This is a genomic window from Streptomyces sp. PA03-3a (genome assembly GCF_033792735.1).
In the GTDB taxonomy this organism is placed as follows: Bacteria; Actinomycetota; Actinomycetes; order Streptomycetales; family Streptomycetaceae; genus Actinacidiphila.
This window is the reverse complement of the sequence record NZ_JARAVM010000024.1, coordinates 1-55,996: the sequence shown is the minus strand read 5'-3', so window position 1 is coordinate 55,996 and position 55,996 is coordinate 1. Positions and strand designations below refer to the sequence as shown.

Here is a 55,996-nt window from a genome sequence, read left to right as displayed (position 1 = left end):
GCATCGAGCCCGACTACTTCGGCCTCGCCCCCGTCGAAGCCGTCCGCAAGGCGCTCGCCAAGGCCGGCAAGGGCTTCGGCGACCTCGGCACCGTCGAGCTGAACGAGGCCTTCGCCGCGCAGGTGCTCGGCTGCCTCGCCGGCTGGCCCGAACTCGACCCCTCCATCGTCAACCCGCGCGGCGGCGCCATCGCCGTCGGCCACCCGCTCGGCGCCTCCGGCGCCCGCATCGCCGGCGCCGTCGCCCACCAGCTCGCGGCCGCGGGCTCGGGCACCGGCCTCGCCGCCCTGTGCATCGGCGTCGGGCAGGGCCTGGCTCTGGTCCTCGAACGGTAGGAGCCCCGTATGAGCAGCCCCCTCACCCAGGGCGAGATCTCCGCCGAGATCGCCGACGAGCGCGCGGCCTACGCCAAGCGCCTCGCCGACGGCGGAGCCGCCCGGGACCACCCCGACCGGGGGTACGCCCCCTACCGCAGCAGCGTCCTGCGGCACCCCAAGCGGCCCTTGGTGGCGGCGGGCGCGGCGGCCGGCGACCCCGAGGCGGTCGAGCTCTCCGGGCCGGTCTTCGGCGTCACCGACGTCACGGCCCTCGACCGCGACCTGACGCGGCAGCACCGGGCCGAGCCGCTGGGCGAGCGCATCAGGGTGACCGGGCGTGTCCTGGACCGCGCGGGCCGCCCCGTGCGCGGCCAGCTCGTGGAGATCTGGCAGGCCAACGCCTCCGGCCGCTACGCCCACCAGCGCGACGACCACCCCGCCCCGCTGGACCCCCACTTCACGGGCGTCGGCCGCACCCTGACCGGCGAGGACGGCTCCTACGAGTTCGTCACCATCAAGCCCGGCGCCTACCCCTGGCGCAACCACGTCAACGCCTGGCGCCCGGCGCACATCCACTTCTCGCTCTTCGGGCCGGCCTTCACCCAGCGCCTGGTCACCCAGATGTACTTCCCCGGCGACCCGCTCTTCGCGTACGACCCGATCCTGCAGTCCGTCACCGACGACTCGGCGCGGCGCCGGCTCGTCGCGACGTACGATCACGACCTGTCCACCCCCGAACGGTCGCTCGGCTACCGCTGGGACATCGTCCTGGACGGCCCGGCCGCCACCTGGATCGAGGAGGGCCGATGAGCACCGGGACGCCTGCTCCCGCTCCCACGCCCTCGCAGACCGTGGGCCCCTTCTTCGGCTACGCGCTGCCGTTCCCCAAGGGCGGAGACCTCGCCCCGGCCGGGCACCCGGACACCGTCACCGTCCACGGCTGGGTCTACGACGGTGCCGGGCAGCCCGTCCCCGACGCGCTCCTCGAGGTCTGGCAGCCGGCACCCGACGGCTCCCGCCACGGCGCCCCCGGTTCGCTGCGGCGCGACCCGGTCACCGGCTCCGTCGTGGGGCGCGACGGACTGGTCTTCACCGGCTTCGGGCGCATCGCCACCGACGCGGACGGGCACTACGCGATCCGCACGCTGCCACCGGGCGGCGTCCCCTACCTGTCGCTGATCGTCTTCGCCCGCGGTCTGCTCCACCATCTGCACACCCGGGTCTACCTCGGGGACGCCGAGGACGACCCGCTGCTCGGCTCCCTGGCGCCGGAGCGGCGCGCCACCCTGGTCGCCACTCCCGAGGGCGGGCGCGTCCACCGCTTCGACGTACGGCTCCAGTACGACGGGGTCCATGAGGAGACGGTCTTCCTTGCCTTCGACTGACCCCGCCGCGGACGTCGGCCTGCTCTCCCCGGTCCGGGCCGGGTCGGCCGCCGAGGAGGCGACCGGGGACGCCGCCTTCGTGCGGGGCATGCTCGACGCCGAGGCCGCGCTGACCCGGGCGCAGGCCGCGCTCGGCCTCGCACCGGTGTCCGCGGCGGCCGCGGTGACCGCCGCCGCGGCCGAACCGGGCCGGTTCGACCCGCGCGACCTGGCGCTGCGCGCACGCGCCGGGGGCAACCCGGTGATCCCGCTGGTGGCCGACCTGACCGAGGCCGTGGGCGAGCGCGACGTGAACGCCGCCCCCTATGTACATCGCGGCGCCACCAGCCAGGACGTCCTGGACACCGCCGCGATGCTCGTCGCGTCCCGCGCGCTCCGCCCCGTCCTGGACGATCTCGCCGAAGCGGCCGGGGTGCTGGAGCGGATCGCCGCGGAGCACCGCGAGACCCCGATGGCGGGCCGCACCCTGACGCAGCACGCGGTCCCCACCACCTTCGGACTCAAGGCGGCAGGCTGGCGGGCCCTCGTCCTGGACGCGCACGACCGCCTGACCGCCGTCCGCGGCGGCCTGCCCGCACAACTGGGCGGCGCGGCCGGCACACTCGCCGCCTTCGGCGCCTTCGCCGAGGCGGACGGCGCCGCCCCGGGCACGAGCGCCGCCCCTGGGCGCCTCCTCGCCGCCTACGCCGCCGAGACCGGCCTGGCGGAGCCCGCGCTGCCCTGGCACACCCTGCGGACCCCTGTCGCCGACCTCGCCGGGGCACTCGCCTTCGCGGCGGGCGCACTGGGGAAGGTCGCCGCCGACGTACTGGTGCTGTCGCGCACCGAGACCGGGGAGGTCACCGAGGGCGCCGGCGGCGGTTCCTCGGCCATGCCCCACAAGGCCAACCCCGTCCGCGCCACACTCGTCGCCGCCGCGGCCCGCCAGGTGCCGGCGCTCGCCGCCGTGCTGTACGGCTCGCTGGCCGCGGAGGACGAGCGCCCGGCAGGCGCCTGGCACGCCGAATGGCAGCCGCTGCGCGAGGCCCTGCGCCTCGTCGGCGGCGCCGCCCGGGACACCGCCGGACTCGCCGCGGAACTGCGCGTCCACCCGCACCGCATGCGCGAGAACCTCGACGCGACCGGCGGGCTGGTGGTCACCGAACGTCTCGCCGCGGCCCTGACCGCTCTCATGGGCCGCGGCGAGGCCAGGTCCGCCCTCGCACGGGCCTCCAGGCGCGTCGCCGAGGAGGGGATCACCCTCGACGACGCCCTCGCGCAGGACCCGGCGCTCGGCGGTCTCCTCCCCGAGGGCCGCCTGCGCGAACTCACCGACCCCACCCGCTACACCGGCTCCGCGGGCGCGCTCGTCGACCGCGCCCTGCGCCGCCCCGGCCCCGCGGGGACGTCCTCGTGACCGCCCCCGCCCCCTTCCGCGAGGAGCCCGCATGAGCACGCCGTACGAGGCCGTGGAACCGCGACTGCCGCACCACCGGGTGGACGGCGCCCCGGGCCTGCCGCCACTGATCCTCGGGCCGAGCCTGGGCACCTCGCTCGCCGTGTGGGACCCGCAGGTCCCGGCCCTGGCCCGCGGTCACCGCGTCATCCGCTGGGACCTGCCCGGCCACGGCGGCACCCCCGCCTCGCTGCTCCCCGAGGACGGCACGGTCGAGGACCTGGCGCGCACGGTGCTGGCCCTCGCCGACGCGCTGGGCGCCGAACGCTTCGCCTACGCCGGCGTCTCCCTCGGCGGCGCCGTGGGGACCTGGCTCGCGATCCACCACCCCGAACGGGTCACCGCGCTCGCGATCGTGTGCTCCTCCGCCGACTTCGGCGACCCGGACCGCTGGCGTGAACGCGCCGGCCTGGTCAGGGCGAAGGGCACGGGACCCGTCGCCGACACCGCCGCCGGGCGCTGGTTCACCCCGGGCTTCAGCGGCGCCCCCGCCGTCAGCGCCCTCCTGGACGACCTGCGCGCCGCCGACCCGGAGGCGTACGCCACCCTCTGCGACGCCCTCGCCGCCTTCGACGTACGCGCCGACCTGCACCGGATCACGGCGCCGACCCTCGTCGTCGCGGGCCGCGGCGATCCGGCGACCCCGGTCGCGGACGCCCGTGTCCTCGCCGACGGCATCCCCGGCGCGAGCCTCACCGAGGTGGCGCACGCCGCGCACCTGGCCGGCGTCGAGCGTCCCGCCCCCGTCCTCGCCGCGCTCCTGCAGCACTTCGCCACCGAGCCCGCCGCCGACGACGGAGCCCGCCACACCGAGGGCATGGCCGTCCGCCGCGCCGTGCTCGGGCACGCGCACGTCGACCGGGCGATCGCCCGCACCACCGCCTTCACCGCCCCCTTCCAGGACTTCATCACGCGCTACGCGTGGGGCGAGATCTGGACCCGGCCGGGCCTGAGCCGCAGGACCCGCAGCTGCATCACGCTGACCGCGCTGGTGGCCCACGGCCGGCTCGACGAGTTGGCGATGCACGTGCGCGGGGCCCGGCACAACGGCCTGACCCGGGAGGAGATCCAGGAGGTCCTGCTCCATTCCGCCGTCTACTGCGGGGTTCCCGCGGCCAACGCCGCGTTCGCCGTCGCGAACCGCGTCCTCGAGGAAGAGGAAGAAGAGGAGTAGGAGAACACATGCAGCACCACACCACCGTCGGCATCGTCGGCGGCGGCCCCGCCGGCCTCCTGCTGGCCCGTCTGCTCCACGGCCACGGCATCGACTGCGTCGTCCTGGAGAGCCGCGAACGCGACTACGTCGAGCGACGCCAGCGCGCCGGGATCCTGGAACAGGGCACGGTCGACGTGCTGCGCTCCTGCGGCGCGGGGGAGCGGCTGGACCGCGAGGGCCTGGTCCACGACGGCATCGAGCTGCGCTGGAACCGCCGTTCCCACCGGGTGGACCTCCCGGCGCTCACCGGGGGCCGGCGCGTGTGGGTCTACGCGCAGACCGAGGTCGTCAAGGACCTGATCGCCCTCCAGCTGGAGGACGGGGCCCCGCTGCTGTTCGGCGCCCATGTGCACGCCGTGGAGGGGGCCGACACGGACCGTCCGGTGGTCCGCTACCGCCACGAGGGCCTGGAGAGGACCCTCACCTGCGACTACGTGGTCGGTTGCGACGGCTTCCACGGCGTGACGCGCTCGGCGCTCCCGGAGCACGCCCGGCGGACGTACGAGCGGGTCTACCCGTTCTCGTGGCTGGGTATCCTCGCCGACGTCGCGCCGTCCTGCGACGAGTTGATCTACGCCCACTCGCCCCGCGGCTTCGCTCTGCACAGCATGCGTTCCCCCGAGGTCAGCCGGCTCTACCTGCAGGTACCCAACGGCACCGACCCCGCCGAGTGGCCGGACGAGCGGATCTGGGACGAACTGGACGCCCGCTTCGCCGTCGACGGGGACTGGAAGCTGGACCGGGGCCCCGTCACCTCCAAGGCCGTGCTGCCGATGCGGAGCTTCGTGACCGAGCCGATGCGCTGGGGACGGGTCCTGCTCGCCGGCGACGCCGCGCACATCGTGCCGCCGACCGGCGCCAAGGGCCTCAACCTGGCCGCCGCCGACGTCATCGTGCTGGCCCGCGCCCTCGCCCACCTCGAGGACACCGGCTCCAGCGCCCTGCTCGACGCCTACTCCGACACCTGCCTGCGGCGGGTGTGGCGCGCCGAGCACTTCTCCTGGTTCATGACCACGACCCTGCACATCGACCCGGCGCAGAGCGACTTCGACACCCGGCTGCAGATCTCCCAGCTGGACCGGATCGCCGCCTCCCCGCACGCGGCGGCCGAACTCGCCGAGAACTACGCGGGCCTGGAGATCGGCTAGCCCCGGTGCCGGACCTCTTACCGCTTGCTTACGTGCGGCACCCGTCGGTCCGCAACCGCACCGCGCGGGCTTACCGTGAGAACCATGGACGACAAGGGCACGCCGGTCGGCCGGCGCGTGGTGCTCGGGATGCTCGGGCTGGGCGCCCTCGGGGTGGCGCTCGGCAGCCGCGCGCAGGACGGCCTGGACTCGGCGCTCTCCCAGGTGGCGGGGAAGGACCCGACCGGGCTCAGCGGGCTGCTCCCCGGGGGCGGCGGTTTCCGCATCTACAACGTGGCCCCCTCCGTCCCCCACCGGGACGCGACCGACTACCGCCTGACCGTCTCCGGCCTCGTCGACCGGACGGCCACCCACACCCTCGCCGACCTGCGGGCGATGCCGCAGACCCGGCTGGTGCGCGACGTGCAGTGCGTGACCGGATGGCGCGTGCCCGGTACGCCCTTCGAAGGGGTGCGGCTGTCCCACCTCCTCGACCTCGCGGGCGTGCAGGACGGTGCCGGGGCCGTTCGCTTCACCTGCTTCGACGGGGTCTACAGCGAGAGCCTCACCCTCGAACAGGCCCGCAGGGACGACGTCCTGGTGGCCCTGAGGATGCAGGACAAACCGGTCAGCACGGCCCACGGCGGCCCCGTGCGGCTCTACGTGGCGCCGATGTACTTCTACAAGTCCGCCAAGTGGCTCTCGGGCATCGAGGTCACCCGGGACGTACGGCCCGGTTACTGGGAGCACTACGGCTACGAGGTCGACGCCTGGGTCGGCCGCTCGAACGGACGGCACGATGACCCCACGTCCTGAGAGGGTGCGCCGCTTCACCCGCGGCGAGCACCGGGTGCACCGCGCGACGGCCGCCCTGATGCTGGTCTGCCTGGTCACGGCGGCGGCCCTCTATCTGCCGCCGCTCGCCGAACTCGTGGGCCGCAGGCGGCTGGTGGTCACGGTTCACGAGTGGTCCGGCATCGCCCTGCCGCTGCCCGCGCTCCTGGGCCTCGCCTCCCGCGCCTTCCGGCGCGACCTGCGGCTGCTCAACCGGTTCGCCCCGTACGACCGCGGCTGGCTGCGCGACGCGGTGCGCCGGGTGCCCCACGACCGGCGTGCGGCGGGCAAGTTCAACGCGGGCCAGAAGCTGTACGCGTCCTTCGCCGCGGGTGCGGTGCTCGTCATGCTCGGCACCGGTCTGCTGATGATGTTCCCGCACCTGAGCGGTGTGGTGTGGCGTACCGGCGCGACCTTCGTCCACGACTGGCTGGCCCTCGCGGTGGCGGCCGTGGTGGCGGGACACCTGTGGATGGCGGCGGGGGACCCCGAGGCGCGGCTGGGGATGCGCACGGGGTTCGTCACGCCGGAGTGGGCGCGTCGCCACCATCCGCGGTGGGAGCACGCGGAGCCGGGTGAGCCGGGGCCGCCCGACACCGGCGCTTCCTAGGCCGTGTCGTCACATGCCCTCCCCCGACCTTCGGCCGGGGGTGCCCCCACTCAGCGACGCCTGGCACGGTACTCCCCGGCTCCGCTGGGAGGCGCCCCCACGCTGCGTTGTCGAATCGTCCGAGTAGCCCCCTACGAGGACGATCCTCCGCCTTGCGATGCACCGCACCTGGGGGCCCCTCCCAGCGTCAGTTGGGGGAGCCGCTGAGCCCGCCCTCCGGGCGGCCGGCACTCATTTGACGACACGGCCTAGCGGGACATGCGGTCCGCGGGTCCGCGGGGTCCGCGGGGTCCGCGGGGTCCGCGGGGTCCGCGGGGTCCGCGGGGTCCGCGGGGTCCGCGGGGCACTGAACCAGACAGAGGTGTCGGGCTCTTGACGTGCCGTCGACGATCACCGTCGGCGGCACGTCGTCATGTTCATGCAATTTTTGCCGTCCGACATCTACTCGCATAGACCTTCGGGGCTCCATCCTGGCTTCGCACACCAGTACCCCCTGTTCGGTTCCGCATCCGGTTGCACCTCCCTGCCCGCGCGTCACAACGCGCCCGTCAGTGACTGGAGTCCCCATGCGCCGAATCACGACCGGTTTCGCCGCCACCGCGGTCGCCGCCGTCGCCACCGTCGTCTTCACCGTCCCCGCCCAGGCCGCTCCCGCCGACAAGGCCCAGGTGCTGGCCGGTTGGACCCAGACCAGCGCCTCCAGCTACAACAGCTGGTGGTCCGCCCGCGGCAACCAGGGTGCCTGGGCGGCCTACGGCTTCGACTGGTCCACCGACTACTGCAGCAGCTCCCCGGACAACCCCTTCGGCTTCCCGTTCCAGAACTCCTGCGCCCGGCACGACTTCGGCTACCGCAACTACAAGGCGATGGGCACCTTCTCCGCCAACAAGAGCCGCCTCGACAGCGCCTTCTACGAGGACCTGAAGCGCATCTGCGGCAACTACGGCGGCGCGACCGCGACCGCCTGCAACAGCACCGCCTGGACCTACTACCAGGCGGTCAAGGCCTTCGGCTGACCCGCGGAACACGGCGGCCCGGCACCGGGAGCCCCGGTGCCGGGCCGCTACCGTGGGACAGGGTCAGGCGACCGTGCCGGACTTGGCGATCTCGATGCGGGCGCTGGTGGCGCCGGTGCGCGAGCCGAGAGACTCGACCTTCTTGACGACGTCCATGCCCTCGACGACCTCGCCGAAGACCACGTGCTTGCCGTCGAGCCAGTCGGTGACGATCGTGGTGATGAAGAACTGCGAGCCGTTGGTGTTCGGGCCCGCGTTGGCCATGGAGAGCTGGCCGGGCTTGGTGTGCTTGAGCTGGAAGTTCTCGTCGGCGAACTTCTCGCCGTAGATGCTCTTGCCACCGGTGCCGTTGCCGGCGGTGAAGTCGCCTCCCTGGAGCATGAAGTCGGGGATCACGCGGTGGAAGTGCGAACCCTCGAAGCCGAAGCCGTGCTCGCCGGTCGCGAGCTCACGGAAGTTCCGCGCGGTCTTGGGGACCACGTCGTCGAACAGGGTGAACACGATCCGTCCGGCGGGCTCGCCGTCGATCGTGATGTCGAAGAACACGTCGTTGCTGTTCATGCCCCCATTTTCGCATCCGTGACGCCCGGCCTCCGACGCGCCCCGCGGAAACGCGCTTGACGGGTGACCCGGCCGGACACCACCATCCGGGGCATGCCCGAATCCGTGATCTTGGAAGGCCGGCACGTCCGCCTGGAGCCGCTGAGCGCCGCCCACACGGACGGGCTGCTGCGCGCCGCCACCGAATCCCGCGACACCTACGCCTACACCAAGGTGCCCGAGGACCGTGAGGCGATGGCGCGCTACGTCGAGGAGGCCCTTCAGGAGCAGGCGAGCGGCGCCTCGCTCCCCTTCGCCGTGCGGGACGTCCGGCGCGACGCCCTGATCGGTTCCACCCGGTTCCTCGACCTCGACTACTGGACGGCCGCCCCCGCCCGGCCGGCGGGCCCCTCCGTGCCCCGCGACGGCGCGGTGCCCACCGTCGCCGAGATCGGCAGCACCTGGCTCGCCGCCTCCGCCCAGCGCACCCCCTGCAACACCGAGGCGAAGCTGCTGCTGCTCACCCACGCGTTCGACGTGTGGGGTGTGTTCCGCGTCACCTTCAAGACGGACGCGCGCAACGCGCGTTCCCGGTCGGCGATCGAACGCATCGGCGGCCGCTTCGAGGGCATTCGCCGCGCCCACATCCGTGCCGTGGACGGCACCGTCCGCGACAGCGCGTACTACTCGGTCCTCGCCGAGGAGTGGCCCGGCGTCCGCGCCGCGCTGGGGGCCCGTCTGGCCTGAGCCCGGCGGCGTACGCGAGGACGGGCCGGCCCTCGTGGGGTCCGGCCCGTCCGTGCGCGGCGGTGGGGTTACGGGATGCGCACGCCCGCCTCGGTGGAGAGACGGTCGATCTCGGCGAGCTCGTCGGCGCCGAGCGGGCCCGCGTCGAGGGCGGCGAGGTTCTGGTCGAGCTGGGCCACGCTGCTCGCGCCGATGAGCACGGACACGACCCGCGGGTCGCGCAGCACCCAGGTCAGCGCCAGCTGGGCCAGGGTCTGGCCGCGCTCGCCCGCGAGCTTGTCGAGGGCGCGCAGGAAGGTGAGCTTCCGCTCGGTCAGGGCGTCGCGCTTGAGGAAGTGGCCCAGCGCCATCCGCGAGTCGGCGGGCACGCCGTCCAGGTAGCGGTCGGTGAGCTGGCCCTGGGCGAGCGGCGAGTACGCGATGAGGGCGGTTCCGGTGTCGCCGACGGCGTCGAGGACGCCGTCCTCCGGGTCGCGCTGGAGGATGCTGTAGGCCGCCTGGTGGATCAGCAGGGGGGTGCCCAGCTCGCGCAGGATCTCGGTCGCGCGGCGGTGCGCCTCGGCGGGGTAGTTGGAGATGCCGGCGTAGAGGGCCTTGCCCTGGCGGACCGCGGAGTCCAGGGCGCCCATGGTCTCCTCCAGGGGCGTGTCCGGGTCGAAGCGGTGCGAATAGAAGACGTCGACGTGGTCCAGGCCCATGCGGCCCAGGGACTGGTCGAGGGAGGACAGCATGTACTTGCGGCTGCCCCACTCGCCGTACGGACCGGGCCACATGTCGTACCCGGCCTTGGTCGCGATGAAGAGCTCGTCGCGGTACGGGCGGAAGTCCTGGGCGAGGAGCGTGCCGAAATTGGCCTCGGCCGAGCCCGCGGGCGGGCCGTAGTTGTTGGCCAGGTCGATGTGGACCACGCCGCGGTCGACGGCGCGGCGCAGCACCGCGCGCTGGTTCTCCAGCGGCGAGGTGTCGCCGAAGTTGTGCCACAGGCCCAGGGACACGACGGGCAGCAGGACCCCGCTGCGCCCGGTCCTGCGGTAGTCCATCGAGGCGTAGCGGTCGTCGGCGGCGAGGTAGGGCACGCGAGGGCTCCTGGGCGATGTAAGAAAATGTGCTGGATTGGGAGGCTACCGTCGCCGAATCGACGCTGTCACGTCCGTTTTCCGGAGTTCCGTCGTCGTCCGCCCGCTCTTCCGGCCCTTCCCGAGGGGGCGTTGTGGCGTACGCCACACCGCGGGCCGTGCCGTATCCGCGCACCCGGGAATCGCCGGCCGCCCCCGGCGGTTGGTTGAGGGGGTGTTCGTGCGGGCGGCCCCTCAGAAGGGCGCGGTCGAGGGCGGGTTGGACCGGAACGCGTCCGCTCTTATCCGGCATTGAGGCATCTAACCGGACATATGCGCCCACAGTGCATGCGTAATACCTCGTTGCGTGATGGGTGTCACGTGCCGGACACGCAGCGCAGGCACTGGGCGACGCACCGTCGATTTTCCCCGCCGAATTTCACCGGGCGATGTCGTGTGATTACCGAGGGGCAATTTTTCGCCTACGCAGAGCGGACACTTCTCACGTAACGTCACACAGGTAATTGATCGACTTGCGGTATGCCGGGGGGCGTGATTCCGCTCCTTGCCCCGGAACGATTCCGTCGTTTAGCTTCCAGATCTCGCAGGACAAATGCCTGCGAGATTCTTCCGGGTGGAACGCCTAGTCCTGCCGCTGCCCGGACGCCGGATGACAAGACCGCACGGCAGGAGCGGGGGACCCAGGTAGTTTGCCGTTCCCGTTGGTCTCGGGACGGCTAGGGGTGAAGTCGCAGTGACACGCCTTCATATGGCGTGCCTCATTGCGGCCGGGCATCTCCAGCCCGAACCCGACAGCTTACCTCGCAGGCGTCGGAGAGGAATTCGGCATGCCCGGTAAGGGAAAGCACCGTCGTCCGCGGAACACCCGTATCACCCGTATCAGCGCGCTGGCCGGCACCACCGGTGCGGCCGTGGCGCTCCCGATCATCGGTGCCACCGGTGCCCACGCCGCTCCCGTGAGCGTCTGGGACAAGGTCGCGGCCTGCGAGAGCACCAACAACTGGTCCATCAACACCGGTAACGGCTTCTACGGCGGCCTGCAGTTCACCCAGAGCACCTGGGCCGGCTTCGGCGGCACGAAGTACGCCCCGCGCGCGGACCTCGCGACCAAGGCGCAGCAGATCGCGACCGCGGAGAAGGTCCTGGCGACCCAGGGCCCGCAGGCCTGGCCCGTGTGCGGTCCCAAGGCCGGTCTGACCAAGGCGATGGCCAACCCGTCGGCCACCCCGGAGAGCGTCTCCGGCACGGCCGCGAAGCCCGCCGCCAAGCCCGCCGCCCCCGCCAGGAAGGCCGAGGCGCCGAAGGCCACCACCGCGCCGAAGAGCGCCGGCGGCTCCTACGCGGTCGCCGGCGGCGACACCCTCTCCAAGATCGCCGACGCCCGGTCGGTCCAGGGCGGCTGGCAGAAGCTGTACGCCGACAACAAGTCGGTCATCGGCGGCAACCCGAACCTGATCTACCCGGGTCAGGTCCTGTCCCTCGGCGAGAAGGCCGCCGCCAAGCCCGCGCCGAAGGCCGCGAAGGCCGCCCCGGCCGCCGCCAAGGCCGCCTACACCTCCGGCTACACCGCCCCGCTCGACCGCGTCACCCTGGGCACCGCCTACCACCAGGCCGGCGCCATGTGGTCCAAGGGCTACCACACCGGTGTCGACTTCATCGCCTCGACCGGCACCAAGGTGAAGTCGATCGCCGCCGGCACCGTGGTCTCCTCGGGCTGGGGCGGCTCGTACGGCAACCAGGTCGTCGTCAAGCACGCCGACGGCCGGTACTCGCAGTACGCCCACCTGTCCTCGCTGTCGGTCTCGGCCGGCCAGACGGTCTCGGCCGGTCAGCGGCTGGGCCTGTCGGGCGCCACCGGCAACGTGACCGGTCCGCACCTGCACTTCGAGGTGCGCACCACCCCCGACTTCGGCTCCGACATGGACCCGCTGGCCTACCTGCGCGCCCACGGCGTCAACGTCTGATCGAACTGATCCACCGTCATCCGGCGGTAGCCTGTGCCCTGTTCCCCGCTTGTTGGGAACAGGGCACATGCCTTTGGTCTGTGACCGAAAACGGATCGAATATTTCTATTTCTTGTTTCCTCTCGAACGGTCGATCAGTAGCCTCTGTCGCACGTGGTCGTGTCCACGACCACGTGTCCCGATCGCCTACGACGAGCTGGAGCCGTTGATGGAGCGTCCCGCCTGGGCCCCGCAAGGCATCGATCTTTCCGTGCCGAGCGTGTCCCGCATCTACGACTACTACCTGGGCGGCTCGCACAACTTCGAGGTCGACCGGGAGGCCGGACGGCGGGCCATCGAGGCATTTCCGGGGCTGCCGAAGATCATGCAGGCCAACCGCGCGTTCATGCGCAGGGCGGTGCGCTTCTCCGTCGACCAGGGCATCACCCAGTTCCTCGACATCGGCTCCGGCATTCCCACCTTCGGCAACGTCCACGAGGTCGCCCAGGCAGCCAGTCCCGGCGCCCACGTCGTCTACGTCGACCACGACCCGGTCGCCGTCGCCCACAGCCGTGCCGTGCTGGAGGGCGTCGAGCACGCCGCCATCGTCGCCGCCGACCTGCGTTCCCCCCGCGACATCCTGGACAGCGCCGAGGTCCGCGGGCTCATCGACCTGGAGCGCCCGGTCGCGCTGCTGCTCGTCGCGGTCCTGCACTTCCTCGAGGACGCCGACGAACCGGCCAAGGCGGTGGCCGAGTTGCGGGAGGCCATCGCCCCCGGCAGCCTGCTGGTCGTCACCCACGCCTCGGTCGAGGGAGGTCCGCGCAGACCCGAGGAGGGGGAGCGGGTCGAGAACGTCTACCGCAGCGCGAGCTCACCGCTGATCATGCGGTCCCGGGCCGAGGTGGAGCGCTTCTTCGACGGCTTCGACCTCGTCGAACCCGGCCTGGTCTCCGCACCGCTGTGGCGCCCCGACGGCTCGGACGACGAGGAACTCGACCCGGTCGTCTTCAGCGGGTTCGCGGGCGTCGGCCGCAAGGCGTGACCGTGACCAGAGAACCCGGCCCGGAGCCGGAGCCCGCCGACAGTCTGCGGCGCTTCGCGATCATCTGGAGCCGGGCGATCTACCCGGCCACCGCCACCTCCATGACGCGCGGCGAGTTCGAGGAGTACCTGCTCCCGCTCGCCGCGCGTCTCAACGCCACCCTGCGCGCGCAGCCCTTCGACCCCCGTCCGGCCGCGGAGGTCGGCGCCGCGCTCGTGGCCGCGCACTGCACCGACCCCGCCGCGCTCGCGCGCATCCTCGACGTCGTCGACGCCTACCTGCTGCTCTACTGCCCGCCCGGCCCCGCCCTCCCGTCCGAGGAGAGCCGTACCCGGTGCAACCGCCTGCAGCACTGGGTGGCCGCCGGGTACACCCGGGCCCTGCAGGAGCGCACACGGACCGAGCAGGAGGCTTTGTCCCGTGCGGCGCTGGCCGCCCGGGCCGCGACCGAACAGGCCCTGTACGAGAGCGAGGTCCGCTTCCGCGCGGTCTTCCAAGGCGCCTCCATAGGCATCGGCATCGCCGACATGGACGGCCGCGTCCTGGACGTCAACGCCGCACTCACCACCATGTTCGGCGGCCTGGAGCGGCACATCCGCAGCCGGAACGTCTACGACTGGGTGCACCCGGACGACGCCCCCGAGGTCTGGGAGATGCAGCGCCAGCTCAACCGGGGCGAACGCGACCACTACCGCATGGAGAAGGCCTACTACCGGCCGGACGGCACCGTCCTGTGGACCAATCTGACGGTCTCCCTGCTGCGTGACGCCGGCGGCGTCCCCCAGTACATGCTCGCGCTGATGGAGGACATCACCGAGGAGCGCCTGCTCAGCGAGCGGCTGCGGTACGAGGCCACCCACGACGCCCTCACCGGTCTCGCCAACCGGAACCTGTTCTTCGAGCGCCTGGAGCAGACGCTGGACGGCCCCGACGGCGTGGGCGTCGGCGTCTGCTACCTCGACCTGGACGGCTTCAAGGACGTCAACGACAGCCTCGGCCACGCCGTCGGCGACCGGCTCCTGGTCGCCGTCGCCGAACGCCTCCAGGCCTGCGTCACCTCTCCCGACCAGATCGTGGCCCGCATCGGCGGCGACGAGTTCGCCGCCCTCGTCGTCAACCCCGCCAGCCGCGCCGACATCACCGGCCTCGCCGACCTGATCCTGGCCGCGCTGGCCGATCCGATCCGGGTGGACGGCCGCGACCTGTCCGTACGGTGCAGCATCGGCATCGTCGAGGGCCAGGCCGGTTCCCTGGGGCCCGCCGAGGCGCTGCGCAGCGCCGACATCACGATGTACCGGGCCAAGGCCGCCGGCGGCAACCGCTTCGAGGTGGCCGACCCCGACTCCGACGCGCGCGCCATCACCCGGCACGGGCTGACCAACCGGCTGCCGACGGCGCTGGAACGCGGCGAGTTCTTCATCGAATACCAGCCATTGGTGCGGCTCGACGACGGCAGTGTCCGCGGCGCCGAGGCACTGGTGCGCTGGTGCCACCCGGTACACGGGGTCCTCGGCCCCGACCAGTTCATCCCGCTCGCCGAGAGCACCGGGCTGATCGTGCCGCTCGGCCACTGGGTGCTGCAGCAGGCCGCCTGGCAGGCCCGGGACTGGCAGTTCCCGCGCAGCGACGGCGATCCGCTGCGGATCAACGTCAACCTCTCCCCGGCCCAGCTCGGCCACCCCGGCCTCGTCCCGGAGACCCTCGCGGTGATCAAGGACGCCGGACTGGAGCCGACCGCCCTGTGCCTCGAGGTCACCGAGAGCGCCTTCATCGGCGCCGACGAGGAATTGATGCGCCCGCTGCGGGAGTTCGCCGAACTCGGCATGGCCATCGCCCTCGACGACTTCGGCACCGGCTACTCCAACCTGGCCTCGCTGCGCCGGCTGCCCATCACCACGCTCAAGCTCGACCGCTCCTTCACGCGCGGCATGCAGCAGCGGCCGGCCGACCCGGTGGACGTGAAGATCGTGGAGATCGTCGTCGATCTGGCGCACACCCTCGGGCTGTCGGTGACGGTGGAGGGTGTGGAGACCGGCACCCAGGCCGAGCACCTGCGCGCCCTGGGCTGCGACACCGCGCAGGGCTGGTACTACGCCCGGCCCGGGCCGCCCGACCGCCTTCACTCGCTCTCGCTGGTCGACACCACGACCTGAGAACACGAACCGAGGAACCCCAGCAGCGCCTGGTTGAACTCCTCGGGACGCTCCAGGTTCGGCAGGTGGCCCGCGCCCTCGACGACCACGAGGCGCGAACCGCGGACGGCCGCGTGCATCGCCTCGGCCTCGGCGACGGGGGTGAACGCGTCGTCCCGGCCGACCACGATCAGCGTGGGCACCCCTACCGCGGTCAGCACAGGCCCGTAGTCGGGCCGCCGGGCGCGGCCGCGCAGGGCCGCCGCGGCGCCCTCGGGGGAGGCGCCGCGCATCATCCGCAGGACGTGACCGGCGACTTCGGGAAGCGCGGTCACGTTGCGGGGCGCGATCATCCGGTCCAGCACCTCGTCGGCGTAGCCGGACATCCCCTCGGCGGTCAGCCGTTCCGCCATCGCCTCGCGGGCCCGCCGGCCCTCCTCCGTGTCGGCGCCGGGGAAGGTGTCGGCGAGCACGAGCCCGGTCGCACGGCCGGGGAACAGCCGTTGGAACTCCATGACGATCTGACCGCCCATCGACAGCCCGCCGACGACCGCCTCCGGAACGCCCAGGTGGTCCAGCAGGGCGGCGACGTCGCGGGCGAAGGTCTCCAGCGGGGTGACGCCCGGGACGACCTCGCTCGCACCGTAGCCGCGCAGGTCCGGCACGATCACCCGGCGGCCGGCCGCCGCGACGGGGACCTGCGGTGCCCACATCGAGCGGTCGAAGGGGTGGCCGTGCACCAGCACCAGAGGTGTGCCCGGACCGTCCCCCTCGTCGTCGTACGCCAATGTGACTCCGTTGACCACTGCCGTCGCCAAGGGGATCTCCTCGCCTCGCATACGCCCCCTTCCGCGGGGGAGTTGAGCGCGATGCTAGGTTCCGCCCCCGGCTCGGTGCAATAGGATCTTTGCTCTCGGTGCAATGCCGGGATTGCCTCACGAGGGGATCGCCGATGGACGACTACCGCACGGTCGCGGACGCCGTCGCCGCCGACATCACCGCCGGACGCCTGCGTCCGGGCGACCGGCTCGCACCGCAGCGGGCGTTCGCGCGGCGGCACGGCATCGCCAACTCCACGGCGATCCGCGTCTACGCCGAACTCGCCCGCCGGGGCCTGGTCGTGGGAGAGGTGGGGCGCGGCACCTTCGTCCGTGCCGCACGGCCCGCCGACGGGCCCGCCCTCGCCGAGCCGGCACCCCAGCGGATCGACCTGGAGCTCAACCACCCCGTCGTCGAAGGCCAGTCGCAGCTGCTCGCCCCGGGGCTCGCCGCGCTGCAGCGCCCCGACGTCCTCGGCGCCGCGCTGCGCCCGCTCACCGCCGCGGGCACCCCGGCCGCACGCGAGGCCTTCGCCGAACTGCTCGCCCGCGGCGGACCGCGTCCCGACCCCGGCCGGTTGCTCTTCGCGGGCAACGGCCGCCAGGCCATCGCCGCCGCCCTGGCCGCGCTCGTCCCGCCCGGCGGCCGTCTCGCCGTGGAGGCGCTCACCTACCCCGTGGTCAAGGCGCTCGCCGCCCGGCTCGGGATCACCCTCGTCCCCGTCCCCTCCGACGAGCACGGGTTGCTGCCCGCCGCCCTCGCCGAACTGCACCGCGCCGCCCCGCTGCACGCGCTCTACACCCAGCCCACCCTGCATAATCCGCTCGGCGTCACGATGCCGGACGGCCGCCGGGCCGAACTCGCGGAAACCCTCCACCGGCTGAGCCTGCACGCCGTCGAGGACGCCGTCTGGGGGTTCCTCGCCGCGGACGCCCCGCCGCCGCTCGCGGCGTACGCTCCCGACCGCGTCGTCCTCGTCGACAGCCTCTCCAAGCGGCTCGCCCCCGGGCTCACCGCCGGCGTCGCGCTCACTCCCCGGGAGCTTGACGCCCCGGTCTCCGCGGCCCTGCGTTCGGCCGGCGCGGCCGCCTCCGGCTTCGCGCTGGCCGTCGCCTGCCGGTGGATCGGCGACGGCGCCGTGGACGCGGTGGTCGCGGCCAAGCGGCGCGACGCGGCCGCGCGCGCCCGGGTCGCCGCCGAGCGCCTCGCCGGGTTCTCGGTCACGGCCGATCCGCGCGCCTGCTTCTGCTGGTGGCGGCTGCCCGCGCCCTGGCGGGCCGACACCTTCGTCGCGGCCGCCGCCCGGCGGGGGATCGCCGTCACCCCGGCCGCCGCCTTCGCCGCGGGCCGCGGCGGCGCCCCGCACGCCGTACGGATCGGCCTGGCCTCGCCGTCGCCGCAGGTCCTGGACGAGGCGCTGGACGTCCTCGCGCGGATCGCCAGGGGCGGACCCGAGGACAATTGCGCCGACTGATCACAAGCAGCGGCGAATCCTAGCGAGTCACCCGCACATGCCTCTGGAAAATGCCCCAACTCACCTTTTTCGCGTACGGGATGAGTAACGTTCCGTGCTGTTCCGTATACCAGAAGTCGCGGCGAAGGGGTGGGCGTGCCCGGCATAGACGAGTGCCTTTCCGAGGCGCTGGCGATTCCCGGTGTGCTCGGGGCGAGTGTGGTCGACTGGAGCAGCGGTCTCCTCCTCGGGGCGGTCGGGCAGGAACCGGGACACGGTCACGAGGCGGCCGCGGCGGACACCACCGAGGCGGCACGGGCGGTCGTGGAGAGCGGCACCTTCACCGCCAAGGAGTCCGGCCGGGTGCCGGTCGAGGACATCATCATCACCGCGGCGGGGAGCTACCACCTCATCCGCTTCCTCGACACCTCCTTCGACAGCGACGTCGTCCTCTACCTGTGGCTGGACCGGTCGATGGCCAACCTGGCCGTCGCCCGGCTCGGACTGCAGTCCATCGCCGAGCGGCTGGTGCTCGTATGACCGGCGCGGAGGCGGCGCGGCCGGCGCTGGCCGTCCGCGGCCTGCCCCGGCGCACTCCGGCGCGCGGCGGCGCGCAGGCCCAGGTGCGCGCGGGGGTGGTGGGCGCCTACGCCTTCACCGCCGCGCTGGCCCGGCTCGCCGAGGCGAGGGCGAGCGGAGCGCTGTACGGATCGGCGGGCGCGGTCTACCTGCGCGACGGGGCGATCGTCCACGCCGAGAGCCCCTGCGCCCCCGACCTCGGGGTACGGCTCATGGCCTGCGGGCTGCTCTCCCCGGACCAGTGGCGCGAGGCGGTCACCACCGCGAGCGCCGAGCGCGGCGTCGGCGGGCACCTCGTCGACACCGGGAGGGTGGCCCGCGGGGAACTGGAGTTGTGCCACCTGCTGGCGCTCTTCGACGCCGCCTACTTCACGCTGCTGCCCGACTCGGAACCCGACCGGTTCCAGCCGGGGGCCACCTCCCGGCTGGGCCCCATCTCCCGGGCGGTCCCCGCGCAGCGCGTGGCCAGGGAGGCGCAGCGGCGCCGCGCGCAACTGGAGCGGGCCTGGCCCTGGGACGACACCGACGCCGGCCCCGTCGTCCCGCGCTCCGAGGGCGAGGTGCGCGGCGGCCGTGCCAGGGCCCCCACGCCCGGTCAGCTGGCGGTGCTGGCGGCGGCGGACGGATCCCGTACGCCCGTGCAGATCGCCTGGCACCTGGGACGCTCCGCCTTCGCGACCCTGCTGGACGTACGCCGGCTGGCCGCGACCGGCCGGATCAGCATGCCGGTCCGCGCCCAGGCACCCGCGGTTCCGGCGCCCCCGCGCCCGGCGGTCCCGCCGGCACCGCCCGTGCCGGCACCGCCCGTGCCCGTGCAAGCGGCTCCAGTGCCGCCGCCCCCGGCTTACGGCGGACCGCAGCCGGCGGTCATGCCGTCCTCCGACCCCTCAGTCGCCCTGTTGCTACGACTTCGTGCCGCCCTGGAGGCCCGCCTGTGAGCGCCCTGCCGACCCGCCCGGCGCCCGCCGAACGACCGTGGAGGAAGGCTCTGCGGCAGCTCGCCGGAAGGAGACAGCTGGTGGCACTCGAAGCCGACGTACTGGCCGAACTCCGGAGCCTGCGGGCGAGGGTGCCGCACCTGACGGGCGGGCTCGTCGCCAGCGTCGACGGCCTGGTCGTCGCACACGACCTGAGCGGGCCGGAGCCGGAGGGGGTCGCCGCGCTGACGGCGGCGGCGCTGGGCGTGGCCGCCCGCATCACCGAGGCCACCGAATGCGGCGGCTTCCGGGAACTGCTCGTCAGGGGGGACCGCGGCTACATCGCCGCGTACGCCGCCGGCGGCGCGATGGCCCTCGCCTTGGTGGCGGGACCCGGCTCCAACGTGGGCCGCCTGCACTTGGAGGCCCGTCGATCCAGTCGACGGATCGAGGATCTCGTCGACCTCGCGCTCCAACGTCAGGAGCGGAAATGACCGTACGACCCAGCTCATCAGCCGACAAGCCGCCGGGCACGGGACGCGGCCGCGCCGCCACCGGACCCAGGCATTCGTCACGTCAGAGAACTCAACCCCAAGGAAGCGAGACCGCAATGGCCAACACCGAGACCGCGCTGAAGGATGTAATGACGTCGATCGAGGGCGTCCTGGGCGTCGCTCTCGTGGACTACGGCAGCGGCATGGCCCTGGGCACCCTCGGGGGCTCCAAGGACCTCGACCTGACCGTCGCGGCCGCGGGCAACACCGACGTCGTCCGCGCCAAGATGCGCACGATGGAGATGCTCAACCTCAAGGAGCACATCGAGGACATCCTGATCACGCTCAACACCCAGATCCACATGATCCGGCTGCTGACCGGGCGTTCGGGCAAGGGCCTGTTCCTCTACGTCGCGCTGGACAAGGAGCGCGCGAACCTGGCGATGGCCCGCCACCAGCTCAGGCGCATCGAAGCCGACCTGGAGGTCTGACCCGCCCCGCCCCGGAGCCCGCGGCCGACGGCGGCCCGGCACACCAGGCGCAGGCTGACGTGTGCCGGGCCTCGCCGTGCCGGGCCTCGCCGTGCCGAGGCCGATCAGCGGCTCGCGGAGGACGAGGGCGCGGAGGACGAGGGCGCGGAGGACGAGCCGCCGGAATGCCCGTGGTGCGCGCCCTCCTCGACCCTGCCGCCCAGCTTCTCGCGCACCGGCTCCAGCGCCTCGGGTTCGGCCTCCACCACCCAGCGCTCGCCGATCAGGTAGGAGCCGCCGTACGGCTCCGCCTCCTCCAGCCACGACTTCTGGCCGGCGGAGCTGGTGAAGGTGAGCATCACGTAGGCACCGCGTGCCGTCGTGCACGCCCCCTGGCGCAGGTCCTCCACGTCGGTCTGCAACTGCGGGGTGCACCCGACGGCCTCGCCGATCCGCTCCAGGGCGACCGGCCCGCCCGCCGCATCCGTGTCCTGGCCGCCGCAGCCCGTCACCGCCATCGCGACGACCGCCACCGCGGCCACCCTCGGGACCCACGCACGGAACACGGACACCGGCATCACCTTTCCTCGCTTGCGACGCGGGTCGCTCACGTCCCGCACGCGCACCGCGCGCGCGACGACGTTAACCCGAACGGCCCATCAGTCCGTACAGCCTTGCGAAAAGCCGGCCACCGGGTGTGCGGTATGGAAAAATCCGCCGCCGCTCGCCCCGGAAGGCCTGGCACCCCGTGACTCCGACGCCTCCGATCGGGCATACTCCAACGCGCCGAAGCCGCAGGTCGGACCATGCCGTGACCCGGCGGGAGACCATCGGTCGACGGTCGACGACCCGGTAGCGCCGCCACACCCTGAGCGGACGCCGCCGCAGCGCCCGACAGGGAGGAGAGTGCCGCCATGTCCCACGACGGCCTTCAGCCGGTGGACCGACAGCTTCCCACCGAGGAGGCCCGCGACCTGCTCGCGCTCGTACGCGAGCTGGCCCAGCGGGAGATCAAGCCCCGGGCGGCCGAGGAGGAGGACGCGGGCGTCTTCCCGCGCGAGGTCTTCCGCCTCATCGGCGAGGCGGGGCTGCTCGGACTGCCCTACCCGGAGGAGTACGGCGGCGGTGGCCAGCCGTACGAGGTGTACCTGCAGGTGCTCGAGGAACTGGCCGCGGCCCGGCTCACGGTCGGCCTCGGCGTCAGCGTGCACACCCTGGCCTGCCACGCCGTCGCCCACTACGGCAGCAAGGAGCAGCGCACCGAGCACCTGCCCGCCATGCTCGGCGGCTCCCTGCTCGGCGCCTACTGCCTCTCCGAGCCCGCCGCGGGCTCCGACGCCGCCTCCCTGCGCACCCGGGCGACCCGCGAGGGAGCGGCATGGCGGATCGACGGCACCAAGGCGTGGATCACCCACGGCGGTGTCGCGGACTTCTACACGGTGCTCGCCCGCAGCGGTGCCGAGGGCGCGCGCGGCATCACCGCGTACCTGGTGCCCGGCGACGCGCCGGGCCTGACCGCGGCGGTCCCGGAGAAGAAGATGGGCATGAAGGGGTCGCCCACGGCCCAGGTCTACTTCGACGGCGTGACCGTCCCCGACAGCCGCCGCGTCGGCGACGAGGGCCAGGGCTTCACCATCGCCCTGTCGGCCCTCGACTCCGGCCGCCTCGGCATCGCCGCCTGCGCCATCGGCGTCGCCCAGGCCGCCCTCGACGAGGCGCTCGCGTACGGGATGACCCGGCAGCAGTTCGGCCGTCCCGTCGTGGACTTCCAGGGGCTGCGCTTCATGATCGCCGACATGGCCACCAGGATCGAGGCCGGCCGGGCGCTGTACCTCGCGGCGGCCCGGCTGCGTGACGCGGGCCGGCCGTTCTCCCGGCAGGCCGCCATGGCCAAGCTGTTCTGCACGGACGCCGCGATGCAGGTGACCACGGACGCGGTGCAGCTGCTCGGTGGTTACGGCTACACCGCCGACTTCCCGGTCGAGCGGTACATGCGGGAGGCCAAGGTGCTGCAGATCGTCGAGGGCACCAACCAGATCCAGCGCATGGTGATCGCCCGCAGCCTCGCCGGTCCGGAGAGCAAGGAGCGCTGAGCCCCGGCGCGACGGTGCCGCGCCGCCCGGCAGAGGCGGCGCGGCACCGTGCGTACGCGGTGGGCGCGGTTCAGGCCGCGCGCTGGAACGGTACGCGGATCGGCCGGGAACCGGGCCCGCCGACGTGGGAGAACGGCTGAGTGCGCCAGTCCAGCCCGACGGGGAGCGTCAGCAGCGCGCCCCATTCGAGGTCCTCGGCGCGGGCGTCGTCGTCGGCCGGCGCGACCTCGGGCGTGGGACGGCCCGAGCCGGGGCAGACCGTCAGCCCGAACGGGTTCCACGGCGAGGCGCACAGCGCGTGCTGCGGCAGGACGTCCTCGTCGGCGAGGAGGGCGATCGGGCGGGCACAGTCGGGGCAGTGCACCCGGAAGATCTCATAGCCCTCGTCGTCGAAGGCGTCGTCGGCGTCGTCCGCCGTCAGCAGCTCGAACGGCTCGCGACGTTCGTGCTCCTCCTCGAGCACCGCCGGCGTGCGTTCGCCGCGGCCATGTCGTGCGTGGGTGCGCATGGGTGCATCTCCCCCTCAGAAGAACGCCCACCAGCGGGGCCGGCCGGGCTCTTGGCCTCGGCCATAGCGAGCATTTCCCGCCTCGCGCCCGCGGTAATCGCCGCCACCCCGAAGAGCGTTGACATCGAGTGTGGCCTTCGTCACATCGCCGCTCCAGGGGGTGCCCCGCGCCCCCGCGGACGCCGCCGTGCGCCCGTTCCGCGCCCTTTCGGGTGTCAGCCCCCGGGGGTCGCCCCGGGCTCCCGCGGGGATGCCGTGCTCTTCCTGACGACCAGTCTGACGCCAAGCTCCATACGGGTGTTGCTCTTGTCGCCGACCTCCTCGGGCTGCGAGAGCCGGAGCAGCATCCGGGCGGCCTCCTCGGCCATCTCGACCAGCGGCTGGTTGACGGTGGTCAGCGACGGGCTCGCCCACTGGGCGAGCGGGATGTCGTCGTAGCCCACCACGGACAGGTCGCGGGGCACCTGCAGCCCCTTGACCCGGGCCGCCTCCAGGACGCCCAGTGCCTGCAGGTCGCTGCCCGCGAAGATGGCGGTCGGCGGGTCGGGCTGCTCCAGCAGGGCGAGGGCGCCGTCGTGACCGCCCTGGACGTGGAAGTCCCCGTAGCGGATCAGGTCGTTGTCGACGGTGAGTCCTGCCATGCCCATGGCCGATCGGAAGCCGTCGAGGCGGGCCAGGGAGCACAGCATGTCGTCGGGTCCGGTGATGATCCCGATGCGGCGGTGGCCGAGGTCGATGAGGTGGCGGGTGGCCGCGACGCCGCCGGCCCAGTTCGCCGAGCCCACGGACGGGACGTCGGGCTCGGGGTCGCCGGCCGGGTCGATGATCACGAAGTTGATGGCCCGTGAGCGCAGCTTGCGCTTGATGTCGTCGGGCAGCGAGGAGAAGACCAGGACGACGCCGAGCGGGCGGCGGCGGAGCACGCCCTCGATCCACTCGGGGCCGGGGGCGTGCCGGGTGCCGCTCTCGGTGAGCACCACGCTCATGTTGCGGCTCTTGGCGACGTTCTCCACGCCCCGGATGAGCTCCATCGCCCAGACGCTCTCGAGTTCGTGGAAGACGATCTCGATCAGCCGCGACTCGGGCTGGGTGGGGGAGGGGCGCTGGTAGCCGTTCGCCTCCAGCAGGCGTTCGACCTTGCTCCGGGTCGGCGCGGCCACGTCGGGACGTCCATTGAGCACCTTCGAAACTGTCGAAAGTGACACGCCCGCTTTCGAAGCCACATCGGCCAGAGTGATCCTGCCCTCGGTCTCATCATCACGCATGCCGCACAGGATAGAGCACCGCCGTTCGGTAACGGTTTGGTCGCGTCAATTCCCCGCTGTTGACCCCGACGAGGGGGGCGCCTACGGTCCCTCATCAAACGAATTTCGGCAAAGTGGCCGAAACTTTCGAGAGGTCGAACATGAAGAAGCGTGCGTGGTTCCCCCGTGCCGTCGCCGGCGGCGCGACACTGGCACTGGGTCTGACCCTGACCGCCTGCGGCGGTGACGGCGCCTCGGCGGGGGGTGATTCCGGGACGATCCACGTCCTCGTGTACGGCGACTCCGCGAACAAGGTGGAGAGGGCGATCGTCGCCGAGTTCAACAAGACCTCGAAGGTCAAGGCCGTCCTCGACACGATCCCCGGTGCGGACTACCAGCAGAAGCTGCAGACCGTCATCAACACCAAGCAGGCCCCCGACGTCTTCTTCAACTGGGGAGGCGGCAGCATCCAGCCGTTCGTGAAGGCCGGTCTGCTGCTCCCGCTCGACGACTTCATCAAGAAGGACCCGGGCCTGAAGGACAACTTCCTGCCCTCGGTCTTCAACACCGCGGTCGTCGACGGCAAGTCCTACGGCGTTCCGATGCGCGGCACCCAGCCGGTGCTGATGTTCAACAACAAGAAGGTGCTCGCCGACGCCGGCGTCCAGCCGCCGAAGACCTGGGACGAGCTCCTGGACGCCGTCCGAAAGCTCAAGGCCAAGGGCGTCACCCCGATCGCGCTCGGCGGCGGTGACCGGTGGCCGACCCTGATGTGGTTCGAGTACCTCTACGACCGCATCGCCGGCCCGGAGCTGTTCACCAAGGCGCTCGGCGGCGACAAGAGCGCCTGGGAGAGCGAGGACAGCAAGAAGGCGCTGGGCATGCTCAAGGAGCTGATCGACGCCGGTGCCTTCGGCACCAACTACGACTCGGTGAAGTTCACCGACGGCGGCTCGCCCCAGCTGCTGGCCTCCGGCAAGGCCGGCTTCGAGCTCATGGGCTCCTGGGAGTACTCCACGCAGCAGGACGCCAGCCCGGACTTCGCCAAGAACGACCTGGGCTACACCAACTTCCCGTCCGTCTCCGGCGGCAAGGGTGACGCCGCGAACGTCGTCGGCAACACCAACAACTTCTACTCGGTGCTGAAGAAGACCGAGCACCCCGAAGCGGTGGCGGAGTTCCTCAAGCTCATGTACTCCGACGACTTCGTCAAGCAGCAGCTGGCCATCGGCAACCTGCCGACCACCACGAACACGACCCAGTTCCTCGACACGACGGACCACCCCGAGTACCTGAAGTACCAGTTCGACCTGGTCGAGAAGGCCCCGTCGTTCCAGCTGTCGTGGGACCAGGCCTACCCGCCGTCGGCCGGCACGCCGATCCAGCAGGCCGTGCAGCAGTTCTTCAACGGCCAGATCGACGCGGACGGCTTCATCAAGGCCATGCAGGCCCTGCCCACCTCCTGAGAGCGACGTCCCCCGCATGGTCTCCCTCACCGCCACCGTGACGGGCAAGCGGCAGACGCGTCGTCCGGCCGGCCGTTCCATCGGCCGGCCGGGCCTCGCCTGGGCGCTCCCCGCCACGATCTTCTTCGCCCTCTTCGCCATCGTGCCGCTGGTACTGGTGGCGGTCCTCTCCTTCACCAGCTGGAGCGGTCTGGGCTCGCCCGAGTACGCGGGCTTCGACAACTGGGTCAAGGTCTTCCAGGACCCGGTGATGATCAAGAGCCTCTGGCTGAGCGTGCTGCTCACCGTGCTCGGCGTCGTCGTCCAGACCCCGCTGAGCATCCTGCTCGGCGTCTGGGCGGCCGGTCCGGAGCGGAACCGCGCCGTGCTGTCCGCGATCTTCTTCGTGCCGCTGCTGCTCTCCGCCACCGCCGTCTCGGTGCTGTGGCGCGCACTGCTCGACCCCAACTTCGGTGTCCCCTCGCAGGCGCGCTGGCTGTTCGGCGACGGCAACCTCTTCGGCACGCAGACCGCCGCGATCGGCGTACTCGTCTTCGTCAGCACCTGGCAGTTCACCCCGTTCCACGCGCTGATCTACCAGGGCGCGGCGCGGGCCGTCCCGCAGGTGCTCTACCAGGCCGCCGAGATCGACGGCGCGGGCACCGTACGGCAGTTCTTCCACGTCACGCTGCCGCAGCTGCGCAACTCGATCATCACCTCGATGATCCTGATGATCGTCGGTGGTCTCACCACCTTCGACACGGTGCTGATCCTCACCCAGGGCGGCCCCGGCACCGACACCACGATCAGCGCCTACTACATGTACGACAAGGCGTTCAAGGGCTTCGACTTCGGCGCCGGCGCAGCGGTCGCGCTGATGCTCGTCGTCGTCGCCACGGTGATCTCGCTGGTCGTCGTCCGCGTCTCCGGCTACGACAAGATGGCCGGCACCAAGGAGGGGCTCTGATGAGGCGACGCCCCAACTACCTCGCGGGACTGGGCGCCCTGCTGTGGCTGGGCCTGGTCGGCACGCCGCTGTACGTCATGCTCGGCGCCACCGTGCAGTCGCGCGCCGACTACAGCGCGGGCGGCCCGCTGTCCTTCCCCCGTTCCTTCACCCTGGACAACTACGTCCAGGACTTCAGCAACGGCTTCGGGCAGTACTTCCTGAACACGGTCGTCGTCACGGTCAGCGTCGTGGCCATCGTGCTACTGCTCGTGCCGCCGCTGGCGTTCACCATCGTCCGCAACCGGGGCCGCGGTGTGTCCCAGGTGTTCCGGCTCTTCCTGCTGGGCCTGGCCATCCCCGCGCAGGCCGTGATCGTCCCGATGTTCTACGTGATCAGCAAGGCCGGGCTCTACGACAACCTCATCGGCGTCATCCTGCCGACCGCGGCGTTCTGCCTGCCGGTCTGCACCCTGATCCTGACCGGCACGATGCGTGACATCACCAGCGAGCTGTTCGAGGCGATGGCCATGGACGGCGCCTCCGTCCGGCGGACCTTCTTCCAGCTCGTCCTGCCGCTGTCCGGAAGCGGACTGTCGACGATCGTCGTCTTCTCCGCCCTGCAGGCCTGGAACGGCTTCCTCTTCCCCCTGGTGCTCACCCAGTCCGAGGAGACCAAGGTGCTCACTCTGGGGCTCTACAACTTCCGGACCCAGTACGGCATCAACATCCCCGGCCTGCTGGCCGCCGTGGTGCTGTCCACGATTCCCGTCCTGCTCGTCTACCTTTTCGCCCGCCGTGCCCTCGTGCAGGGCCTCATGGGCGTCGGAGGAAAGTGAACGACAACGTGACCGCCGACTCCCGCGTCGAGGCGCTCATCCGCGAGATGACCCTGGACGAGAAGATCGCCCAGCTCTACGGCGTCTGGGTCGGCGCCTCCGGCGAAGGTGCCGAAGTCGCCCCCCACCAGCACGACATGGAGGAGCCGCCCAGCCTCGACGAGCTCCTGCCGGACGGCCTCGGGCAGCTCACCCGGCCCTTCGGCACCGTCCCTGTCGACCCCGCCCTGGGGGCGCTGTCCCTGATGCGCACCCAGGAACGGATCGCCGCCGCGAACCGGTTCGGCATCCCGGCCATGGCCCACGAGGAGTGCCTCGCGGGCTTCGCCGCCTGGGGCGCCACGACCTACCCCGTCCCGCTGTCCTGGGGCGCCTCCTTCGACCCCGGGCTGGTCCGGATGATGGCCGCGGCCATCGGCCGCGACATGCGCTCGGTCGGCGTCCACCAGGGCCTGGCCCCCGTCCTCGACGTCGTGCGCGACGCGCGCTGGGGCCGGGTCGAGGAGACCGTCGGCGAGGACCCCTACCTCGTCGGGACCATCGCCACCGCCTACATCCAGGGCCTGGAGTCCGCGGGCATCGTGGCCACCCTCAAGCACTTCGCCGGCTACTCCGCCTCCCGTGCCGGGCGCAACCTGGCACCGGTCAGCATGGGTCCGCGCGAGCGTGCCGACGTCGTCCTGCCGCCCTTCGAGATGGCGGTCCGGGAGAGCGGCGTCCGGTCCGTGATGCACGCGTACACCGACACCGACGGCGTGCCCTCGGCCGCCGACGAGGAACTCCTGACCGGGCTGCTCCGCGACACCTGGGGCTTCGACGGGACCGTCGTCGCCGACTACTTCGGGATCGCCTTCCTCAAGACCCTGCACGGCGTCGCCGCCGACTGGGCGGACGCCGCGGGCACCGCCCTGCACGCCGGCGTGGACGTGGAGCTCCCCACCGTCAAGACCTTCGGGCAGCCGCTCCGGGACGCCGTCGCCGCGGGCGTGGTCGACGAGAAGCTCGTGGACCGCGCGCTGCGCCGCGTCCTGACCCAGAAGGCGCAGCTCGGCCTGCTCGACCCCGGGTGGAGCCCGGTGCCGTCCGCGCTCGCCGGGGCCGACCTCACCGACCCGCAGGCCCTGCGCGGCACGGTCGACCTGAACTCCGCCGCCCACAAGGACCTGTCGCGGCGCCTCGCCGAGCGGTCCGCCGTCCTGCTGAGCAACGACGGCACCCTGCCCCTGGAGCGGCCCGCCCGCATCGCGCTCATCGGGCCCCAGGCGGAGACCCCGACCGCGGTGCTGGGCTGCTACTCCTTCCCGGTGCACGTCGGCGCGCAGCACCCCGACACCCCGGCCGGAATCGACCTGCCCACCCTGCGCCAGGCCCTGGTGGCGGAGTTCCCCGGCTCGGAGATCGTCACCGTCGCCGGCTGCGGCATCGACGACGGCGATGTCTCCGGGATCGCGACGGCCGTGCGCGCGGCCCTGGACGCCGACGTGGTCGTCGCGGCGCTCGGCGACCGCGCCGGGCTCTTCGGCCGCGGCACCAGCGGCGAAGGCTGCGACGCGGAGTCGCTGACCCTGCCCGGCGTGCAGCAACGGCTACTCGACGCGCTCCTCGACACGGGGACGCCCGTCGTGCTCACCCTGCTGGCCGGCCGCCCCTACGCCCTCGGGCGGGCCGTGGAGGAGGCCGCTGCCGTCGTCCAGACCTTCTTCCCGGGGCAGGAGGGCACCCCGGCCCTCGCCGGGGTGCTGAGCGGGCGGATCAACCCGTCCGGGCGGCTGCCGGTGAGCGTGCCCAGGCACCCGGGCGTCCAGCCCTCCACCTACCTCGCCGCGCCGCTCGCGCGGGCCAGCGAGGTCTCCAACATCGACCCCGCCGCCGCCTTCGGCTTCGGCCACGGGCTGACGTACACGGACTTCGAGTGGTCGGCGCCGCAGGTGCACGGAGCCTCCGACGGGCGCGCCGTGACCGGCACCGACGGCGAGCTCGAGCTGTCCTTCACCGTCCGCAACACCGGCGGCCGCGCGGGCAGCGAGGTCGTCCAGGTCTACCTGCACGACCCGATCGCCTCCGTCGTCCAGCCGGTGCAGCGGCTCGTCGGCTATCTGCGGGTGCCGCTGGAGGCGGGCGAGGCGCGGCGCATCGACGTCACGGTCCCCGCCGACGTCGCCGCCTTCACCGGCCGGGACGGCCGCCGCGTCGTGGAACCGGGGGAGCTGGAGGTGCGGCTGGCCGCGTCGAGCACCGACGTCCGGTTCAGCGTACGGGCCGAACTGACCGGGCCTGCACGGCAGGTGGACCACACCCGGCGACTGCACGCGCTGGTCACCGGCGCGCCGGAGGAGTCCAGGTGAGCGTGCCCGAAGGGACGGGGTCGGCGGCGGGGACCGTCGTCAACCCCGTCCTGCCGGGCTGCCATCCCGACCCGAGCGTCTGCCGGGTCGGGGCCGACTACTATCTGATCACCTCGACCTTCGAGTACTTCCCGGGCATCCCGGTGTTCCACAGCCGCGACCTGGTCCACTGGCGGCCCGTCGGGCACGTCCTGGACCGGCCCTCCCAGGTGGACCTCGGCACCGTCGCCTCCTCCGAGGGGATCTTCGCCGCGACGATCCGGCACCACCAGGGCCGCTTCTACGTCGTGACCACCCTGGTCGGCGGCAGCGGGCGGGGCGGCACCTTCGTCGTCACCGCCACCGACCCCGCCGGGCCGTGGAGCGACCCGGTGTGGCTGGACGACGCCCCCGGCGTCGACCCCTCCCTCTTCTTCGACGACGACGGCCGCGCCTGGTGCACCGGCACACGGCTCGCGGAACCCGGGGAGTGGGAGGGCCACACCGACGTCTGGCTGCGGGAGTTCGACACCGCGGAGCTGACCCTCACCGGCCCCGAACACCTGCTGTGGCGCGGGGCGCTGCACGGCGCGGTGTGGGCCGAGGGGCCCCACCTGTACAAGGTGGACGGCCGCTACTACCTGCTGGCCGCGGAGGGTGGCACGGAGCACCGGCACGCCGTCAGCGTCGCTCGGGCCGACCACGTCACCGGCCCGTACACCGGCAACCCGGCCAACCCGGTGTTCACCCACCGCCACTTGGGCCGCGACTTCCCCGTCGTCGGCGTCGGCCACGCCGATCTGGTGCGGACGGCGGAGGGGGAGTGGTGGGCGGTGCTGCTCGGCAGCCGCCCGTACGGCGGGTACCACCCCAACCTCGGACGGGAGACCTTCCTCGTCCCGGTGCGCTGGGAGGACGGCTGGCCGCTCTTCGCACCCGGCGTCGGCACCACGCTCGGCCCGTTCCGCCCGCCCGCGGTCGCCGCTCCCGCGGACGGGCCTCAACCGGAGCCGGTGCGCGACGACTTCGACGGCCCCCTGCTGGACCCGCGGTGGAACCAGGTGCGCACCGCGGAACCCTTCTGGTCGCTCACCGCACGCCCCGGCGCGCTTCGGCTGCCGCTCGGGCCCGCGACACTCGCCGAGGCCGGCACCCCCTGCTTCCTCGGCCGGCGTCAGCAGCACCAGGACGTCAGCGTCCGCGCGCTCGTGGACGTGGAGCCCCGGACGCCGCGGGAGTGGGCGGGGCTCGCCGTCCGCCAGTCCGAGGCCGACCATCTGGTGTTCGCGGTGGCCGGCGACGGCCGCGGCGGCCGCCGCGTGCTCGCCGCGGTCCGCACCGGCGGCGACGAACGCCTGGTCGCGGAGGCGCCGTTGCCTTCCGGCCCCGTGGTGCTGCGGATCCACGCCGAGGGCCAGCGCTACGGGCTGCGCTACGCCCCAGCCGGCGCGGGACCGGACGTGGAGACCGAACTGACCGCCGTGGACGGCGGCTTCCTCAGCTCGCCCCGCGCCGGCGGCTTCCTCGGGGTCTGGCTCGGCCCGTACGCCACCGCCCACGGCGCCCCCTCCGCCACCGTCGCCGACGTCGACTGGTTCGACTACCGGCCGCTCGCCCCCTGACCTGGAGCCGACGTTGTTCACCGACCTCCCCGAGGCCGAACTGCGGGACCACCGCAGCACCCAGACCGTGCCCGCCGACTTCGACGACTTCTGGCGGACGACGCTCGCCGAGTCGCGCGCCGCCGGGACGGCCGCGGTCGCCGTCACCCCCGCGCCCGGACCCCGGCTGAGCACGGTGGCCGTCTTCGACGTCACCTTCCCCGGCTTCGGCGGCGAGCCCGTACGGGCCTGGCTGCGGCTGCCGCACGGCGCCGAGGGACCGCTGCCCGCGGTCGTCCAGTACGTCGGCTACGGCGGCGGCAGGGGCCACGCCCTGGACAACCTGCTGTGGGCGTCCGCGGGCTTCGCCCACTTCCAGATGGACACCCGGGGCCAGGGCTCGGGCTGGAGCCGCGGCGACACCCCCGACTCCGGCACCACGGGCCCGCAGGCCCCCGGCATGATGACCCGCGGCATCGACGACCCCCGCACCTACTACTACCGCCGCCTGTTCACGGACGCCGTCCGCGCCGTGGACGCGGTCCGTACGCTGCCCTCGGTCGACGCCGGCCGGATCGCGGTCCTCGGCGCGAGCCAGGGCGGCGGCACCGCGCTCGCCGTGGCGGCCCTCGCCCCCGAGGTGCACGCCCTGGTGGCGCACGTCCCGTTCCTGTGCGACTTCCCCCGGGCCGCGGTCATCACGGACGCCGACCCGTACCGCGAGATCGGCCGCTACCTCGCCGTCCACCGCGGCAACGCCGAGCGGGCCATGCGCACCCTGTCCTACTTCGACGGCGTCAACTTCGCCGCCCGCGCCAAGGTGCCGGCCCGCTTCTCCGCGGCACTGATGGACGAGATCACGCCGCCCTCGACGGTCTTCGCCGCGTACAACGCGTACGCGGGGCCCAAAGAGATGGCCGTGTGGCCCTGGAACGGCCACGAGGGCGGCGCGATCGACGACGACACGGAGGCACTGGCCTTCCTGCGCGCGCGGTTCTGACGCCCCGCCCGGCAGACCTGTTGCCGGGTACCGGACCCCCGGCTACGGTCGCCCCCATGTCCCTGGGCATGTACCGCCACATCCTCATCCGGCCCGTCCTGACCTGGGGGGGCCGTGGCCGTGGGGGCGCGGATGCCGGTGGCCATGGCACCGCTCGCGCTGGTGTTCCTGGTGCGGGAGCGGCCCGGTGGCTACACGTTCGGCGCGCTGCTCGCCGCCGCCTATGTGATCGGGGAGATCGCCGGGGCGCCACTGCTCGGCATACGGCTCGAAGCCGAGCGGGCACGGCCGCAGTTGGCGCTGGGGCTCGCGGCGGGAGCGGTGGGCTTCGCCGGCCTCGGGGTCCTGCCCGGCGCCCACCCCGCCGTACTGGCCGGGTTCGCGTTCCTGGCGGGGGCGGCTCCCGCCGCCGCCCCCGGTGGCATGCGGCAACTGCTCACCTCGATCGTGCCGGAGCGGGCCGTGACGCAGGCGCTCAGCGCCGAGTCGGTGCTGACGTTCGCGATCTGGGCGGTGAGCCCGGCCGCGGTGACGGGGCTCGCGCTGGGCGTGGCCCCGTACATCCCGCTGCTGCTCGCCGCCGTCCTCATGGCGGCCTCGGTGGCCGGTCTGTGGGCGCTGCCCGCCGGATGGCAGACCGACCGCCGGGACCGCGGCGGTGAGTCGATGCTGCGGATCACGATCCGGGCCTGGCCGGTCTACGTCACGGGCGCCGCGTCCTTGTCGCTGCTCGCCCTCGCCGAACTGATCCTGCCGGCGCTCCTGGAGCACCGGGGGATGGCACTCGGTCTCGCCGGGCCGCTGCTCGCCGGGTTCGTGGCCGGGTCGGGGGTCGGGTCCTTCCTGTACGGGCTGCGCGCCGCCTGGCCGGGGCGGTTGCCCGTGCAGTCGCTGGTGCTCCTGCTCGCGGTGTCGGCGTGCGTGGCGCTCGTCGCCGTGCTGCCGTCGGCGCCCTGGATGGGCGCGATCCTGCTGGTCGCCGGTATCCTGCAGGCGGGGGCGATGCTGACCCGGAACCTGCAACTGCGGCAGGTCCTGCCCGCCAGCGCGCTCGCAGCCGGCTACTCGGTGATGTACGCCGCCGTGGGCGCGGGCTACGCCGCGGCGGGCAGCCTCTCCGGTGCGTTGCTCAAGGTGACCGGGCCGGACGTCGCGATCCTGGCCGGGGTCGGCCTGACCCTTGTGCTCACCGTCGTCGCGGCGGCCGGGGAGCGTTCGACGCGCCGGCGTACCACCCGGGCCGGCCCGGGCTTCGGTATCGCGGCGGAGGGCGTGCCGGTGAGCGATCGCGGTGACGCCCGGCCCAGCCCGTAGTCGGCCGCGAACGGGGGGGCGTGCCGGCGGGCATCGCGTCCACAACCTCCCCCGACAGAACGGCTCGGCCGCGGCTAGGCCTTTGGTTCCGGCAGCGGCTCGCCGGTCTCCAGCAGCGTCTTCAGGCCCGACACCAGGGCGGGCCAGCCCTGGGAGACCATGCCCAGCACCGCGCTGCCCGGGTCGTGGGCCTCGTGGACGACGGTCAGCCTGACCGTCTCCCCGAGCGGTTCGATCTCGAACGTCACCTGGGAGCGGCGGTCCGCGGCCAGCCGGGCGCGCAACTCCTCGTCCACCCCGGCGTTGGCGGCCCACTCCGGGGTGAAGGTGTGCCAGGTGTACGAGAGCCGGCGGGGCGGCTCGGACTCCAGCACGACCTGGGCGGGATCGGCGGTACGGGCGCCGGCCTCCTCCCAGACCATGGCCGAGCCGGCCGCCCAGTCCGTCTCGAAGGCGACGCCCCAGTAGCGGCGCGTGAACGCCGGGTCGGTGAGGGCCTGCCAGAGGCGCTCGGGTGTGGTGCGGATGTACGTCGTGTAGACGAATGCGGACTCGCTCATGGGTGCCTGCTCCAATGCTCTCTGCAGGTCGGCGAGCGCCTGCGCGCGCCCGCGGTCGTACCGGTCGATCCATCGCTCGGCGACGGCGTTGATCGGGGCGGCGTTGAGGTAGTGCAGCTTCTCCCGGCCCCGCCGGACCGTGGTGACCAACTGGGCCTTCTCCAGCACGGACAGGTGCTTGCTGACCGACTGCCGGGCCATGTCCAGCTCGGCGCACAGCTCGCGCAGGGTCTGGCCGTTGCGCGCGTTGAGGCTGTCCAGCAGCCGTCTGCGGCCGGCGTCGGCCAGTGCCCTGAAGACCTCGTCCATCCCGATTCCCCGTCGCGGCGAACATGCAGCCGTGTGGCTGCCTGTCGAACATAGGCAGCCACACGGCTGCATGTCAATCCGGGTGGCCGGGGAGGGGCGCGGGGCGGGTGTCCGGCGCCGCTATCCGGCCCGCAGATCCCGTACGCGGCGGATCTTGCCGACGGAGCGCTCGACGGTGTCGGGTTCGACGACCGTCACCTCGACGCTCACGCCCACGCCGTCCTTGACGCCGGCGGCGACGGAGCGCGCCGCCTCCTCGCGCAGTGCGGCCCCGGCGTCCGGGCGCGCCTCGACGACGACCTCCATGTGGTCCATCCGGCCGCGCTTGGTGAGCCGGATCTGGAAGTGCGGGGCCACGCCGGGTGTGCGCAGCACGATCTCCTCGATCTGACTGGGGAAGACGTTCACCCCGCGCAGGATGATCATGTCGTCGGAGCGGCCGGTGATCTTCTGGATGCGGCGGAAGGCGGGGCGGGCGGTGCCGGGCAGCAGCCGGGTCAGGTCGCGCGTGCGGTAACGGATAATGGGCAGCGCCTCCTTGGTGAGGGAGGTGAAGACGAGCTCGCCCTCCTCGCCCTCCGGCAGAGGTTCGCCCGTGATCGGGTCGACGACCTCGGGGTAGAAGTGGTCCTCCCACACGTGCAGGCCGTCCTTGGTCTCCACGCACTCCTGGGCGACGCCCGGGCCGATCACCTCGGACAGGCCGTAGATGTCGACCGCGTGGATGTCCATGCGCTCCTCGATCTCCCGGCGCATCTCCTCCGTCCACGGCTCCGCGCCGAAGATGCCGACCCGCAGCGAGGTGCCGCGCGGGTCGACGCCCTGGCGCTCGAACTCGTCCAGCAGGGTGAGCATGTAGGACGGGGTGACCATGATGATCTCGGGCCTGAAGTCCTGGATGATCTGCACCTGGCGGGCCGTCATGCCGCCCGAGGCGGGGATCACCGTGCACCCGGCGCGCTCGGCGCCGTAGTGCGCGCCCAGACCACCGGTGAACAGGCCGTATCCGTAGGAGATGTGCACCTTGTGGCCGGGACGGCCGCCGGCGGCGCGTATGGAGCGGGCCACCACGTCGGACCACATGGACAGGTCGTTCTCGGTGTATCCCACCACGGTGGGCAGGCCGGTCGTGCCGCTGGAGGCGTGGACGCGGCGCACCTGGTCCATGGGGACGGCGAACATGCCGAAGGGGTAGTTGTCGCGCAGGTCGGCCTTGGTGGTGAAGGGGAAGCGGGCCAGGTCGTCCAGGCTCGCGCAGTCCTCGGGGCGCAGCCCGGCCTCGTCGAACTTCTTCCGGTACGCCTCGACGTTGTCGTACGCGTGGCGCAGCGTCGCCCGGAGCCGGGTCGACTGCAGCTCCCGCAGCTGCGCGGGGCTCAGCTTCTCGGCGGGGTCCAGCAGGCCCTGGGGGAGCGGCTCGCCCAGGCGCGTCCCCGCGGTCGCCCGGTTCGCCGGCTCGCTGCTCATCCGTTCTCCTTCGCGCGTCCGATGCTGCGGCTGCGCCCGCGGAACTCGGCGACCACCTGGTCGCCCCGCAGGACGCTCACGTCGTAGATGCCGCTGCGGCCGAAGCGGGTGCGCTCCTGCGCGGTGGCCACCAGTTCGTCCCCCTCGTGGACGGGGGCGACGAAGCTGATGTCGGCGCCGGCGGCGACCGTCACCGGGCCGTGGCTGTTGCAGGCGCAGGCGAAGGCGGTGTCGGCGAAGAGGAAGAGGTAGCCGCCGTGGGCGATTCCGTGCCCGTTGACCATCGCGGGCGTGACGGTCATGCGCAGCACGGCCGTTCCGTCGCCGGTCTCCAGCAGCTCGATGCCGAGGCTCTGCGACGCCTTGTCCGCTGCGAACATGCTCTCCGCCGGGCCCTGTGTCGCGTCCATGGCACCCCTCACGATCGTCACCACCCTTGTGAACCGACCGAACATTCGGTTAGCGTGCGGCACGCCCAAGGTAATCCAGCATCCGAACTGCCTGTCAAGAGGTGGAACGCATGTCCCAGCACCTCCTCGCGCGACCCGCTGACGAGGTCTTCCTGATCGACGGCGCGCGCACCCCGCAGGGCCGCTACGGCGGCGCACTCGCGTCCGTGCGCCCCGACGACCTGGCCGCCCTGGTGGTCGGCGAGGCCGTCGGCCGTGCCGGGATCCCGGCCGAGTCCGTGGACGAGGTGATCCTCGGCGCCGCCAACCAGGCAGGCGAGGACAACCGCGACGTCGCCCGGATGGCCGCGCTGCTGGCCGGTCTGCCGCACACCGTGCCCGGCTACACCGTCAACCGGCTCTGCGCCTCCGGTCTCACCGCCGTCGCCTCGGCGGCGCAGGCGATCCGCTCCGGCGAGGCCGACCTGGTCGTCGCCGGCGGTGTGGAGTCGATGACCCGCGCCCCGTGGGTGATGGCCAAGCCCGGCACCCCGTGGGCCAAGCCCGGCGAGGTGCACGACACCTCCCTGGGCTGGCGCTTCACCAACCCGCGCTTCACCCCCAAGGACACCCTGTCCATGGGGGAGACCGCGGAGGAGGTCGCCGCCCTGGACGGGATCACCCGCGCCGACTCGGACGCCTTCGCGCTGCGCAGCCACCAGCGGGCCGTCGCGGCCCAGGAGGCCGGTCGCTTCGACCGCGAGATCGTGCCGGTCGCCGTCAAGGGCGGCGAGGTCACCCGCGACGAGGGGCCGCGCCCCTCGACCACCCTGGAGAAGCTAGGGTCGCTGCGCACCATCTTCCGCGAGGACGGCATCGTGACCGCCGGCTCCTCCTCGCCGCTCTCGGACGGTGCCGCCGCCCTCGTGGTCGCCGGCCGCGCCGCGGTCGAGCGGTACGGGCTCGCCCCCCGCGCCCGGATCGTCACCACCGCCACCGCCGGTGTCGAGCCCCACCTCATGGGCCTCGGACCCGTCCCGGCGACGGAGAAAGCCCTCGCGCGCGCCGGATGGCAGATCGGCGACCTGGACGCCGTCGAGCTCAACGAGGCCTTCGCCGCCCAGGCGCTCGCGGTCGTCCGCCGCCTCAAGCTGGACGAGGAGCGGGTCAACGCCGACGGCGGCGCGATCGCGCTCGGCCACCCGCTGGGCTGCTCCGGCGCCCGCATCCTGCTCACCCTCCTCGGCCGTCTGGAGCGCGAGGGCGGCCGCCGTGGCCTGGCCACCCTTTGCGTGGGGGTCGGCCAGGGCGTGGCGATGCTGGTGGAGCGGGTGTGAGAGCGGAGGCTTCGGCGGAGGGCGGGCCACCGTCGTCCACAGGGCTTGCCGGGTGCGGCAAAGTTCGTCAGACTGTAACCGAACGAATGGTCGGTAGGGGAAGCTGGTATCGATGACCACACCGAACGCCACCGTGCCGGCGGAGGGCGCGCAGACGCCGCTCCAAGAGCACTTCGACGCCACGATCGCGCGGGACCAGCGCATCGAGCCGCGGGACTGGATGCCCGAGGGCTACCGCAGGACGCTGGTCCGGCAGATCGCGCAGCACGCGCACTCGGAGATCATCGGCATGCAGCCCGAGGGCGAGTGGATCACCCGCGCCCCCTCACTGCGCCGCAAGGCCATCCTGTTCGCGAAGGTCCAGGACGAGGCCGGCCACGGTCTGTACCTCTACTCGGCCGCCGAGACCCTGGGCGTCGACCGCGCGGACCTCACGCAGCGCCTGATCGAAGGCCGCCAGAAGTACTCCTCGATCTTCAACTACCCGACCCTCAGCTTCGCCGACGTCGGCGTCATCGGCTGGTTCGTCGACGGCGCCGCCATCTGCAACCAGGTGCCGCTGTGCCGCTCCTCCTACGGGCCGTACGCCCGCGCCATGGTGCGCATCTGCAAGGAGGAGTCCTTCCACCAGCGCCAGGGCTACGAGCTGCTGATGACGATGATGCGCGGCACCGAGGCCCAGCGGGAGATGGTGCAGGACGCGGTGGACCGCTGGTGGTGGCCGTCGCTGATGATGTTCGGCCCGCCCGACGGGGACTCGCCCAACTCGGCCGCCTCGATGGCCTGGAAGATCAAGCGCCACAGCAACGACGAGCTGCGCCAGCGGTTCGTCGACATGACCGTCCCGCAGGCCGACAAGCTCGGCGTGACTCTGCCCGACCCGGAGCTGCGCTGGAACGCGGAGCGCGGCCGGCACGACTTCGGCACCCCCGACTGGTCCGAGCTGCAGCGCGTCATCAGCGGCGACGGACCGTGCAACAGCGAGCGGATGGAACGCCGCCGCTCCGCACACGAGGAAGGCGCCTGGGTGCGCGAGGCCGCGACCGCCCACGCCGCCAAGCAGGCGGCCCGGGCAGAGGAAGGAGCCGTGGCATGAGCACCACCGGCGACAGCACGACCCGGGCCGAGTGGCCCCTGTACGAGGTGTTCGTCCGAGGCAAGCGCGGCCTGAACCACGTCCACGTCGGCTCCCTGCACGCCGCCGACGACCGCATGGCGCTGACCCACGCCCGCGACCTGTACACCCGGCGCAACGAGGGCGTGAGCATCTGGGTGGTGCGCTCGGAGCACATCACCGCGTCCACGAGGGACGAGAAGGACCCCTTCTTCATGCCCAGTGCCGACAAGGTCTACCGGCACCCCACCTTCTACGACATCCCCGAAGACGTCCCCCACATCTAGGAGCAGGGCATGAGCGACGAGCACGTCTACCTGTCCCTGGCCGAGGGGCACGACGACAGCGACGCCCGCTGGGCGTTCGGCACCGGCTTCGAGGACCCGCTGCACGGCGTCGACACCGCCGTGCCCGAGGGCGTGGACGCCACGGAACTGGCCGCCCGCTGCCTGGCGCTCGGCGACGACGCCCTGGTCGCCGCCCAGCGCCTGGCCGAGTGGTGCACCCGCGCCCCGGAACTCGAGGAGGAGGTCGCCCTCGCCAACATCGGGCTCGACCTGCTCGGCCAGGCCCGCCTGCTCTACTCCCGCGCCGGCCAGGTGGACGGCACCGGCCGCGACGAGGACGCCTACGCCTACCTCCGGGACCCCGCCGACTTCCGCAACGTCCGCCTCGCCGAACTGCCCTGCGGGGACTTCGCGTTCTCCATGGCCCGGCTGCTGGTCACCTCCTGCTGGCGGCTCGCCGTCTTCGAGCGGCTCGCCCGCACCGCGCAGGACCCGGTGCTCGCCGCCATCGCCGCCAAGGGCGTCAACGAGCTGACCTACCACCGGCAGTACGCCGCCGAGTGGACGGTACGGCTCGGCGACGGCACCGAGGAGTCGCACCGCCGCATGCGGGCCGGTCTGGAGCAGGCCGCCCCCTACCTGGAGGAGCTCTTCACGGCCGCCGCGACGTGCGGCGCCGACCCGGCCGGGGTCCGGCACGAGGTGACCGCCGCGCTGCGCCAGGTCACCGAGGCCGCCGGGCTGCCGCCGGTCGAGGCCGATCCCCTGCCCGGACACGGCCGCGAGGGCGACCGCACCGAGCACCTCGCCCCGCTGCTCGCGGAGCTGCAGGGCGTCGCCCGCGCACACCCCGGAGCGGTCTGGTGAGCGCCGTGAGCGTGCTCCCCGACGCGCACCGGGCGGCCCGCGTGGCCGCCGAGGTGCCGGACCCAGAGCTGCCCATGCTGACCCTGGCCGACCTCGGCGTGCTGCGCGACGTAGAGGTCGCCCCGGACGGCACCGTCGTCGCCGCCCTCACCCCCACGTACTCGGGCTGCCCCGCCATGGCGGAGATGCGCGCCGACGTGGCCGCCCGGCTGCGCGCCGCCGGCTTCCCGCGGGTCGAGATCCGCACCGTCCTGGACCCGCCGTGGACGACCGACTGGATCACCCCCGAGGGCCGCCGCAAGCTCGCCGAGCACGGCATCGCACCACCCGGCCCCGCGCCCCGGCGCGCCGCCGGGCCGGTGCCGCTGGTGCTCACCACCACCCGGTGCGCGGTCGCCTGCCCCCGCTGCGGTTCGGCGGACACCGAGGAGACCTCGCGCTTCGCCGCCACCTCCTGCAAGGCCCTGTGGCGCTGCCGTGCCTGCCTGGAGCCGTTCGAGTACGTCAAGGAGATCTGATGGCCCCGACCACCCCCGCCCCGCAGGCGCCGGCCCCGCGCGTCCGCCGCCGCCCGGCCTTCCACGCCCTGCGGGTCGCCGCGGTCGAGACGCTCTGCGAGGACGCGGCCGCCGTCAGCTTCGACATACCGCGGGAACTGGCCGAGGAGTTCGCCTTCGCTCCGGGGCAGTCCCTCACGCTGCGCCGCGAGGTCGACGGCCGCGACGAGCGACGCTCGTACTCCATCTGCTCCCCCTCCGGCGCCACCCCCCGCATCGGGGTGCGCGTGGTGCCCGGCGGGCTGTTCTCGGCCTGGCTGGTGCACGAGGTGCGCCCGGGCGACACCGTCGAGGTCATGGGGCCCACCGGCGCCTTCACCCCCGACCTCACCGTGCCCGGGCACCATGTGCTCATCGCGGCGGGCTCCGGGATCACCCCGATGCTCTCCATCGCCGAGTCCGTCCTCGCCGCCGACATCGGCTCCGAGGTCACGCTCTTCTACGGCAACCGGCGCACGGACACGGTCATGTTCGCCGACGAACTCGCCGAGCTGAAGGACCTGTACCCCGCCCGGTTCCAGCTCGCCCACGTGCTCTCACGGGAACCGCGCGAGGCCGACGTGCTCTCCGGCCGGCTGGACGCCGGACGGCTCGCCGCGCTCGTCGAGGGCCTCGTCGACGTCCCGAACGCCGACCACTGGTGGCTGTGCGGCCCGCACGGCATGGTCGTCGACGCCCAGCAGGTCCTCGCCGGGCTCGGCGTGCCCGACGACCGGGTGCACCAGGAGCTGTTCTACGCCGACGACGAACCCGTCATCCCGCTCCGCCACGAGGACGCCGTGACCGAGGGCCCGGTCAGCCAGGTCACCGTCGTCCTCGACGGCCGCACCACCACGGCCGCGCTTCCGCGTGACCGCAGCGTTCTCGACAGCGCCCAGCGCACCCGCCCCGATCTGCCCTTCGCCTGCAAGGGCGGCGTCTGCGGCACCTGCCGGGCACTCGTCACCGACGGCAAGGCGGAGATGCGCCGCAACTTCGCCCTCGAGGCGTCCGAGGTCGACGCGGGCTATGTGCTGACCTGCCAGAGCTATCCGGTCTCCGAGAAGCTGACGGTCGACTACGACAGCTGACGCCTCGACGAGGCTTCGGCGTCGCCTCGACGACGTCTCACTGACGGCTCGTCACTGCCTCCGACTCCCGGGAATCGGTTGGTAGGGTCGGCCCCGGGGGTGGGAGGTGGCGACGTGCTGAGTGAGGTCGGCGAGGTCTGCGACGCCGGACCGTTCGTGCACCCCGCGCTGTTCTACCGTGACGCGGGGGACTACACGGCCGGCACGGTGCCTTTCCTGCTGGAGGGGATGGACGCGGGGGAACCGGTCGCCGTCGCGGTGCCCCCGCCCCGCCTCGCCCAGCTGCGCGCCGCGTTGGGCCCGCGCGGCACCGAGGTGCGGTGGATCGACATGGAGCGGGCCGGGCGCAATCCCGGCCGCATCATCCCCGGTGTGCTGCGGGCCTTCGCCGACACCCGCCCGGCGGGCCGGGTGCGCATCATCGGGGAGCCCGTCTGGCCCGGGCGGAGCGCCCTCGAGTACCCGGCGTGCGCCCAGCACGAAGCACTGATCAACATGGCGTTCGCCGGACGTCCCGTCACGATCCTGTGCCCCTACGACGCCGCCCGGCTGGACTCCGCGGTCCTGGCGGAGGCCCGCGCCACCCATCCCGTGGTGCTCGACGGTGGCCGTGAGCACCGCAGCGCCCACTACGCCCCGCGCCGGGTGATCGCCGCGCACAACCGGCTGCCGCAACGCCCCTCCGGCGCGCTCGCCTTCGGCTTCGCGGAGCCGCAACTCGCCGAGGCCCGGCACACGGCGACGGCCGAGGCGCGCCGCCTGGGGCTGGAGGGCGACCGGCTCGCCGAGTTCTCCGTCGCCGTCGGCGAACTGATCACGAACAGCGTGCTGCACGGTGGTGGTTCGGGCGCGGTCCACCTCTGGGCGGAGGGCGGCCACGTGGTGTGCGAGGTGCACGACCGCGGACGGCTGACCGACCCGCTCGCCGGGCGCCACCCGGCGTCCCGGGACCTGCCCCACGGCAGGGGCCTGCTGATGGTCAACCGCATCGCCGACCTGGTCCGCCAGCGCGCCACCGGCGACGGCACGACGATCCGCTTCTACCTGCGCTTCTGACCGGCCGCGACCGGCAGGCGTCGCCACGACCGGCCGGGCCCGCCACCGCACGCCCGTGGGACCGTCGGGGCGCGCTGCGCCCCGACGGTCCCACGGGCACCCCACAAACGGTGTGCGGACGGGCCGGCGTCAGTGGTCGAGGGTGTCCTTGCCCTTCTCCACTACTTGCTTGGCATCCCCCTTGGCCTGGTCGGCCTTGCCCTTCAGCCGCAAGCTCTCATCGCCGGTCAGCTTGCCCGTGGCCTCCTCGGCTTTGCCCTTCATCTTCTGACCGGTGTTCTTGACCTTCTTCTCGGCACCCATGGGGTTCTCCTTCCGGGGGTCGATCGGCGCTCCCTTCCGCCTGCCCGTAAGGTCCCTGATGAAACCATTTGCTCGGATTCTGCAGGTGGCGGCCCAGCAGGGCGCCCCCGAACACCACGAAGCCCACCCCGATCAGCCAGCACTGCACGATCAGCACCGTGCCGACGGCCCCGTACGAGACGGCGTTGGTCACGATCAGTGGGGCGAACACGAACGAGGAGAACACCCGCAGCCCGATGAGGCCCGCCATGGTCGCGATCGCCCCGGGCACCAGCGCCGCCCACGGCACCTGTCCGGCCAGCAGGAAGTACTGGCCCCACCAGAAGAAGAGGAAGCCCAGCGCGACGCCCGTGCCGCCGCGGAGCACCGTATCCGGCCACCCCCCGCCCAGCACGGCGCCGCTCTGCGCCTCCGCGAACAGGTACGCCGTCAGCGCCGCCAGCCACACCGCCCGCCGCCACACGTGGTGCCACGGGGTGGGTGGCACCTGCCAGATCCGGGTGTACCCGACCTCGACGCACGCCGCGAAGGAGAGCCCGAACAGCGCCAGCGCCAGCAGGCTCAGACCGCTCGTACTGCTGATCACCTTGCGCGGGGCGGCGAAGAGCTCCTTCACGGCCTGTGCGGGTTCGGCCGACAACCCCATGCCGTCCACGACCCACTGCGCGAAGCCGTATCCGTGGAAGGGCACCGCCGCGGCGACCACGATCAGCAGCGGGACCAGCGTCACCAAGCCGAGCGCCGCGAATCCCATCGAGCGCTGCAGAAGCTCCAGCTCGCCGCCCTCGTGCCACATGCGGCCCGCCCGTGAGGCCCGCCAGGACCGGTAAGGATGCTGGAGCCACCGGGCCGCCCCACCTGCCATCGCGGCGGCCTCAGCGCACGGTGGCGCCGGCCGCCGCGCGGCGTGCCGTCCCCACGGTCCCCAGGGGTGCTGAGCCCATCGCTCGACCTCCTTGCTCAGGCCTGCTCGGCGGGCTGGACGCCGCTGCGACGCGCTGCCCGAGCCTCCTGAGGTGCACTTTCCCCGTACGATCCGGACGAACCGGACGGCAGGGAGAGCCCCGGTGCGGTGCGCAGCGAGGCGCGCCCGGCACGCCACGCGCCCAGCAGGTGCTCCTCCAGGCGCCCGTCCAGCAGTGCCGTGGCGCGGATCCCCAGCACGACGTCGGCGGTGAGGCCCGGTTCACGGGCCGGCAGGTCCCCGATCACGTCGCGGCGCATCAGCTGCTCGTGCACCGCGTCGGCCTCTATGTGCTCGTCGTAGAAGTGCCTGCAGGCGGCACCGCCGCCGAGCCGGTCGATGGCCTCCACCGTCCGGCGGGTGGCGACAGGGCGGTTCCCGGCGGGCCCCCGGGCAGGGCGCCGAGCACGGTCCGGGAGAGGGGGCCGCGCGCCGCGGGCGGCGCGGGCTCGGCGGTCAGGGGAGCGGTCGAGAGGGCGCGGACGGCGTCCATCGGGTCCTCCGTCGGTCTGGTGCGGGGCCGCCCGCCGCCGCGCTCCGGGCACGCCCGCCCGGGCGGAGGTCATCCGCCCGGGGCGACGCGACCGCGCCAGGCGCCCGTCTCGCTGCCCCGCTCCTCGATGAAGTGCTTGAACCGCCGCAGGTCGCCCCGCGCCCGCCGGTCGACGACGCCGAGGGCGTCGGCCGCCTTCTCCGCGAGCCCGGAGGTCTCCACCTCCATGGCGAGGTTGACCCGGGTGTGCGAGGCGTCCAGCTCCAGGAAGGTCACGACACCGCGCTGCCGTACGTCCCCGGTGACGGTGCGCCACGCGACCCGCTCGTCCGGAAGCTGGTCGACGATCTCCGTGTCGAACTCCCGGCGGGCACCGGCGATATTCGTCACCCAGTGGTTGTGCCGGTCGTCGACCTGGGTCACCTGTTCCACGCCCTCCATGAAGTTCGGGAACTCCTCGAACTGCGTCCACTGGTTGTACGCGGTGTGCAGCGGGACGCCGACGTCGACGGATTCGCTGATCGTGCCCATGGATGCTCTCCTTCCGAGGAATCCTCGGTGGGTCGGCTTCCCGGTGCGGATGTGCCTAATCGTCCCGATACGGTGCGTGCCCCCCGCCGCCCACCCGGCGCCGGATTCCCCCGGGGAGTGATTGTGCGATGCTCGCAGAGTGAGCCACGACGGCGTCGCCTCCGCGTCCGGTGGCCGGCCCGACGAGCGGTCCGCGGCCGACCAGCTGGCGCGTACCGTCGCCCGGCTCCGCGCCGAACTCGACGAGGAGCGGCTCGCCGCGCCCGCCCGGTCCGCGGCCGAACGGGCCAGGGGAGTCCTGATGGGACGGCTCGGGTTGGGCCCCGGCGCCGCGCAGGAGGAACTGGAGCGGCGCGCGAACCGGGCCGGACGCACCGTGCTGGAGGAGGCATGGGCGCTCCTCGGCGACATCCACACTCCCCGCGTCCCGCTCACCCCGCCGCCGCAGCAGCCGGAGCCGGCCGCCGACTCCGGCGTCCCCCCGCCCGCGCCCGGCGGCGAACCGCCCTCCGCCTTCACCTCGTCCAGGTACACCTCCCGGCACCACCGCCCGCCGCCGCGCCCGCAGGGGATCGACGGCGTCCGCACCGCCGCGGGCACCTCGGAGGAACTGACCTGGCTGCTCGTCGGGCAACTCGGGGAGACCGCGGACGTCGACGCCGTCCTGCTCTACACCAGCGCACCCGCGGGCGGGCTCGACCTCGTCGCCCACTCGGGCATCGACGCCGGCACCGCATTCGCCTGGGGGCACGTGCCGCCGCTGGCGGAGCTGGCACCCGTGGAGGCGGTCCGCCTGGGCCGCCCGGTGTGGCTCCGCGGCCTCGACAAGGACGGCGCCGACCGCGCCCTCCTCGGCGACCGCCCCGGCACATGGGCCTCCCGGGCCTGGCTGCCGCTGCGCCGCGGCGAGGACGTGGTGGGCGTGGCGGGATTCCTCCGCGAACGCCCCGACGACTTCGACGCCGCCGACCGCGCCGTGCTGACCGCCGCCGCGCGGGCCTGCGCCACGTGCCTGTCACCCGTCCCCGCCGTGACCTGGCCGGCGACCGTCCAGGCCGTCCTCGACACCCTGTACGAGGCCGCCGTCCTCCTCGTCCCCGTACGGGGCGCGGAGGGCGAGGTGACCGACTTCCGCATCGAGGCGGCCGCCCCGGCCTCGGTGGACGTGGCCGGGCGCACGGGTCGCGAACTGGTCGGACGGCGCGTCCTGGAGTGCTACCCGACGGTGGCCGGCACCCCGCTCTGGCACGGATACCTGCAGACCCTCGCGACCGGTGAGCCGTTCGAGAGCGACCTCTTCGAGTACCACGAGGTGGCCGCGGGCATACCGCGGACCTCCACCTACTCCGTGGCCGTGGCGCGCCTGGGCGATGCCCTCGTCGTCTCCTGGCTGCGGCACGACACGGCCGACAGCGAGGTCGAACGGCTGCGCCGCCTGCAGCACCTGGGCAACCTCGGCTGGGCCGACTGGGACCTGGTCGCGGACGACCTGAGCTGGTCGCCGCAGGTGTACACGGTCTTCGACCGGGACCCGGCACTCGGGCCGATGCCGCTCGACGAGCTGCCGCAGCACCTCTTCCCCGAGGACGTCCCCGCCGTGGGCGCCGCGGTGCACGCGCTGCTCGAACGGGGCGAACCGGTCGACGCGCCCTTCCGCATCCGCACCGCCCACGGCACCCGCCACCTGCGCATGGTCGCCGAGGCCGTCACCGACGCCGAGGGCACGCCCGTGGTGGTGCACGGCTTCTTCCAGGACCTGACCGCCCTGCGCCACGGCGAGATCGCCCTCGACGAGGCCCACCGCGCGTTCAGCACGCAGCAGCGGACACTGAACGCCGAGCACATCCTGGCGCGGCGGCTGCAGCGGGCGCTGCTGCCCGTCCCCGAGGAGCCGTTCCAGCTGGGCGGCGTCAGCTGCGACGTCTCGTACCTGCCGGCCGAGAGCACGATCCAGATCGGCGGCGACTGGTTCACCGCGGTCGCGCTCCCCGACGGCTCCGTGATGCTCGCGGTGGGCGACGTCGCCGGCCACGGCATCGAGGCCGTGGCCACGATGGCCGGGCTCCGCTACGGCGCCGAGGCCATGGCCCTGAGCGGCACGCCCCCGCACCGGCTGCTGGAGCGGCTCAACCAGGTGCTCATGAACACCGGTTCCGCGACCGCCACCATGGTCCTCGCCCAGTACCGGCCCGCCGAGGGCGTCCTCACCTGGGCGCAGGCCGGGCACCTTCCCGTGCTCCACCTGCACGGCGGACGCGCCGCGTACCTGGAGCGCCCGGAGGGGCGCATCCTCGGCGCCGGCCGCGACAGCGTCTACGGCCTGTGCGAGACCCCGCTGCCCCCCGGGGACCGGCTCTTCCTCTTCACCGACGGTCTCATCGAGCGCCGCGGCCAGGACCTCGACACCGGCCTCGCCGGACTCGCGCGCGTCGCCGAGCGCGTCGCCACGGAGGACTGCACCACGGTCGCCGCCGTCCTCACGCACGCCCTCGGCCCCGCCAACCCGCGGGACGACACCTGCCTCCTCTGCGTCCGCATCTGCCCCTGACCCCCGAGGTCCGGCACCCGGGGCCCCGGCCCCGACCGGTGCCGGGGCGGCCGGATACCGCCGACGACCGCGGACCCTGTAGGTTCTTGCGCTGTGGAGGAGCTGGACCGGCAGATCGTGGAACTTCTCGTGGCCGACGGGCGCATGAGCTACACCGACCTGGGCAAGGCCACCGGCCTGTCCACGTCCGCGGTGCACCAGCGCGTCCGGCGCCTGGAGCAGCGCGGGGTGATCCGCGGGTACGCGGCGATCGTGGACCCGGAGTCGGTGGGCCTGTCGCTGACGGCGTTCATCTCGGTGAAGCCCTTCGACCCGAGCGCCCCCGACGACATCGCCGACCGGCTCGCCGAGGTCCCCGAGATCGAGGCCTGCCACAGCGTCGCGGGCGAGGAGAACTACATCCTCAAGGTCCGGGTGGCGACCCCGATCGAGCTGGAGCACCTGCTCGCGAGGATCCGCACACTGGCCGGGGTCTCCACCCGCACCACGGTCGTCCTCTCCACGCCGTACGAGGCGCGACCACCACGCGTCTGAGGGGCCCCTCGGCCCCCGACCCACCGCACCATCCCGTCCCCCGCCCCCACCGGGGCCCGGGCGGGCCCACCATCACATCGCGAGGCGAAACCCAGTGCCGCACACCACGAACGAGCCGACCACCACCGTGCTGCTGCGCGGCGGCAACGTCTACAGCCCCGCCGACCCCTTCGCGACGGCCATGGTCGTCGACGGCGGCACGGTCGCCTGGGTCGGCTCCGAGGGCGCCGCGGATTCCTACGCGGCGGGCGCGGACGAGGTGATCGACCTCGACGGGGCGCTGGTCACCCCCGCCTTCACCGACGCCCATGTGCACACCACCGCCACCGGCCTGGCGCTGACCGGCCTCGACCTGGCCCCGTCCCGGGACCTGGCCGACGCCCTCGCCCGGGTCGCCGCCTTCGCGCACGCCCACCCCGCCCACCGCGTGCTGCTCGGTCACGGCTGGGACGAGAGCCGCTGGCCCGAGCAGCGTCCGCCGACCCGCGCCGAGCTCGACGCGGCGACCGGCGGCCGCCCCCTGTACCTGACGCGCGCCGACGTCCACTCGGCCGTCGTCACCAGCGCCCTGCTCGCGCTGGTCCCCGGCGCCGAGGCCATGGCCGGCCACCACCCCGACGGGCCCCTGACCCGCGACGCCCACCACGCGGTCCGGCGCGCCGCCTACGCCGCCGTCACGCCCGAGCAGCGCGCCGCGGCCCAGCGTGCCGCGCTCGCCCACGCCGCCTCGCTCGGCATCGGCGCCGTCCACGAGTGCGCAGGGCCGGACATCTCCTCCGAGGACGACCTCACCGCGCTGCTGCGGCTCGCCGCCGCCGAGCCCGGGCCGCACGTGTTCGGCTACTGGGCCGAGGCCGTGACCGGCGCCGGGGACCTCGCGCGGATCCGCGACCTGGGCGCCGTCGGCGCCGGCGGCGACCTCTTCGTGGACGGCTCCATCGGCTCCCGTACGGCCTGCCTGCACGCCCCCTACACCGACGTGCCCGCCGCCGGCGGCACCGCCTACCTGGACGCGGCCGCGATCGCCGAACACGTGGCGCTGTGCACCGAGGCCGGGATGCAGGCGGGGTTCCACGCGATCGGCGACGCCGCCGTGGCGGCCGTCGCGCGGGGGGTGCGCGAGGCCGCCGCCCGGGTGGGCCTGGACCGGGTGCGCGCGCTGCGCCACCGCGTGGAGCACGCCGAGATGATGACCGAGGAGACCGTCGCCGCCTTCGCCGAGCTGGGCCTGGTCGCCTCCGTGCAGCCCGCCTTCGACGCCGCGTGGGGCGGCGAGGACGGCATGTACGCCCAGCGCCTCGGCGCCGAGCGGGCCCGCACCCTCAACCCGTTCGCCGCGATGACCCGGGCCGGTGTGCCCCTGGCCCTCGGCTCCGACAGCCCGGTCACCCCGCTCGACCCCTGGGGCACGCTGCGCGCCGCCGCGTTCCACCGGACCCTGGAGCACCGCATCTCCGTCCGCGGCGCGTTCAACGCCCACACCCGCGGCGGCTGGCGTGCCGTGGGCCGCGACGACGCGGGCGTCCTCGTGCCCGGCGCACCCGCGGACTACGTGGTGTGGCAGGCCGGTGACCTCGTGGTCCAGGCCCCCGACGAGCGGGTCGCCAACTGGTCGACCGACCCACGCTCCGGCACCCCCGGCCTGCCCGACCTCACCCCCGGGCTCCCGCTGCCGACGGCGCTGCGCACCGTGGTCGGCGGCCGTACCGTCTTCGCACGGCCGAACGAGTGACGGGTCAACGGCCGATGCCCCCGAACGGTTCTCCGTCGGGATGGCATGGAACTTTCCCCGGCCTTGCGTTGACCTGCTGATTCGGTCAATCCACGCAGGTCAAGCCGCTGTTGACAGGCGGCGGTCGGGGGCGAGTAGGTTCGGCCGGGTCCACCACCGGACGTCCGACCGGATCTCCGTGCGCCGACGGCCGCAGCTGGGCCACCGGGCGTCGCGCCGTACGGCGCGCGCCACCGGAGCCAGGTCCAGCACTCGCGGCACGGAACGCGGTCCGCCTCGCCGAGAGGCTCCGCCCGGTCGGCAGGTGTGACCCGGGAGGGGCCCGGACGCCCAGTAGACAACGGCCTTGTCGCCGATCCGCAGCCAGCGGGTCCCAGGTCGGCCCGAAGGGCGTTCCGGGCCCCGAGCAGATCACGCCCCTCCCCGCCCGCCGTTGCTGCCCCGCAGGCCCTGAACCGCCCGGCCTGTGTGGCGGGGGTGCCGCCGCAAGGGCGCCGGCCGCCGGCAGGGACTGACCGACGGCGTCCGGCGCCGGCCGGGACGCCGCCAGGGGCGGTCCGTGCCCGCGTTCGGCGCAGTGCCCCGCGCCGGCCGTTCCGTGCCGAGCGCCCGCGCGGGAGGCTTTGCCCGCCCGGGGTCCGCGGACAGGGCCGTTGGAGGTACGGTCACTCTCACACAGTGACCACCTGCAGGAAGGCCGCGTACCTTGCGACCGCGCTCCGACGCCGCACCGGCCCCCGCCGCGCCGCCGGCGACGTCCGTAGAACCGCCGCCGCCCGCCCCGGCACCCGGGCGCACGGCCCGCACGGCCCGCATGGCCCACGCCGTGCGGGCGAACGCGCGGCGGTCGGCGCTCGCCGCACTGTGCGGCCTGGCCCTGGCGGCCGCGTTCCCGCCGTACGGGGTGTGGCCGCTGTCGGTCGTGGCCGTGGCGGGTCTCGCGCTGCTGACCCGGGGCCGCAGCGCCCGTCAGGGCGCGTGGCTGGGCTTCGCCTTCGGACTGCCGTTCTTCGTATGGCTCCTGATGTGGCTGCGGGTGATCGGCTGGGACGCGGTCGTGGGCCTGTCCGTCATCGAGGCCGCCTTCGTCGCCGTGCTGGGCGCCGGCCTGGCGGTCACCTCACGGCTGCGTGCCTGGCCGCTGTGGGGCGCCTGCCTGTGGGTGGCGGAGGAACTCGCCAGGGACCGGCTGCCGTTCGGCGGCTTCCCCTGGGGCAGGCTGGCCTTCGCGAACACCAGCACCCCCTTCACCCCGCTCGCCGCGCTCGGCGGCGCGCCGCTGGTGACCTTCGCCGTCGCACTGTGCGGCTCGCTGCTGGCCGCGGCCGCCGTCGCCGTGTGGCGGCTGCGCAAGGGCCCGGTCGTCTTCGGCCCGCGGCGCTTCGTGCCCGCCACGACGGCCTCGGTGCTCGCTGTCGCCGCCTTCGCCGCGGGGTACGCGGTGCCGGTGCCCACCGAGGCCGACGACACCGTCCGGGTGGCCATCGTGCAGGGCAACGTCCAGCAGCCGGGGATGCACTTCCTCGGCCGGCCGCTGAAGATCCTCACCAACCACGTCGAGGCGACCCTGAAGCTCGCCGAGGACGTCAAGGCGGGCCGCGTGCCCAAGCCCGATCTGGTGATCTGGCCCGAGAACTCCTCCGACATGGACCCGTTCGCCGAGCCCCAGGCCTACGCCCTGATCACCGAGGCGGTCCGGGCCGTCGGCGTCCCCGTCCTCGTCGGCGCCCTGGTCGACGGACCGGACGCGGACCACGTCCAGAACGAGGGCATCGTCTGGGACCCGGAGAGCGGCCCCGGCGACCACTACACCAAGCAGCACCCGGTGCCCTTCGGCGAGTACGTGCCCTTCCGCGAGCAGCTCACCAAGGTCATCAAGCGGCTCGACCAGGTCCCGCGCGACTTCTACCCCGGCAAGGGCAGCGGGGTCCTGCAGATCGGCCCGGCGAAGCTCGGCGACGTCATCTGCTTCGAGGTGGCGTACGACGGGATCGTCCACGACACCGTCACCGCGGGCGCCCGCGCCCTGGTCATCCAGACCAACAACGCCACCTACGGCCGCACCGGCCAGCCCGAGCAGCAGCTGGCGATGTCGCGGCTGCGCGCGGTCGAGCACGGCCGCGCCGTGGTGACGGCGGCGACCAGCGGCATCACCGCCGTGGTCGCCCCCGACGGGCGGATCGAGCAGCAGACCGAGGAGTTCACGCAAGCCGTGCTCAGCGCGCAGCTGCCCCTCCGCGACGATCTGACCGTCGCCGACCGCGTCGGCTCCGCTCCCGAATGGACCCTCGCTATGGTGGGCCTCCTGTCCTGGGCCGCGGCGATCGTGCTGGGCAGGCGAGGACGTACCGAGACGGAGGAGCAGCAGTGAGCGATGGCGGTGGGGTCACCCGTGGCGCAGCCCAGGGGAGGGCTTTCGGGCCGCTCGGCTCGGTTCTCGTGATCATCCCGACGTACAACGAGGCCGACAACGTCAAGCCGATCGTCGCCCGGGTCCGCGCGGCCGTGCCCGAGGCGCACGTCCTCGTCGCGGACGACAACAGCCCCGACGGCACCGGCAAGCTCGCCGACGAACTGGCCGCGGCCGACGACCACGTCCACGTGCTGCACCGCAAGGGCAAGGAGGGGCTGGGCGCCGCCTACCTGGCGGGCTTCCGCTGGGGCATCGAGCACGACTACGGCGTGCTCGTGGAGATGGACGCCGACGGCTCGCACCAGCCCGAGGAGCTGCCGCGTCTGCTGACCGCGCTCAAGGGCGCCGACGTGGTGCTGGGCTCCCGGTGGATCCCGGGCGGGCGCGTGGTCAACTGGCCCAAGTCCCGGGAGTTCCTGTCGCGCGGCGGCAGCACGTACTCGCGGCTGCTGCTCGACGTGCCGCTGCGCGACGTCACCGGAGGCTACCGGGCGTTCCGCAAGGAGACGCTCCTGGGCCTGGGGATGGAGGAGGTGGCCTCCCAGGGCTACTGCTTCCAGGTCGACCTCGCCTGGCGCGCGGTGAAGTCCGGCTTCCACGTCGTCGAGGTCCCGATCACCTTTGTGGAGCGGGAGCGCGGCGACAGCAAGATGAGCCGGGAGATCGTCGCCGAGGCTCTGTGGCGGGTCACCGCCTGGGGCGTCGGCTCCCGTGTGAGGCGGCTGACGTCCGAACGGCGCCGCGGCTGACCGGCCCTCCGGGCTCCGGCGGGGAACAGGCACAATGGTGCGTATGACGATCAGTTCCCCGCCGCCGGCCGGTCCGCGGCAACCGGGTGGCGACGCGCGTCCGCGACGGCGTTCGCGCGCCGGCAGGTGGATACCGCTGGGTGTGGCCGCCTACGCGCTGCTGGAGATCTGGCTCCTCATCCTCGTGGCCGGGGCCGCCGGCGGACTCACCGTCCTCCTGCTGCTCGTGGTGGGCTTCGTCGGCGGGACGCTGGCCGTGCGGCATGCCGGGCGCAGCGCCTGGCGGGCGCTGAACGAGGCCATGCGCTCCGGCGGACCCGAGCGGGACGAGCGGGACCGCGAGAGGCGGGACGGGACGGGGGCCGGGAACGGCCGCAGCGGCGCGGCGCCGATCATGATCGGTGGCCTGCTGCTGATGGTGCCCGGGTTGGTCTCGGACCTTGCGGGGCTGCTCTTCCTCTTCCCGCCGACCCGTTCGCTGCTGACGCGTGCGGGCGCGCGCGCCCTGGACCGCCGGGCCGCCGCGGCCCGCGAGCGGGAACCGGGCTCGGGCTCGCTGGGCGGCCTCTTCGCCCAGGCGCGTGCCGCCGAGGAGCAGATGCGCATCCACCGTCCCGACGGCAAGGTCATCCAGGGCGAGGTCGTCGACCGCGGCCCGGAGCGGAACGACGAAAACCCCGGGCCGCGGCACTGAAGCCACGCTCGCCCGGGGCGCACGTCTGCCGGGCCCGCCCCTCACGGGCCCATTCCTTCTGTCAGGCGGTCTTGCGGTGGTCCCGCGGATGCACCGCGATGTTCATGGCGCCGGAGCGAAGGACGGCCAGCCGCTCGGCCAGCACCTCCTCCAGCTCCTCGAGCGTGCGCCGCTCCATGAGCATGTCCCAGTGCGTACGCGCGGGCTTGCTCGTCTTCTCCTCCGGGCCCTCTCCATCGACCAGGAGCGCGATCTGGCCGCAGGCGCGGCACTCCCACTCCGGCGGAATCTCGGCCTCCACCGAGAACGGCATCTCGAATCGATGTCCGTTCCGGCATGCGTACTCAACGGTCTGGCGCGGTGCCAGATCGATGCCGCGGTCGGTCTCGTAGCTCGTCGCCCCGAGTCGCGTGCCGCGGAGAGCTCGCTCACTCATGAATCGTGCCTCCCGGGCTGTGTCGCCCACAGGACAGGTGTCGCTGTCGTCGTCATCCGGTCAACGTCCGGTCGGCGGTGAAGATTCCCGTTGCCGGGAGGTGCGTCGCCCGTCGTGCCGCCCCTTTTTGTACCCATCGACGCCCGTTTTGTCACATCTAGCGAGAGATATCACCCTGCGTTCTGGTATCTTTAGCGCGCAGTAACGGTCCGTCCGACGGCCAACGGCGTACACTACCGCGCCGCACCCATCCGTACTAAATCGTCTCGGGGACCGGATTGCCCGCGGCCTCCACGGCCCGCCGCATCGGCACCCTCGCCAGCAGCACGAACCCGATGACGAAGAACGCCACCAGGGACACGATCGCGTCCCGGTAGCTCCCGGTCAGCTGGTACGTCAGACCGAACAGCAGCGGGCCCAGCCAGCTGGTGCCCCGGTCGCTGATCTCGTACACCGAGTAGTACTCGGCCTCCTTGCCGCGCGGGATGAGGTGTGAGAAGAGCGAGCGCGACAGTGCCTGGCTGCCGCCCAGGACCATCCCGATGGCCGCCGCCAGACAGTAGAACGCCACCGGCTCGCCGGCCGGCAGGAAGAAGCCGGCCCCGATCGTCAGCGTCCACGCCACCAGCGAGCCCAGCACGGTGCGGCGCGCGCCGTACCGCGCCGCGAGCCGGCCCAGCAGCAGGGCGCCGAAGACGGCCAGCACCTGTACCAGGAGGATCGCGCCGATCAGTGCCGTCTCGTCCAGCTCCAGCTCCTCGGAGCCGTAGAGCGAGGCCTGTGAGATCACGGTCTGGATGCCGTCGTTGTAGACGAGGTAGGCCAGCAGGAACGCCAGGGTGAGCGGGTGGCGGCGCATGTCCCGCAAGGTGGAGGCGAGTTGGCGCCAGCCCTGGCGCAGTGAACCCGCGCCCTTGGCGGCCTGTCCGCCGGACCGCCCGCCCGGCGCGGTGTCGCGCAGCCGCAGCAGCGGGACGAGCGTGAAGACCGCCCACCACAGGCCCGCCGAGGCGAGGCAGATCCGCACCGCCATGCCCTTGGAGAGGCCGACCGCGTCGTGCCCGAGGAACAGCGCCAGATTGGCGACGAGCATCAACGCGCCGGCCGCGTAACCGAACGCCCAGCCCCGCGAGGAGACCGCGTCCCGCTCCTGCGGTTCGGCGATCTCCGGCAGGAAGGCGTTGTAGAGGACCATGGCCGAGGCGAACGCCACGTTGGCGACGATCAGGAGTCCGCCGCCGAGGAGGTAGCGGTCCCCGGTCACGAAGAACATCGCCGTCGTCGCCGCCGCGCCGATGTACGCGAACGCCCCGAGCAGCGCCTTCTTTCGGCCCGTCCGGTCGGCGACCGCCCCGGCGAGCGGCATCACCAGGACCGACAGCAGCACGGAGGCGGAGACCACGTACGCGAAGTACGCACCGGCGCGGACCGGTATCCCGAGCGGGTGGACGTAACCGTCCGGGTCCGCGGCCGCCTCCGCGACGTCGGTGAGGTACGGCCCCAGGAAGACCGTGATCACACTGGTGGAGAAGACCGAGTTGGCCCAGTCGTAGAAGTACCAGCCGCGCTGTGCGCGCCGCCGCTCGTGCGCCGGGGCGGCGTCACCGTCGTGCACCGCCGTGTCCTGCGCCTCACCCGTGGTCACCCGTGGTTCCTGCCGATCCGTGTCGTGCGCCGTGCCGATGTGATCGGTCATGATGCCATCCACGGCCGGGGTGGGGGAGGGGGATCATCCGCCGGATTCCCGCGTTCATTTGGCGGACGCCTCCCGTCCGCCCGCGCCGTGCACGGGACTGCCCCCGGGCGCCGCGCGGGCGCCCGGGGGCAGTGCGGTCAGCCTGTGCCACGGAGGTCCGCGACGATCAGGCGCGACCGCCGTTCACGCGCCGACGGCGCAGCATGTAGACACCGCCACCGGCACCGGCGAGCAGGAACGAGGCGCCGAGCAGGGTCTCCGGGGTGTTCATGCCGATGGAACCGCCGAAGCCGGTGTCGGGGCCGCCGCCGTTGCCGCCGCCGCCGCCGCCACCACCGCCCCCGCCGTTGCCGCCGCCCCCGCCGCCGCCGTTGCCGCCGCCGTAACCGCCGCCGCCGTGGCCGCCCTTGCAGCCCTTGTT

Annotated in this window: 55 protein-coding genes and 1 riboswitch (1 of these 56 cut by a window edge); of the genes, 39 read left to right on the top strand and 16 right to left on the bottom strand. The window is 73.2% G+C overall.

The window, feature by feature from the left end; all coding sequences use genetic code 11:
* The 9 genes from PV342_RS26720 to PV342_RS26680 form a co-directional block, all read left to right on the top strand.
* Positions 1–335, top strand: partial view of a thiolase family protein gene (locus tag PV342_RS26720; RefSeq protein WP_386993011.1) — the final stretch only. It extends 859 nt beyond the left edge of the window; the window shows 335 of its 1,194 coding nt (coding positions 860–1,194); its start codon lies beyond the left edge, outside the window; the stop codon is at positions 333–335.
* Between the two features lie 9 nt (positions 336–344).
* Positions 345–1,127: a protocatechuate 3,4-dioxygenase subunit beta gene (gene pcaH / locus PV342_RS26715; RefSeq protein WP_500318892.1), complete on the top strand. Its 783-nt coding sequence runs from the start codon at positions 345–347 to the stop codon at positions 1,125–1,127.
* Positions 1,124–1,702 carry a protocatechuate 3,4-dioxygenase subunit alpha gene (gene pcaG, locus PV342_RS26710; protein WP_400798080.1) on the top strand — a complete coding sequence of 193 codons (579 nt, stop codon included), beginning with the start codon at positions 1,124–1,126 and terminating at the stop codon, positions 1,700–1,702. Before pcaH ends, pcaG begins: the two co-directional genes overlap by 4 nt.
* On the top strand, positions 1,671–3,098 hold the full coding sequence (pcaB, locus tag PV342_RS26705) for a 3-carboxy-cis,cis-muconate cycloisomerase (RefSeq protein WP_400798083.1): 1,428 nt from the start codon (positions 1,671–1,673) through the stop codon (positions 3,096–3,098). Before pcaG ends, pcaB begins: the two co-directional genes overlap by 32 nt.
* A gap of 31 nt (positions 3,099–3,129) precedes the next feature.
* Complete coding sequence (gene pcaDC, locus PV342_RS26700; RefSeq protein ID WP_500318890.1) at positions 3,130–4,311, top strand: bifunctional 3-oxoadipate enol-lactonase/4-carboxymuconolactone decarboxylase PcaDC; 1,182 nt, start codon at positions 3,130–3,132, stop codon at positions 4,309–4,311.
* An 8-nt stretch (positions 4,312–4,319) separates the two neighbouring features.
* Positions 4,320–5,501 (top strand): 4-hydroxybenzoate 3-monooxygenase, encoded by a 1,182-nt coding sequence (locus tag PV342_RS26695; protein ID WP_500318888.1) that lies wholly within the window; start codon positions 4,320–4,322, stop codon positions 5,499–5,501.
* Between the two features lie 84 nt (positions 5,502–5,585).
* A complete protein-coding gene (locus PV342_RS26690; protein ID WP_386993025.1) occupies positions 5,586–6,296 on the top strand; it encodes a molybdopterin-dependent oxidoreductase in 711 nt (236 codons plus the stop codon).
* Positions 6,280–6,924: a cytochrome b/b6 domain-containing protein gene (locus PV342_RS26685; RefSeq protein WP_500318886.1), complete on the top strand. Its 645-nt coding sequence runs from the start codon at positions 6,280–6,282 to the stop codon at positions 6,922–6,924. The genes PV342_RS26690 and PV342_RS26685 overlap by 17 nt, the downstream gene beginning before the upstream one ends.
* A gap of 566 nt (positions 6,925–7,490) precedes the next feature.
* The gene (locus PV342_RS26680) at positions 7,491–7,940 is read left to right on the top strand and encodes a phospholipase (RefSeq protein ID WP_018562385.1); all 450 of its coding nucleotides are present in this window, start codon (positions 7,491–7,493) and stop codon (positions 7,938–7,940) included.
* 63 nt (positions 7,941–8,003) lie between these two features.
* Here the strand turns inward: PV342_RS26680 and PV342_RS26675 are convergent, their stop codons facing one another.
* Positions 8,004–8,501: a peptidylprolyl isomerase gene (locus PV342_RS26675; RefSeq protein ID WP_018562386.1), complete on the bottom strand. Its 498-nt coding sequence runs from the start codon at positions 8,499–8,501 to the stop codon at positions 8,004–8,006.
* Between the two features lie 93 nt (positions 8,502–8,594).
* Here PV342_RS26675 and PV342_RS26670 point away from each other — a divergent pair, with 93 nt between their 5' ends.
* Entirely contained in the window at positions 8,595–9,227 is a 633-nt protein-coding gene (locus PV342_RS26670) for a GNAT family N-acetyltransferase (protein ID WP_400798098.1), read from the top strand.
* Positions 9,228–9,295: 68 nt separating this feature from the next.
* On the opposite strand, the gene PV342_RS26665 is transcribed toward PV342_RS26670, so the two are convergent.
* Positions 9,296–10,303, bottom strand: coding sequence for an aldo/keto reductase (locus PV342_RS26665; protein ID WP_386993032.1), 1,008 nt, complete (start codon positions 10,301–10,303; stop codon positions 9,296–9,298).
* 633 nt (positions 10,304–10,936) lie between these two features.
* Positions 10,937–11,128: riboswitch (cyclic di-AMP (ydaO/yuaA leader) on the top strand.
* Positions 11,129–11,130: 2 nt separating this feature from the next.
* Between PV342_RS26665 and PV342_RS26660 the strand changes: the two genes are divergently transcribed.
* The 3 genes from PV342_RS26660 to PV342_RS26650 all read left to right on the top strand — a co-directional run bounded on the left by PV342_RS26660 (position 11,131) and on the right by PV342_RS26650 (position 15,444).
* Positions 11,131–12,267 carry a transglycosylase family protein gene (locus tag PV342_RS26660; protein ID WP_400798101.1) on the top strand — a complete coding sequence of 379 codons (1,137 nt, stop codon included), beginning with the start codon at positions 11,131–11,133 and terminating at the stop codon, positions 12,265–12,267.
* 208 nt (positions 12,268–12,475) lie between these two features.
* Positions 12,476–13,291 (top strand): SAM-dependent methyltransferase, encoded by an 816-nt coding sequence (locus PV342_RS26655; RefSeq protein ID WP_361008051.1) that lies wholly within the window; start codon positions 12,476–12,478, stop codon positions 13,289–13,291.
* A complete protein-coding gene (locus PV342_RS26650; RefSeq protein ID WP_400798104.1) occupies positions 13,288–15,444 on the top strand; it encodes a putative bifunctional diguanylate cyclase/phosphodiesterase in 2,157 nt (718 codons plus the stop codon). Before PV342_RS26655 ends, PV342_RS26650 begins: the two co-directional genes overlap by 4 nt.
* On the opposite strand, the gene PV342_RS26645 is transcribed toward PV342_RS26650, so the two are convergent.
* A complete protein-coding gene (locus PV342_RS26645; RefSeq protein ID WP_400798107.1) occupies positions 15,411–16,241 on the bottom strand; it encodes an alpha/beta fold hydrolase in 831 nt (276 codons plus the stop codon). The two genes, PV342_RS26650 and PV342_RS26645, sit on opposite strands and share 34 nt — an antisense overlap.
* A gap of 134 nt (positions 16,242–16,375) precedes the next feature.
* Between PV342_RS26645 and PV342_RS26640 the strand changes: the two genes are divergently transcribed.
* The 5 genes from PV342_RS26640 (at position 16,376) to PV342_RS26620 (ending at position 20,176) form a co-directional block, all read left to right on the top strand.
* A complete protein-coding gene (locus PV342_RS26640) occupies positions 16,376–17,716 on the top strand; it encodes an aminotransferase-like domain-containing protein (RefSeq protein ID WP_500318882.1) in 1,341 nt (446 codons plus the stop codon).
* A gap of 135 nt (positions 17,717–17,851) precedes the next feature.
* The gene (locus tag PV342_RS26635) at positions 17,852–18,235 is read left to right on the top strand and encodes a hypothetical protein (RefSeq protein WP_026251605.1); all 384 of its coding nucleotides are present in this window, start codon (positions 17,852–17,854) and stop codon (positions 18,233–18,235) included.
* Entirely contained in the window at positions 18,232–19,212 is a 981-nt protein-coding gene (locus PV342_RS26630; protein WP_500318879.1) for a transcriptional regulator, read from the top strand. Before PV342_RS26635 ends, PV342_RS26630 begins: the two co-directional genes overlap by 4 nt.
* Before the next feature lie 80 nt (positions 19,213–19,292).
* Positions 19,293–19,685 (top strand): roadblock/LC7 domain-containing protein, encoded by a 393-nt coding sequence (locus PV342_RS26625; RefSeq protein WP_089223339.1) that lies wholly within the window; start codon positions 19,293–19,295, stop codon positions 19,683–19,685.
* A 116-nt stretch (positions 19,686–19,801) separates the two neighbouring features.
* A complete protein-coding gene (locus PV342_RS26620) occupies positions 19,802–20,176 on the top strand; it encodes a hypothetical protein (RefSeq protein WP_018562397.1) in 375 nt (124 codons plus the stop codon).
* Between the two features lie 104 nt (positions 20,177–20,280).
* Here the strand turns inward: PV342_RS26620 and PV342_RS26615 are convergent, their stop codons facing one another.
* Positions 20,281–20,727, bottom strand: a complete 447-nt coding sequence (locus PV342_RS26615) for a hypothetical protein (RefSeq protein WP_500318877.1) — start codon at positions 20,725–20,727, stop codon at positions 20,281–20,283.
* A 342-nt stretch (positions 20,728–21,069) separates the two neighbouring features.
* On the opposite strand from PV342_RS26615, the gene PV342_RS26610 reads away from it, so the two are divergent.
* Positions 21,070–22,248: an acyl-CoA dehydrogenase family protein gene (locus PV342_RS26610; protein ID WP_500318876.1), complete on the top strand. Its 1,179-nt coding sequence runs from the start codon at positions 21,070–21,072 to the stop codon at positions 22,246–22,248.
* A gap of 70 nt (positions 22,249–22,318) precedes the next feature.
* Here PV342_RS26610 and PV342_RS26605 read toward each other — a convergent pair whose 3' ends face one another.
* Positions 22,319–22,756: a hypothetical protein gene (locus PV342_RS26605; RefSeq protein ID WP_361008065.1), complete on the bottom strand. Its 438-nt coding sequence runs from the start codon at positions 22,754–22,756 to the stop codon at positions 22,319–22,321.
* A 215-nt stretch (positions 22,757–22,971) separates the two neighbouring features.
* Positions 22,972–24,021 (bottom strand): LacI family DNA-binding transcriptional regulator, encoded by a 1,050-nt coding sequence (locus tag PV342_RS26600; protein ID WP_199789252.1) that lies wholly within the window; start codon positions 24,019–24,021, stop codon positions 22,972–22,974.
* Positions 24,022–24,161: 140 nt separating this feature from the next.
* Between PV342_RS26600 and PV342_RS26595 the strand changes: the two genes are divergently transcribed.
* The 7 genes from PV342_RS26595 to PV342_RS26565 all read left to right on the top strand — a co-directional run bounded on the left by PV342_RS26595 (position 24,162) and on the right by PV342_RS26565 (position 33,469).
* Positions 24,162–25,466 (top strand): ABC transporter substrate-binding protein, encoded by a 1,305-nt coding sequence (locus PV342_RS26595; protein ID WP_433428611.1) that lies wholly within the window; start codon positions 24,162–24,164, stop codon positions 25,464–25,466.
* 16 nt (positions 25,467–25,482) lie between these two features.
* On the top strand, positions 25,483–26,412 hold the full coding sequence (locus PV342_RS26590; protein ID WP_361008070.1) for a carbohydrate ABC transporter permease: 930 nt from the start codon (positions 25,483–25,485) through the stop codon (positions 26,410–26,412).
* Positions 26,412–27,230, top strand: a complete 819-nt coding sequence (locus PV342_RS26585) for a carbohydrate ABC transporter permease (RefSeq protein WP_018562404.1) — start codon at positions 26,412–26,414, stop codon at positions 27,228–27,230. Before PV342_RS26590 ends, PV342_RS26585 begins: the two co-directional genes overlap by 1 nt.
* Entirely contained in the window at positions 27,227–29,575 is a 2,349-nt protein-coding gene (locus PV342_RS26580; protein WP_500318872.1) for a beta-xylosidase/alpha-l-arabinosidase, read from the top strand. Before PV342_RS26585 ends, PV342_RS26580 begins: the two co-directional genes overlap by 4 nt.
* The gene (locus tag PV342_RS26575; RefSeq protein ID WP_400798134.1) at positions 29,572–31,176 is read left to right on the top strand and encodes a glycoside hydrolase family 43 protein; all 1,605 of its coding nucleotides are present in this window, start codon (positions 29,572–29,574) and stop codon (positions 31,174–31,176) included. The genes PV342_RS26580 and PV342_RS26575 overlap by 4 nt, the downstream gene beginning before the upstream one ends.
* Before the next feature lie 13 nt (positions 31,177–31,189).
* The gene (locus tag PV342_RS26570; protein WP_500318869.1) at positions 31,190–32,155 is read left to right on the top strand and encodes an acetylxylan esterase; all 966 of its coding nucleotides are present in this window, start codon (positions 31,190–31,192) and stop codon (positions 32,153–32,155) included.
* A 144-nt stretch (positions 32,156–32,299) separates the two neighbouring features.
* A complete protein-coding gene (locus PV342_RS26565) occupies positions 32,300–33,469 on the top strand; it encodes an MFS transporter (RefSeq protein WP_500318867.1) in 1,170 nt (389 codons plus the stop codon).
* Between the two features lie 74 nt (positions 33,470–33,543).
* Here the strand turns inward: PV342_RS26565 and PV342_RS26560 are convergent, their stop codons facing one another.
* The 3 genes from PV342_RS26560 to paaI all read right to left on the bottom strand — a co-directional run bounded on the left by PV342_RS26560 (position 33,544) and on the right by paaI (position 36,215).
* Positions 33,544–34,338, bottom strand: coding sequence for an ArsR/SmtB family transcription factor (locus PV342_RS26560; protein WP_500318865.1), 795 nt, complete (start codon positions 34,336–34,338; stop codon positions 33,544–33,546).
* Between the two features lie 120 nt (positions 34,339–34,458).
* Positions 34,459–35,805, bottom strand: coding sequence for a phenylacetate--CoA ligase PaaK (paaK, locus tag PV342_RS26555; protein ID WP_018562410.1), 1,347 nt, complete (start codon positions 35,803–35,805; stop codon positions 34,459–34,461).
* A complete protein-coding gene (gene paaI, locus PV342_RS26550; protein ID WP_400798149.1) occupies positions 35,802–36,215 on the bottom strand; it encodes a hydroxyphenylacetyl-CoA thioesterase PaaI in 414 nt (137 codons plus the stop codon). The genes paaK and paaI overlap by 4 nt, the downstream gene beginning before the upstream one ends.
* A 110-nt stretch (positions 36,216–36,325) precedes the next feature.
* Between paaI and PV342_RS26545 the strand changes: the two genes are divergently transcribed.
* The 7 genes from PV342_RS26545 (at position 36,326) to PV342_RS26515 (ending at position 42,482) form a co-directional block, all read left to right on the top strand.
* Positions 36,326–37,531, top strand: a complete 1,206-nt coding sequence (locus PV342_RS26545) for a thiolase family protein (RefSeq protein WP_500318863.1) — start codon at positions 36,326–36,328, stop codon at positions 37,529–37,531.
* A gap of 112 nt (positions 37,532–37,643) precedes the next feature.
* Positions 37,644–38,627: a 1,2-phenylacetyl-CoA epoxidase subunit PaaA gene (gene paaA / locus PV342_RS26540; RefSeq protein WP_433428587.1), complete on the top strand. Its 984-nt coding sequence runs from the start codon at positions 37,644–37,646 to the stop codon at positions 38,625–38,627.
* A complete protein-coding gene (gene paaB / locus PV342_RS26535; protein ID WP_400798158.1) occupies positions 38,624–38,932 on the top strand; it encodes a 1,2-phenylacetyl-CoA epoxidase subunit PaaB in 309 nt (102 codons plus the stop codon). The genes paaA and paaB overlap by 4 nt, the downstream gene beginning before the upstream one ends.
* 9 nt (positions 38,933–38,941) lie before the next feature.
* Positions 38,942–39,799, top strand: coding sequence for a 1,2-phenylacetyl-CoA epoxidase subunit PaaC (gene paaC, locus PV342_RS26530; protein WP_500318860.1), 858 nt, complete (start codon positions 38,942–38,944; stop codon positions 39,797–39,799).
* A complete protein-coding gene (gene paaD, locus PV342_RS26525) occupies positions 39,796–40,317 on the top strand; it encodes a 1,2-phenylacetyl-CoA epoxidase subunit PaaD (protein ID WP_386993052.1) in 522 nt (173 codons plus the stop codon). Before paaC ends, paaD begins: the two co-directional genes overlap by 4 nt.
* Complete coding sequence (gene paaE, locus PV342_RS26520) at positions 40,317–41,426, top strand: 1,2-phenylacetyl-CoA epoxidase subunit PaaE (RefSeq protein ID WP_400798165.1); 1,110 nt, start codon at positions 40,317–40,319, stop codon at positions 41,424–41,426. The genes paaD and paaE overlap by 1 nt, the downstream gene beginning before the upstream one ends.
* 114 nt (positions 41,427–41,540) lie before the next feature.
* Entirely contained in the window at positions 41,541–42,482 is a 942-nt protein-coding gene (locus PV342_RS26515; RefSeq protein WP_400798168.1) for an anti-sigma factor RsbA family regulatory protein, read from the top strand.
* A gap of 129 nt (positions 42,483–42,611) precedes the next feature.
* On the opposite strand, the gene PV342_RS26510 is transcribed toward PV342_RS26515, so the two are convergent.
* The 4 genes from PV342_RS26510 to PV342_RS26495 all read right to left on the bottom strand — a co-directional run bounded on the left by PV342_RS26510 (position 42,612) and on the right by PV342_RS26495 (position 44,773).
* On the bottom strand, positions 42,612–42,746 hold the full coding sequence (locus PV342_RS26510; protein WP_234018705.1) for a CsbD family protein: 135 nt from the start codon (positions 42,744–42,746) through the stop codon (positions 42,612–42,614).
* On the bottom strand, positions 42,700–43,581 hold the full coding sequence (locus PV342_RS26505) for a YhjD/YihY/BrkB family envelope integrity protein (protein ID WP_018562419.1): 882 nt from the start codon (positions 43,579–43,581) through the stop codon (positions 42,700–42,702). Before PV342_RS26505 ends, PV342_RS26510 begins: the two co-directional genes overlap by 47 nt.
* 164 nt (positions 43,582–43,745) lie before the next feature.
* Complete coding sequence (locus PV342_RS26500) at positions 43,746–44,315, bottom strand: iron-containing redox enzyme family protein (RefSeq protein ID WP_400798171.1); 570 nt, start codon at positions 44,313–44,315, stop codon at positions 43,746–43,748.
* Positions 44,312–44,773 carry an SRPBCC family protein gene (locus PV342_RS26495; RefSeq protein ID WP_400798174.1) on the bottom strand — a complete coding sequence of 154 codons (462 nt, stop codon included), beginning with the start codon at positions 44,771–44,773 and terminating at the stop codon, positions 44,312–44,314. The genes PV342_RS26500 and PV342_RS26495 overlap by 4 nt, the downstream gene beginning before the upstream one ends.
* Before the next feature lie 139 nt (positions 44,774–44,912).
* On the opposite strand from PV342_RS26495, the gene PV342_RS26490 reads away from it, so the two are divergent.
* The 6 genes from PV342_RS26490 to fxsA all read left to right on the top strand — a co-directional run bounded on the left by PV342_RS26490 (position 44,913) and on the right by fxsA (position 53,443).
* Positions 44,913–47,321, top strand: a complete 2,409-nt coding sequence (locus PV342_RS26490; protein ID WP_500318856.1) for a SpoIIE family protein phosphatase — start codon at positions 44,913–44,915, stop codon at positions 47,319–47,321.
* Positions 47,322–47,414: 93 nt separating this feature from the next.
* On the top strand, positions 47,415–47,855 hold the full coding sequence (locus PV342_RS26485) for an Lrp/AsnC family transcriptional regulator (RefSeq protein WP_018562423.1): 441 nt from the start codon (positions 47,415–47,417) through the stop codon (positions 47,853–47,855).
* Positions 47,856–48,036: 181 nt separating this feature from the next.
* Positions 48,037–49,587 (top strand): amidohydrolase, encoded by a 1,551-nt coding sequence (locus tag PV342_RS26480; protein ID WP_400798479.1) that lies wholly within the window; start codon positions 48,037–48,039, stop codon positions 49,585–49,587.
* 814 nt (positions 49,588–50,401) lie between these two features.
* Entirely contained in the window at positions 50,402–51,958 is a 1,557-nt protein-coding gene (gene lnt / locus PV342_RS26475; RefSeq protein ID WP_500318854.1) for an apolipoprotein N-acyltransferase, read from the top strand.
* Positions 51,955–52,749, top strand: a complete 795-nt coding sequence (locus PV342_RS26470) for a polyprenol monophosphomannose synthase (RefSeq protein ID WP_500318852.1) — start codon at positions 51,955–51,957, stop codon at positions 52,747–52,749. Before lnt ends, PV342_RS26470 begins: the two co-directional genes overlap by 4 nt.
* A gap of 43 nt (positions 52,750–52,792) precedes the next feature.
* Entirely contained in the window at positions 52,793–53,443 is a 651-nt protein-coding gene (fxsA, locus tag PV342_RS26465; RefSeq protein ID WP_500318850.1) for an FxsA family membrane protein, read from the top strand.
* A 61-nt stretch (positions 53,444–53,504) separates the two neighbouring features.
* On the opposite strand, the gene PV342_RS26460 is transcribed toward fxsA, so the two are convergent.
* The 3 genes from PV342_RS26460 to PV342_RS26450 form a co-directional block, all read right to left on the bottom strand.
* Positions 53,505–53,879 carry an RNA polymerase-binding protein RbpA gene (locus tag PV342_RS26460; protein WP_089223308.1) on the bottom strand — a complete coding sequence of 125 codons (375 nt, stop codon included), beginning with the start codon at positions 53,877–53,879 and terminating at the stop codon, positions 53,505–53,507.
* A 256-nt stretch (positions 53,880–54,135) separates the two neighbouring features.
* A complete protein-coding gene (locus PV342_RS26455) occupies positions 54,136–55,575 on the bottom strand; it encodes an MFS transporter (RefSeq protein WP_500318848.1) in 1,440 nt (479 codons plus the stop codon).
* Positions 55,576–55,741: 166 nt separating this feature from the next.
* Positions 55,742–55,996 (bottom strand): GVDTG sorting domain-containing protein (locus PV342_RS26450; RefSeq protein WP_500318847.1); only part of this gene is annotated, 255 nt, incomplete at its 5' end.

Bases quoted from the DNA above. Each gene is read 5' to 3' on its own strand.
- PV342_RS26455 (WP_500318848.1), bottom strand. From the start codon at position 55,575: ATGACCGATCACATCGGCACGGCGCACGACACGGATCGGCAGGAACCA.
- PV342_RS26670 (WP_400798098.1), top strand. From the start codon at position 8,595: ATGCCCGAATCCGTGATCTTGGAAGGCCGGCACGTCCGCCTGGAGCCG.
- paaB (WP_400798158.1), top strand. From the start codon at position 38,624: ATGAGCACCACCGGCGACAGCACGACCCGGGCCGAGTGGCCCCTGTAC.
- PV342_RS26460 (WP_089223308.1), bottom strand. From the start codon at position 53,879: ATGAGTGAGCGAGCTCTCCGCGGCACGCGACTCGGGGCGACGAGCTAC.
- PV342_RS26590 (WP_361008070.1), top strand. From the start codon at position 25,483: ATGGTCTCCCTCACCGCCACCGTGACGGGCAAGCGGCAGACGCGTCGT.
- PV342_RS26500 (WP_400798171.1), bottom strand. From the start codon at position 44,315: ATGACCTCCGCCCGGGCGGGCGTGCCCGGAGCGCGGCGGCGGGCGGCC.
- fxsA (WP_500318850.1), top strand. From the start codon at position 52,793: ATGACGATCAGTTCCCCGCCGCCGGCCGGTCCGCGGCAACCGGGTGGC.
- paaC (WP_500318860.1), top strand. From the start codon at position 38,942: ATGAGCGACGAGCACGTCTACCTGTCCCTGGCCGAGGGGCACGACGAC.
- PV342_RS26630 (WP_500318879.1), top strand. From the start codon at position 18,232: ATGACCGGCGCGGAGGCGGCGCGGCCGGCGCTGGCCGTCCGCGGCCTG.
- PV342_RS26495 (WP_400798174.1), bottom strand. From the start codon at position 44,773: ATGGGCACGATCAGCGAATCCGTCGACGTCGGCGTCCCGCTGCACACC.
- pcaB (WP_400798083.1), top strand. From the start codon at position 1,671: ATGAGGAGACGGTCTTCCTTGCCTTCGACTGACCCCGCCGCGGACGTC.
- lnt (WP_500318854.1), top strand. From the start codon at position 50,402: ATGGCCCACGCCGTGCGGGCGAACGCGCGGCGGTCGGCGCTCGCCGCA.
- PV342_RS26660 (WP_400798101.1), top strand. From the start codon at position 11,131: ATGCCCGGTAAGGGAAAGCACCGTCGTCCGCGGAACACCCGTATCACC.
- PV342_RS26690 (WP_386993025.1), top strand. From the start codon at position 5,586: ATGGACGACAAGGGCACGCCGGTCGGCCGGCGCGTGGTGCTCGGGATG.
- PV342_RS26510 (WP_234018705.1), bottom strand. From the start codon at position 42,746: ATGAAGGGCAAAGCCGAGGAGGCCACGGGCAAGCTGACCGGCGATGAG.
- PV342_RS26505 (WP_018562419.1), bottom strand. From the start codon at position 43,581: ATGTGGCACGAGGGCGGCGAGCTGGAGCTTCTGCAGCGCTCGATGGGA.
- PV342_RS26480 (WP_400798479.1), top strand. From the start codon at position 48,037: ATGGTCGTCGACGGCGGCACGGTCGCCTGGGTCGGCTCCGAGGGCGCC.
- PV342_RS26560 (WP_500318865.1), bottom strand. From the start codon at position 34,338: ATGGACGAGGTCTTCAGGGCACTGGCCGACGCCGGCCGCAGACGGCTG.
- PV342_RS26640 (WP_500318882.1), top strand. From the start codon at position 16,376: ATGGACGACTACCGCACGGTCGCGGACGCCGTCGCCGCCGACATCACC.
- paaA (WP_433428587.1), top strand. From the start codon at position 37,644: ATGACCACACCGAACGCCACCGTGCCGGCGGAGGGCGCGCAGACGCCG.
- paaI (WP_400798149.1), bottom strand. From the start codon at position 36,215: ATGGACGCGACACAGGGCCCGGCGGAGAGCATGTTCGCAGCGGACAAG.
- pcaH (WP_500318892.1), top strand. From the start codon at position 345: ATGAGCAGCCCCCTCACCCAGGGCGAGATCTCCGCCGAGATCGCCGAC.
- PV342_RS26595 (WP_433428611.1), top strand. From the start codon at position 24,162: ATGAAGAAGCGTGCGTGGTTCCCCCGTGCCGTCGCCGGCGGCGCGACA.
- pcaG (WP_400798080.1), top strand. From the start codon at position 1,124: ATGAGCACCGGGACGCCTGCTCCCGCTCCCACGCCCTCGCAGACCGTG.
- paaE (WP_400798165.1), top strand. From the start codon at position 40,317: ATGGCCCCGACCACCCCCGCCCCGCAGGCGCCGGCCCCGCGCGTCCGC.
- PV342_RS26605 (WP_361008065.1), bottom strand. From the start codon at position 22,756: ATGCGCACCCACGCACGACATGGCCGCGGCGAACGCACGCCGGCGGTG.
- PV342_RS26685 (WP_500318886.1), top strand. From the start codon at position 6,280: ATGACCCCACGTCCTGAGAGGGTGCGCCGCTTCACCCGCGGCGAGCAC.
- paaK (WP_018562410.1), bottom strand. From the start codon at position 35,805: ATGAGCAGCGAGCCGGCGAACCGGGCGACCGCGGGGACGCGCCTGGGC.
- PV342_RS26565 (WP_500318867.1), top strand. From the start codon at position 32,300: ATGGCACCGCTCGCGCTGGTGTTCCTGGTGCGGGAGCGGCCCGGTGGC.
- PV342_RS26680 (WP_018562385.1), top strand. From the start codon at position 7,491: ATGCGCCGAATCACGACCGGTTTCGCCGCCACCGCGGTCGCCGCCGTC.
- PV342_RS26600 (WP_199789252.1), bottom strand. From the start codon at position 24,021: ATGCGTGATGATGAGACCGAGGGCAGGATCACTCTGGCCGATGTGGCT.
- PV342_RS26675 (WP_018562386.1), bottom strand. From the start codon at position 8,501: ATGAACAGCAACGACGTGTTCTTCGACATCACGATCGACGGCGAGCCC.
- PV342_RS26695 (WP_500318888.1), top strand. From the start codon at position 4,320: ATGCAGCACCACACCACCGTCGGCATCGTCGGCGGCGGCCCCGCCGGC.
- PV342_RS26655 (WP_361008051.1), top strand. From the start codon at position 12,476: ATGGAGCGTCCCGCCTGGGCCCCGCAAGGCATCGATCTTTCCGTGCCG.
- PV342_RS26620 (WP_018562397.1), top strand. From the start codon at position 19,802: ATGGCCAACACCGAGACCGCGCTGAAGGATGTAATGACGTCGATCGAG.
- PV342_RS26610 (WP_500318876.1), top strand. From the start codon at position 21,070: ATGTCCCACGACGGCCTTCAGCCGGTGGACCGACAGCTTCCCACCGAG.
- PV342_RS26545 (WP_500318863.1), top strand. From the start codon at position 36,326: ATGTCCCAGCACCTCCTCGCGCGACCCGCTGACGAGGTCTTCCTGATC.
- pcaDC (WP_500318890.1), top strand. From the start codon at position 3,130: ATGAGCACGCCGTACGAGGCCGTGGAACCGCGACTGCCGCACCACCGG.
- PV342_RS26585 (WP_018562404.1), top strand. From the start codon at position 26,412: ATGAGGCGACGCCCCAACTACCTCGCGGGACTGGGCGCCCTGCTGTGG.